Here is a 57,340-nt window from a genome sequence, read left to right on the forward strand (position 1 = left end):
CCTTCGGGGGCCCGGAGGGCGTGGGTCCGGCCGCCGGGTCGGCGTCGAAGCCGGGGTGCACGTAGCCGTCGTACACCTCGCAGGCGCTGTTGGCGAGGTCGACGCGGTGCTCGGCGAGGGTGAGCCGGCCGGCGGTGACCTGCCACTTGCGCGGGTCGGCGACCGTGAAGGCGATCTCGCGGCGGACGATGGTCCGCTCGACCTGGTCCGCGCCGGGCGAGGCCTTGACCAGCGGGTACACGAACGAGTAGTCGAGCCGGACGTCGGCCTGGCCCGCCTCCTTGCCGGCTTCCACCCACATGCGCCCGCGGACCTTGACCACCTCGCCGACGGGCTTGACCTCGGCGGGGTCGTACCGGGTGAACAGGCTCAGGGGGTCCTGGTCCCTGCCGGGCTTCGCCAGGGACTTCTCCAGGTGCTCGGACGTCTCGGTGGCCCGGGGCTCCAGCAGCGCCAGGGCCGCCTCGGGGCGCGCGCCCTTCAGTGCCGCCGGGTCCAGGTTGGCCGCGACCAGGAAGGCCTTGGCGTTGCGGAGGGCCTCCGCGATCCTCTCCGCGGGCACCCCGCCGACGCCGGTGGCCTCCGGTACCTCGATGCCGGCCTCACCGTCCGCCCACTGCAGGGCCGGGGAGCCGCGGAAGGGCTCCTGGAGCGTCGGCCGGTCCGGCGGCGGCGACGGCGGCGGGGCGCTGGGCCGGGCGGTCTCGGGGGCCAGTGGGCCCGCCTTCGCGGCCTCCTCGCGGGCCGCGGCCTTGCCCGTGATCCGGTCGATCACCAGCTCGGGCCGTACGGCGATCAGCGCCAGCCCCGCGATGCCGAGGACGGCCAGGGCGGCCTTGATCCGGCCCGGGCGGCGGCGCTCCCGCGGTGCGGGGCCGGTGCGCCAGCCGGCCGGCTCCTGCCCCCGGGTGGCGCGCAGCCGCTCGGTCACCATGCGGGCCCGAGCCGAGGGCTCCTTCGGTGCGTCCCCCGCCCCCTGGGCGGCCTGCTCCATGAACCGCGCCCACTCCTCGTCGGAGATGCCCGGTCTGTCGTGGTCGTTGTTCCCCATGTCCTGTCCTCCCCTTGTCTGCCGGACATGCGCGAGGGGCCCCGCACCCTCCGGTGCGGAGCCCCTCACCTGCGCGAAGGCGTGGTCGCGCCCTAGCGGAAGTACCCCGTGATGTCCGCGATGAGGTCCACGGATCCGGAGTTGTTGTAGAAGCTGACCTTGCCGTCCACCACGGGCACGACCACCAGGTTGGGGATGGTGAGGCCGGGGGTGAAGTTCAGGTTCGACGCGCTCGTGCGGGTGGTGCCGCTCGGGAACACCGACACGAAGCTGGCCTCGGTCGGGTTCGTCGCGGTCACGTTCAGCACCACGGCCTTGATCCCGTCGGCCGGGACGCCGCCGATGCCCGCGACGGGGAGGGTCACGACGCCGCCTCCGGTGACCGGGCCCTGGCGGACGCCGGTGCCCGTGCGGGTGTCCATCAGGCGCTTCGGACCGAAGTTCGCGTGCGTGGCGCCCGTGTCGCTGTCCGAGAAGTAGCCGGTGATGTCCGCGATCAGGTCGACGGTGCCCTGGTTGTTGTAGAAGCTGACCTTGCCGTCCACGACGGGCACGACCACCAGGTTGGGGATCGTCTGGCCGGGGGTGAAGTTCAGGTTCGACGCGCTGGAGCGGGTGGTGCCGCTCGGGTAGACCGACACGAAGCTGGGCTGCGTCGGGTTCGTCGCCGTCACGTTCAGCACGACGGCCTTGACGCCGGTGGCCGGGATGCCGTCGACGCCGGCGACGGGCAGGGTGACCACGCCGCCGGTGCCGACCGGGGCGGCCGGGACGCCGGTGCCCGTACGGGTGTCCATCAGGCGCTTCGGGCCGAAGTTGGTCTGCGTGGCGCCGTCACCGGTCGAGGTGAAGTAGCCGGTGATGTCCGCGATCAGGTCGACGGTGCCCTGGTTGTTGTAGAAGCTGACGCTCCCGTTGACGACCGGCACGACCACCAGGTTGGGGATCGTCCTGCCCGGGGTGAAGTTCAGGTTCGACGCGCTGGAGCGGGTCGTGCCGTTCGGGTAGACCGACACGAAGCTGGGCTGCGTGGGGTTGGTCGCCGTCACGTTCAGCACCACCGCGGTGGGCGTGCCGCCGGTGGCCGCGGCCACGGGCAGGGTGACCACTTCGCCGCTGCCGACCGGGCCCTTGCGGACGCCGAGGCCCTCGCGGGTGTCCATCAGCCGCTTCGGGGTCAGGGGGACGAACTTGGCGCCCTTGACGTCCGCCTCGACGGTGACCGCGAGGCTCGTGGAGACCTTGCCGTTCGCGGCGGTCGCCCGGACCCGGACCTCGTGCTTGCCGTCGGTCACGACGGCGGTCGCCTTGCGGCCCGCGCCGTCGGTGACCGCGGTGGCCTCGCCGTCCACGAGGAGCTCGAACTTGGCCAGCCGGCCCGTGGCCGTGCTGGTGGTCCAGTCGACGGTGAGGGCGGCGCCGCTCGGGAGCGTGGCGCCCGGCGCGGCCGTCGCGCCGTTCACCGAGGCGATCTTCAGCTGGGCCGCGGGGCCCGTCTGGCGGAGCGCTTCGAGCTGCGGGTAGAGCGAGTTGCCCGGGCACTGGGTGTTGAAGCCGTCGCGGTGCCCCGAGAGCGACTTGAACTGGTACTGCTGCCCCTTGGTGAAGGAGGTGCCGGAGTAGTTCTTCTGCGTGTCGCCCGCGGTCAGCGTCGCGGTGCCGTTCATGTCGCCGTCGTACTGGCCGAGCTTGTACGCCGCGACCTTGGAGATGCCTTCGAGCGCGGCGGCGGAGGCGCCGCCGTTGGTGTAGTCACCGAGGACGGAGACGCTCGTCGACTCGGCGTTCCAGCCGTAGGTGTGGGCGCCCTGGACGGGCTGGTCCACGCCGCCCTGGCGGCCCTCGAAGAGGTTGCCGCACTTGTCGACGAGGAAGTTGTAGCCGAGGTCGCGCCAGCCGTTGGTCTTCACGTGGTAGACGTGCAGACCGCGGACGATGGCCGCGGACTCGGAGCACTCGTACGGGGTGGTTGCCGCGGTGTGGTGGACGAAGACGGTCTTGATCTTCCCGCCGGGCAGGTAGATCGGGCCCTCGTTGTTCAGGGACTCGTCCGCGCCCCACTGCACGCGGGAGACCACGTCAGGCCGCGGGGCGGTCGATTCCGGTCCCGGCGTCGTCGGCGCGGGGTCCGCGGCGGGGAGGGAGAAGGCGGCCGGGCCGAGGCCCAGGTCGTTCTTCTTGGCCTTCGCGGCGCCGGCACCCGGGTCCACCAGGTTCAGCTCCATACCGGCGGGCAGCGTGCCGCCCCCGGTCACCCGGACCTCGGCGCCGTCGGACGGGCCGACCCAGACGGGCTCGGTGGCGCCGCGCAGGCCCGGGCGCTTGCCGTCGAGGCCGGACTCGGCCTGCTCCAGCACGACCCACTTCGACCACTTGCCGCTGTCGGCGTCACGGGTGCGGGCCTCGATCTTGCCCTTCACCTCGGCCTCGGGGTCGGTCCAGGAGACGCCGAGGAGCCCGAACGGCTCGGTCTCCCGCTGGGAGAGGACGGCCTCGCCCTGGCCCTTGGGCTTGAGGGCGAGCTTGTGCACCTCCCCCTCGACCGGTCCCTTCTCGCGGGCGCGGGCGCTGTAGGGCGACACCTCGCCCTCGTCGGAACCGCCCGTGCCGTTTGCGACGCCCTGTATGCCCAGGACCGCCACGACGCCGAGCGCGGCGGCCAGAGCCGTCCCGCGCGCACGACCTAGTTTCAAGTTGTCCCCAACCCCTATAGAGAACCCGCCAGGTGAGAGCACTGGCCGACGGGATCCTACTGGCCGGTGTGACGGCCGATCAGGGCGGGATGGGGGGTGCGGGCGTGATGCGCGTCGCAGCCGAGTCGCACGCGAGTGCTATTCGACCGACTTGTCCTTGAATGGCGCCTTGCGGCCGCAGATCGCGGGCCAGTCCTTGGCCACGATGTTGGCGCACCAGATCTCGCCGTCGTCCTTGAACTGCTTCCACAGCTTGACCTGGAGGTCCTCGCAGCTCTTGGTCGGTGCGAAGCGCGGGCACGTGCCGTTGGGCAGTTTGATGTTGTGCGCGCGCCAGGCGTCGAGGCCCATGAGGTCGGTGTCCTCGTGCGTCGGCATGTAGCGGTTGACCGACCAGGAGGCGCCCATGGTGGCGAACAGCGCGACCGCGCACACCATGCCGGCCGAGAGCTGACGGATCGTCCGGCGCGGGATCACCCGCGCCGACGGGGCGGCGGAGGCCGGGCGCAGGGTCCGCTCGGTCCAGCCCGAGCCCCGCTGGACCGCCGCCATCACGCCGAGCACGGCCAGGATCATCAGCGAGTACATGATGATCCAGGTGGTCCGCGGGAAGAGCTGGACCGCCTTGTCGTGCTCCATGTTCGAGGCGAACCAGAAGCGGGCGAGCCAGGCGCCCGCGAGGACCGCCGCGGCGGTGCGGACCATGATGTTCCGCAGGCCCAGGCCGACACCGAGGCCCACGCCGAGGATCAGCAGCAGCGCGAAACCGGTCTGGCCCGCCATCTCCCCGGAGACCGGCCACTGGTTGTACTTGATGTAGCCCGTCCGGTCGGAGATCCAGCCCAGGACGTAGCCGGGGTCCGCGTACACCCCGAGGTAGGCGTACCGGTCCGGGGTCTGCGATCCCAGCCGCGCCATCTGGTAGAGCAGCGGGGCGCCGATGATCCCGGCGGTGACCAGCACCGACCCGACGAACAGCGCCGCCCGCTTCACCGCGGGGGCGCCGGCCCGCCACGGGAAGAGGAAGAAGAAGAGCACGGCGGCGCCGGGCGCGGCCCAGACGAACCAGCCCGAGTACCAGAGGAAGAGCACGCCGAAGACCGCGCCGAGGGCCGCGCCCCGCAGCACCAGGGACTTCGGGGTGCGGCCGGCCGACCGGCGCAGCTCGCGGAAGCAGTACCCGAGGAGCGGCAGCAGCACGACCATCACGACGTGGCTGTACGGGCGGACCGGGTCGAGGAAGAGCACGGCCGCCGGGACCGCGATCAGCAGCGCCCAGAAGGGGCGGAGCAGCAGGCGCCACGCCAGGTACGCCATCGGGCCGACCAGGGCGCTGCAGATGATCTGGAGGTCGTGCAGGGCGAAGCCCGCGCTGCCGAGGCCGTCGTAGCGGACCTTGGCCCACAGGGCCATCAGCGCCGGGAACGCGGGCGGGTAGATGCCCGACATGCCCTCGCCCGACAGGAACGAGTTGGCCATCTCCACCAGGACGCTCGGGTCGCCCTCCTGGCCGCCCAGCGGGTGCGGGGTGCCGCGCAGCGCGACGACGATGCCGCCGGCCACGATGCCGGTGGCGAGCCCCGCCAGGGCGCCGCAGACCAGCCGCTTGACGACCTGATGGCGCCGGTCCGGGCCCCGGTAGGCCGTGTAGAGCAGCAGTCCGAGCAGCGGAAGCCCGATGACGGCCGCGTGCAGCTGGAGCCTGGCGAGTCCGCTGACCTGGCCGATGCGGTTCATCGGGTTGACGCCGATGTGCCGGCTCAGCAGCGTGTATCCGAGAGCCGCCCCGACGCTGACGACCACCTCGGCCAGGACCAGCACCCACCGGCGGGAGAGCCACCCCTCGCCCCGTGAGGGGGACGGGCGGCCCCCGGCCTTCGCCGGTTCGCCAGGACGCCGGTCCGGGGCGCCGGCTTCGCCGACCGCCTCGGGGGCCAGGTGTGTCATCTCGGTCCGTTTCGTGGTGGCGGAGTCTGATCAGTTCTGGCCGGAGGTGAAGGCGTGCTTGGCCAGCGTGCGGGCACCCGCCTTGTTGCCGCTGCGCAGGGCTCCGGGGAGCATCGTCAGCGCGTGCAGCCGGGAGGCGCTGTGGAAGCGGGCCGCGCGGGCCGCCTTCGGCCAGCCGCGGGCGTCCATGCGGTCGGCCACGGCGGAGAAGTAGCGCTCGGCCTCGGCGAAGCGGGTCCCGGAGAAGGCCTGGACCGACGACTCGCTGACGGCGTGCCGGCGGTACTGGAAGACGGTCGTCGAGTTGTCGATGACCATCTCCTCCCCGGCTTCGAGCAGGTCGACGACGAGCGCGAGGTCCTGGATCACCGAGTAGTCGTCGCGGAAGTTCACCTTGCGCAGCACCTCTCCGCGCCAGGCGATCGAGGGGAAGTAGAGCCAGTTGCCGCGCAGCACGCTGGCGGCCAGCTCCTCGCCGCCCATCAGGCGGCGTCCCTTCACCTGCGGTGCGTACAGCCGCTTCTTGGTGTTGTCGGCCAGGCCCTGGGTCACCTGGCCGGTGCCGTCGATGACCTCGACGCCGGGCTGGACCATGCCGATGCCCGGGCGTTCCCCGATGATCGAGCGGACGGTCTCCAGGTAGTGCGGGTGCAGCACGTCGTCGCAGCCCATGATGACCACGTAGTCGGCCTCGGAGAGCCGCACGCACTTCTGGAAGTTCTTGGTGATCCCGAGGTTCTGCTCGTTGCGCGTGTAGTGCACGCGGTCGTCGCCGAGCGCGGCGAACCAGCCCGGTACGTCGGGCTCCTTGCCGTCGTCGATGACGACGAGGCGGAAGTCCCGGTCCGTCTGGGCCAGGACGCTGCGCACGGCGTCCTGCATCAGCTGCACGTCCCCGTAGTAGGGGAGCATGAAGTCGAAGGTCACCATGGAGCGTCAGGCCTTCACGGAGTCGGAGTCGGCGTCCGCCTTGACGTGGGCGTCGCTGCCGGCGGCGAGGGGCTCGGCGCTCAGGCGCTCGTCGTTGTGCCGCATGCCCTCGTTGATGGCCACCGTCCGGGCGAGGTCGGTGATCTTCTTCTCCAGGGAGCGGAACCGCAGGAAGGTGTTGAGCGTGAGGAAGCCCATCGCGAGGACCATCACGTACAGCACCAGGTCGGTGCCGCGGCCGACGCCGAGCTGGTGGGCCAGCCACGTCACGTCCGTCGGGCGGAGCACCGCGTAGACGTTGACGACGACGAACAGGGAGAACGCGATGCGCTTCCAGGCCCGGTTCTTCGCCTGGCTCCACGTGCGGATGAAGACCAGGGCCATCGACACGGAGCCGACGATCAGGACGAGCTGGATCCAGAAGTACTTCATCGACGCCCACGCTCCCGCAGCGAAATGTCAAAGATGATGTTCACGCCGTTGATGAGGGACTGGCCCTTGGAGCGCGAGTATTCGGTGTAGAGGATGTCCACCGGGACCTCGGTGACCCGCAGGTCGGAGCCGGCGAGGAAACCGACGAGCTCGGACGCGTGCGCCATGCCGTTCATCGTGATGTTCAGCTGCTCGGCGGCCTTGCGGCTCAGGACGCGCAGCCCGTTGTGCGCGTCGGTGAGCTTGAGCTTGCGGGCGGTGGGGCTGACGGCGGCGGCCGTGCGCAGCACGACCTGCTTGATCCACGGCACCTGGCCGTTCTGCTCGATGAAGCGGGAGCCGAGCACCACGTCGGCCTCGTCGCGCCGCAGCACGCCGACCATCGTCTCGACGTCCTTGGTCTGGTGCTGGCCGTCGGCGTCGAAGGTCGCGAAGTAGCGGGAACCGGGCTGGGAGAGCGCGTACTTCAGACCGGTCTGGAGGGCGGCACCCTGGCCGAGGTTGACCGGGTGGCGGACCAGGTGGGCGCCCGTGGTGGCTATGTGCTCGGCCGAGTCGTCGGTGCTGCCGTCGTCGACGACGACGATGTTGGGGAACGTCTTGCGGGCCCCCTCGACCACGTCGGCGATCACCTGGCCCTCGTTATAGGCCGGTATGACCAGCCAGACATCGTCGTATTGGGACACGGTAGCTCCAGCGGAATGTGGCACGTACGAGTGCACGGTGATCGGTGTGACGTCTTGGGCCGGCATGGTCATCTTCCGACCGCTCCCACGCCCGGGGCGCCGGCTTCGGTCATCTGCCGGGGTGCTTCACCGGCTGCGGCCGCGGCTCCGGGGAAGCTCAGCCTGAGGGCTGCCAGCATAGCGAGCACGGTGGCGGTCGAGCCCAGGGCGTAGGCGACGATCACGCGCACGGCCACCTCGCCCGGGATCAGGGTGGTGCCCAGCAGGACCGCGGTACCGAGGGCCCAGCAGAGCAACTGCAGGTTGTGCCGCTTGAATACCATGAGCGCCTGTCCCAGGACCATCGCGAACATGTATGCCACGGTGCCCGCGGACAGCAGGAAGAAGTCGAAGTGCCCCAGTACCGGGTCCTCGATGCCGAAGAGGACCTCGATGAGCCAGGGGCCGAGGGCCGTGGCGGGCACGCCGCCGAGCAGGCCCAGCGCTCCGACGACCAGGGCGATGCGGCGCAGCATCGCCCAGAAGGCCGCGCGGTCGCCGGCGGTGAAGGCGGCGGTCAGGCCGCTGAGCAGCGAGGCCTGCAGCGAGCCGAAGACGAAGAGCGGCACGCGCGCCAGGACCAGGGCGCTGAGCAGCGAGGCGATCAGGGCGCTGTCGGACGGGGCCAGCAGCTTGGTGCTCATCACGGCCGCGTTCACGACCAGTTGGGACAGCAGCGTCGCGCAGACGAGCAGGCCGAGGCCGCCCGAGAGCTCCCGCCAGGCGATCGGCTCGCCGGGCCCGACCGCGCGCAGCAGCGCGGGCAGCGTCACCAGCGTCGCGACGACGGGTGCGACGCCCAGGATGAGGCTGAAGGCCAGTGCCGAGTGCAGCCCGAACAGGGCGCACCCGAAGGCGAGGAGGATGCGCAGCCCGCCGTCGACGGCGAGCTGGGTGCCGTACGCGCCGAAGCGGCCGAGGCCCGCCAGCACACCGCGGGTGAGGTAGCAGACGGCCATGCCGGTGAAGGCGCCGCCGAGCGCGGCCACCAGGGCGCGGTCCCCGTGGAAGAGCAGGTCGGCGATGGGGCCGGCGGCGAGGCCGAGGACCAGCAGGGTGGCGCCGAGGATCCCGCCGGTGAGGAGGGTGGCGCGGCGCAGCACCGGGGCGGCGCCGTGGCCCAGGACCGCCCGGGCGGAGACGATCCGGGTGAGCTCCTGCTCGATGGGGAAGAAGACGCCGATGCCGATGGACATGACGATGGTCCAGAGCACCGAGACGTTCGCCAGGGCTTCCGTCGACAGGCTGTGCCCGGCCACGCCCAGGTGCACGTAGGAGGCGGCACCGAGCACGACGGTGCCGCCGGCCACCGCGACGGTGCCCGGCGGCAGCGCCGCGGTCAGCTTGTTCAGCAGGGCTTTCATCCCGCGCGGCCGTCCCGGGCCGCCTTCGCGAGGGCGGCGAAGCCGGGGGTGGCCAGCGCCCGGGCCAGCTGTTCGCGCCAGTCGGGCAGCGGTTCCAGTCCGGCCTCTTCCTGCCACGCGTCGTGCGCGAGCACGCTGAAGGCGGGGCGGACGGCGGGGCGGACGAAGGCCTCCGAGGTGGTCGGCCGGATCCGCTCGGGGTCCAGACCGCTCAGCCGGTAGGTCTCGCGGGCCAGCCCCATCCAGGTGGTGCGGCCGCTCGCGGTGCCGTGGTAGATCCCGCCCTTGGCCCAGCCCTTGAGGGCGGCCAGGCCGAGGTCGACCAGGTGGCGGGCCAGCGCGTAGGACCAGGTGGGCTGTCCGTGCTGGTCGTCGACGACGTCGAGGGTGTCGCGCTGGGCGGCCAGCTTCAGCATGGTGGCGACGAAGTTCGGCCCGTGCTCGCCGTACAGCCAGGCGGTCCGTACGACGTAGCCGTCCTGCGGCAGCAGTTCGGTGACGGCCTGCTCGCCGACGAGCTTGGAACGCCCGTAGGCGTTGACCGGGCCGGTCTCGGCGTCCTCGCGGTAGGGCTCCGAGGCGTCGCCGGGCAGCACGTAGTCGGTGGAGACGTGGATCAGGCGCACGTGGGCGGCGGCGCACGCCTCGGCGAGGACGCGCACGGCGGTGCCGTTGACGGCGGTCGCGGCCTCCTCGGCGATCTCGGCGCCGTCGACGTCCGTCCAGGCGGCGCAGTTCACGACCACGGTGGCGCCCTCGACGGCGGCCCGGACGGCCGCCGCGTCGGCGATGTCGAGGTCGGCGCGGGTCAGGCCCACGGCCTCGATCTTCGCGCGCTTCAGCACGGTCAGGACGTCCTGGCCGAGCATCCCGCCGGCGCCGGTGACGAGCCAGCGCCCGGCCGACGAGTTGGTGCTCACTTCTGCAGGGCCGCCTTCGCCTTCAGCGGCTCCCACCAGGCGCGGTTCTCGCGGTACCAGTCGATGGTGGCCTTGATGCCGTCCTCGAAGGTGACCTGGGGCGCGTAGCCCAGCTCGGCGCCGATCTTGCTGATGTCGATGGAGTAGCGCAGGTCGTGGCCCTTGCGGTCCTCGACGTGCTCGACCATGTCCCAGCCGAGGCCCGCGGCCTCCAGCAGCACGCCGGTGAGCTCCTTGTTGGTGAGCTCGGTGCCGCCGCCGATGTTGTAGACCTCGCCGGCGCGGCCCTTGCGCATGGCCAGGTCGATGCCGCGGCAGTGGTCGGAGACGTGCAGCCAGTCGCGGACGTTGCCGCCGTTGCCGTACAGCGGGACCTTCTTGCCGTCCATCAGGTTCGAGACGAACAGCGGGATGACCTTCTCCGGGAACTGGTAGTGCCCGTAGTTGTTGGAGCAGCGGGTGACCACCACGTCCATGCCGTGGGTGCGCGCGTACGCCAGCGCCAGCAGGTCGGAGGACGCCTTGGAGGCGGAGTACGGGGAGTTGGGCACCAGCGGCCACTCCTCGGTCCAGGAGCCCTCGCTGATCGAGCCGTAGACCTCGTCCGTGGAGATGTGGACGAAGCGGCCGACGCCGTGCTTGCGGGCGGCGTCCAGCAGCACCTGGGTGCCGACGACGTTCGTCATGACGAAGGGGCCCGCACCGGCGATCGAACGGTCCACGTGGGACTCGGCGGCGAAGTGCACGACCACGTCGTGGCCGGCCATCACCTGGTCGACGGCCTCGGCGTCGCAGATGTCGCCCTTGACGAAGCGGTATCCGGAGTGGTCCGCCACCGGGGCGAGGTTGGCCTCGACGCCCGAGTAGGTCAGCTTGTCGAAGACGGTGATCTGCGCCGTGGCGTCAGCACCGAGCTGCTGGCGGACGAATTCTGAACCGATGAAGCCGGCGCCGCCGGTCACGAGGATGCGCATAATACGAAGAGTCTAGCCGCCTGCCGAACGTCACACGCCGGACGGTCGGACCGCCCCGGCCCTCTCGCATAGGGTTCACCCATGCGTGGAATCCTTTTGGCCGGTGGCACCGGATCGCGACTCTGGCCGCTGACTCGGGCCGTCTCGAAGCAGCTGCTGCCCGTCTTCGACAAGCCGATGATCTACTACCCGCTCTCCACCCTGGTGATGGCGGGCATCAGCGAGATCCTGATCATCACCACCCCTGAAGACCGTGACCAGTTCGAGCGCCTGCTCGGCGACGGTTCGCAGTTCGGACTGCGGCTGGAGTACGCCGTCCAGGAGCGTCCGGAGGGCATCGCCCAGGCGTTCGTGCTCGGCGCCGACTTCATCGGCGACGAGTCCGTCGCGCTGATCCTCGGCGACAACATCTTCCACGGCAGTGGCCTCGGCACCCGCCTCGCCCAGCACACCGACGCCAAGGGCGGCCGCGTGTTCGCGTACCCGGTGGCGGACCCGACCGCCTACGGCGTCGTGGAGTTCGACGAGAAGGGCCAGGCCATCTCCATCGAGGAGAAGCCGGTCAAGCCCAAGTCCCGCTACGCGGTGCCCGGTCTGTACTTCTACGACAACCAGGTCGTGGAGATAGCCAAGGGCCTCAAGCCCAGCGCCCGCGGCGAGCTGGAGATCACCGCCGTCAACGACGCCTACCTCCAGGCCGGCGAGCTCAACGTCACGATCCTGGACCGCGGTACCGCCTGGCTCGACACCGGCACCTTCGTCTCGATGGTCCAGGCCTCCGAGTTCGTCCGCGTGATCGAGGAGCGCCAGGGCTTCAAGATCGGCTGCATCGAGGAGGCGGCCTGGCGGGCCGGCCTGATCGACTCGGCCCAGCTCCGCGCGCTCGCCGAGCCGCTGACCAAGAGCGGTTACGGCACCTACCTGCTGGCCCTGCTCGACGAGGAGGAGGGCAAGTGAAGTTCCGCGAACTCTCCATCGCGGGCGCCTTCGAGGTGACCCCGCAGCTGCACGGCGACCCGCGCGGCCTGTTCACCGAGTGGTACCGCTTCGACCGCCTGGCGGAGGTCGTCGGCCACCCGCTGAACCTGGCGCAGGCGAACCTCTCCGTCTCGGCCGCCGGCGTGGTCCGCGGCATCCACTTCGCCGACGTTCCGCGCGGCCAGGCCAAGTACGTGACCTGCGTACGGGGCGCCGTGCTCGACGTCATCGTCGACCTGCGGGTGGGCTCCCCCACCTTCGGCAAGTGGGAGGGCGTCCGCCTCGACGACGTCGACCGCCGCGCCGTCTACATCCCCGAGGGCCTCGGCCACGGCTTCTGCGCCCTGACCGACGACGCGACCCTGTCGTACCTCTGCTCGGAGACGTACAACCCGACCGGCGAGCACTCCGTGCACCCGCTCGACCCGGACCTGGGCATCGAGTGGCCGGCCGACGTCCCGCAGCTGTCCGCGCGCGACGAGGCCGCCCCGTCCCTGGCCGAGGCCATCGCCACCGGGCTGCTCCCGGACCACGCCGCCTGCCTCGAGTTCACCGAGTCGCTCCGCGTGAGCTGACCGGCTGCCGCACTCACGACAGAGGGCCGCACCCCGGACGGGGGTGCGGCCCTCTTGCGTACCCGGGCCCGATGCCGGGGGTGGAATGCCGGGGGTGGAATGCCGAAGGGCCCCGCCCCACCGCCGAAGCGATGGGCCGGGGCCCTCCAGTGCAACTAGGTGCTCGTCGAACGAGCTACCAGGTCAGAACACGAATTACTTCGTGATCTTGGTGACCTGGCCGGCGCCCACGGTACGACCACCCTCACGGATGGCGAACTTCAGGCCCTCCTCCATGGCGACCGGCTGGATCAGCGCGACCGACATCTCGGTGTTGTCGCCCGGCATGACCATCTCCGTGCCGGCCGGCAGGGTGACGACACCCGTGACGTCCGTGGTACGGAAGTAGAACTGCGGACGGTAGTTGTTGAAGAACGGGGTGTGACGGCCACCCTCGTCCTTCGACAGGATGTAGGCCTGGGCCTCGAACTCGGTGTGCGGGGTGACCGAACCGGGCTTGATGATGACCTGGCCGCGCTCGACGTCCTCGCGCTTGATGCCACGGAGGAGCAGACCGACGTTCTCACCGGCCTGGCCCTCGTCGAGCAGCTTGCGGAACATCTCGATACCGGTGACCGTGGTGGTGGTCTTCTCTTCCTTGATACCGATGATGTCGACGGTCTCGTTGACCTTCAGGACACCACGCTCGATACGGCCGGTGACGACCGTACCGCGACCGGTGATCGTGAAGACGTCCTCGACGGGCATGAGGAACGGCTTCTCGGTGTCACGCGGCGGGGTCGGGATGGCCTCGTCGACGGCGGACATGAGGCCGAGGAGCTTCTCGCCCCACTCCTTGTCGCCCTCGAGCGCCTTCAGCGCGGAGACGCGGACGACCGGCAGGTCGTCGCCCGGGAACTCGTACTCGGAGAGGAGCTCACGGACCTCGAGCTCGACGAGCTCCAGGATCTCCTCGTCGTCCACCATGTCGGCCTTGTTCAGGGCGACGACGATGTAGGGGACGCCGACCTGGCGGGCCAGGAGCACGTGCTCCTTGGTCTGCGGCATCGGGCCGTCGGTGGCGGCGACCACGAGGATCGCGCCGTCCATCTGCGCGGCACCGGTGATCATGTTCTTGATGTAGTCCGCGTGACCCGGGCAGTCGACGTGGGCGTAGTGACGCGCCTCGGTCTGGTACTCGACGTGCGCGATGGAGATGGTGATACCGCGCTGGCGCTCCTCAGGAGCCTTGTCGATCTGGTCGAAGGCCGAGGCCTCGTTCAGGTCCGGGTACGCGTCGTGCAGCACCTTGGTAATGGCGGCCGTGAGGGTCGTCTTACCGTGGTCAATGTGACCGATGGTGCCGATGTTGACGTGCGGCTTAGTCCGCTCGAACTTCGCCTTCGCCACGGGGGTCCTCCTGGAGAGTGGTTCTGTACGCCTTACAGATCGGCGCCAGGTGATCTTTGCTGGAAAGCCGGCCGGTCCCCGGGGCAACGGGAGTGGCTCCTGTTGCCCCAGAGGCTGCCGGTGACAAGCCTAAAGCGTGTACTCGGAAGAGTTACTCGCCCTTGGCCTTCGCGATGATCTCCTCGGCGACGTTCCGGGGAACCTCGGCGTAGGAGTCGAACTGCATCGAGTAGCTGGCGCGACCCGAGGTCTTGCTGCGGAGGTCGCCGACGTAGCCGAACATCTCCGACAGGGGCACGAGGCCCTTGACGATCTTGGCTCCGTGACGGTCCTCCATGGCCTGAATCTGGCCACGGCGGGAGTTGATGTCACCGATGACATCGCCCATGGACTCCTCGGGCGTGGTGACCTCAACGGCCATCATCGGCTCGAGCAGAACGGGCGAAGCCTTGCGCGCGGCCTCCTTGAAGGCCTGCGAACCGGCGATCTTGAAGGCGAGCTCGGAGGAGTCGACCTCGTGGTAGCCACCGTCGAGAAGCGTGACGCGGACGCCCGTCATCTCGTAGCCGGCGAGGATGCCGAACTGCATGGCCTCCTGCGCACCCGCGTCCACCGAAGGGATGTACTCCTTCGGCACACGACCACCGGTGACCTTGTTCACGAACTCGTACGCCGGGCCGTCGGCCTCGGTGATGGGCTCGATCGCGATCTGCACCTTGGCGAACTGACCGGTACCACCGGTCTGCTTCTTGTGGGTGTAGTCGTGACGCTCGACGGCCTTGCGGATCGTCTCGCGGTACGCGACCTGCGGCTTGCCGACGTTGGCCTCGACCTTGAACTCGCGCTTCATACGGTCGACCAGCACCTCGAGGTGCAGCTCGCCCATACCGCCGAGGATGGTCTGGCCCGTCTCCTCGTCCGAGTGAACGTGGAAGGAGGGGTCCTCCTCCGCGAGACGCTGGATGGCGACACCCAGCTTCTCCTGGTCACCCTTGGACTTGGGCTCGATGGCGACCTGGATGACCGGAGCCGGGAAGTCCATGGACTCCAGGATCACGGGCTGCTTGTCGTCGCACAGCGTCTCACCGGTGGTGGTCTGCTTCAGGCCCATCACGGCGACGATGTCGCCGGCGCCCACCGAGTCGATCTCCTCACGCTTGTTCGCGTGCATGCGGTAGATCTTGCCGATGCGCTCCTTCTTGCCCTTGACGGAGTTCAGCACCGCAGTGCCGGCCTCCAGGCGGCCCGAGTAAACCCGGACGAAGGTGAGCTTACCGAGGTGCGGGTCGCTCATGATCTTGAAGGCGAGCGCGGCGAGGGGCTCCTCGTCGGACGGCTTGCGCTTCACGACCGTCTCGGCGTCGCGGACGTCGTGGCCCTCGATGGCCTCGATGTCCAGCGGCGACGGCAGGTAGCGGACGACGGCGTCGAGCAGGGGCTGAACACCCTTGTTCTTGAACGCCGTGCCACAGAACACCGCGGTGATCGTGGGCTCGCCCTTGCCCTTGCCGGAGCCGAGGATGATGCGACGGACAGCGGCGTGCAGCTGCTCCTCGGTCGGCTCGTCGCCGTTGAGGAAGAGCTCCATGATCTCGTCGTCGTTCTCGGCGACGGTCTCGACCAGCTTGCCGCGCCACTCTTCAGCGGTCTCGGTGTGGCTGGCCGGGATGTCGACGATGTCGTACATCTCGCCCTTGGTCGCCTCGGCGGACCAGACGAGCGCCTTCATGCGAACGAGGTCGACGACGCCCTGGAAGTCGGCCTCGGCACCGATCGGGAGCTGCATGACGATCGGAACCGCACCGAGGCGGTCCTTGATCATGTCGACGCAGCGGTGGAACTCGGCGCCGGTGCGGTCGAGCTTGTTGACGAAGCAGATGCGCGGGACGCCGTAGCGGTCCGCCTGACGCCAAACGGTCTCGGACTGCGGCTCGACGCCGGCCACACCGTCGAAGACGGTGACGGCGCCGTCGAGGACGCGGAGCGAACGCTCCACCTCGACGGTGAAGTCGACGTGACCCGGGGTGTCGATGATGTTGATGGTGTGGTCAACATCTTCGAGCGGCCAGTGGCAGGTGGTGGCGGCAGACGTGATGGTGATACCACGCTCCTGCTCCTGCTCCATCCAGTCCATCGTGGCGGCGCCGTCGTGGACCTCACCGATCTTGTACGACACACCGGTGTAGAACAGGATGCGCTCGGTGGTGGTCGTCTTGCCCGCGTCGATGTGGGCCATGATCCCGATGTTGCGGACCTTGGCCAGGTCAAGCGAAGTGGTAGCCATAAGGCTTCGGTCTTCTCTCGGTCTCGATGTGGGGTGGGACTACCAGCGGTAGTGCGCGAAGGCCTTGTTGGACTCGGCCATCTTGTGCGTGTCCTCGCGCTTCTTGACGGCAGCGCCAAGACCGTTGGAGGCGTCGAGCAGCTCGTTCATGAGGCGCTCGGTCATGGTCTTCTCACGACGGGCGCGGGAGTAGCCCACGAGCCAGCGGAGGGCCAGGGTCGACTGGCGACCCGGCTTGACCTCGACGGGGACCTGGTAGGTCGCGCCACCGACACGGCGGGACTTGACCTCGAGGGACGGCTTGACGTTCTCCAGCGCGCGCTTCAGCGTGATGACCGGGTCGTTGCCGGTCTTCTCGCGGAGGCCTTCCATGGCGCCGTAGACGATGCGCTCGGCGGTGGAGCGCTTGCCGTTCAGGAGGATCTTGTTGATGAGCGAGGTCACCAGAGGAGATGCGTAGACCGGGTCGATGATGACCGGGCGCTTCGGGGCGGGGCCCTTACGAGGCATTCTTACTTCTCCTTCTTGGCGCCGTAGCGGCTGCGGGCCTGCTTGCGGTTCTTGACAGCCTGGGTGTCAAGCGCACCGCGGATGATCTTGTAACGAACACCCGGCAGGTCCTTCACACGGCCACCACGCACGAGCACGATCGAGTGCTCCTGCAGGTTGTGTCCCTCACCCGGAATGTAAGCGGTGACCTCGATGCCGGAGGTCAGACGCACACGCGCGACCTTACGGAGCGCCGAGTTCGGCTTCTTCGGGGTGGTCGTGAACACACGCGTGCAGACACCACGACGCTGGGGCGAAGCCTCGAGCGCGGGAGTCTTTGTCTTCTCGACCTTGTCCTGCCGGCCCTTACGGACCAGCTGCTGGATCGTAGGCACTACTTCTCCGGTTTCTGTGTGCCGTGTAGTGAAGCTAACCTGGAACTTTGCCGACCCACGCGGTCGGGTGTGTCGGATCCTGCACACTTCCACCGAGGTGAGAGAGGCGCGGATCGCGGTGTGGACTTCTCGGCTCACCGCGGGTCTGAAGCGCGCGCGGGAGCCCAGGGCACACCCCAGGCACAAGGTCAGAGCGTACCTACCTCATGGAGGTAGGTCAAAACAAATGCCCAGCACGAAAACCCGCCGCGCGCAAGCGGGGCGGGGGCCGTTCGGCCCGGCGGCCCGCCCCGGCGCCCTAAACTGACACCTTGCCCGGGCGCTGGGCGCCCGCGAGTCGATCAGCCGATCAGCAGGGAGCAGCACATTGGGGACCGTGGCACCCGAGCCGACCACAGTCGATGCCCGGCCCCCCGCACCGGCGCGCCCGTCGGCCGTCCTGCGGTCCGTCCGCCGCTCCACCCGCCTGCGCGGCCCCCTGCTGGCCTTCCTCGTGACCGCGGCCGCCTTCTGCGCGGCCTGGGCGGCGCGCGGCACGTTCCCCTTCGGCAACACCGGGCGGGCCATCAACGACCAGGCGAACCAGTACGTGCCCTTCCACCGCGGACTGTGGGACCTGGTGCACGGACAGGCCGCCGGCGACCTGCTCTTCAGCTGGCGCGGCGGCTTCGGACAGCAGTTCCTGTCCGACTACTACACCTACCTCGGCAACCCGTTCTCCTGGCTGGCCGTCCTCGTCCCGCGCGCCCACGTCGACCTCGCCGTCTTCGCGATCACCCCGGTCACGATGGGCACCGCCGCCGCGGTGATGACGGTGTACCTCGGCAAGCTGCACGCCGGCCCCTGGTGGCAGCGGGGAGTGCTCGGGGCGACGTACGGGCTGTGCGGCTGGGCGCTCAGCGACGCCTCGTACATCCCGATGTGGCTCTGGGGCCTGGTCGCCCTCCCGATGCTCGGCATCGCCGTCGAGTGGTGCCTGGAGGGCCGCCGCTGGCCGGGGGCGGCCCTGCTGGTCGCGCTCGCCTGGTTCGGGAACTTCTACACGGCGATGATGGCCACGATGGCCGCCTGCGTCCTGCTGGCGATCCGCCTGGCCACCCGCGACACCTCGGCCCGCGAGCGGCTGCTGGCCCTGTGGCGGGCCGCGACGGCCGCCGGGACCGGGATCCTGCTCACGCTGCCGCTGCTGCTGCCGTCGTTCCTCTCCAGCGGGGCCGCGCAGCCCACCAGGGCCGCGGCCTTCGACCCCGTGAGGATCGAGGTCTTCTTCGCGGGGATGCTGCCGGCCACCCACCTGTGGGGCGGCCGCCCCCGGCTCTACGTGGCCTCGCTGGGCCTGATCCTGGCCGGGTCCTTCCTGCTCAACTCCGCCGTCGCGCGCCGCACCCGCCTGGTGTGGGCGGCCGCCACCGCGCTCGTCCTCGCCTCCTTCCAGTTCCCGCCCACGCAGTACGTGTGGCACGGGCTGGCGGTGCCGAACGGCAACCCGTACCGCGAGACCTTCGTCTTCAGCGGGATGGTGGTGGTCCTGGCCTGGCTGGCACTGGCCAACCGGCCCCGCCCGCGGCACCTGGCCCTGATGGCCGCCCTGCTGGTCGCGGCCGCCTTCGTCCTGCGCCGCACCGACGACTTCGGCGGCTGGACCTGGCCGGCGGTGCTCGGCGGCGGGGGCCTCTCGCTGCTGGCGCTGGTCCTGCTGCGGCTCGGCGAGAAGCGCCGCTTCCTGGTGCCGGTCGCCGCCGTGCTGATGATCGGCGTCGTCCTCGCGGAGTCCACGGTGGCCGCGGCCGGCGCCGACGCCCGCCGGGCCCGCGAGCGCTGGGCCAAGCCGGTCCCCACCTCGAACCAGTCGATCGCCCGGCACTTCGACGCCGTGCGCGGGGTCGAGGGCTGGCCCGCGTACCGGACCGACTCGGGCGCGCCGCAGACCGCGTACAACGACGCCCTGGCCCTGCGCGCGGAGGGGCCGCAGTACTACAGCAGCTACCTCCCGGAGGCCACCTACCGGGCGCTGGAGCCCCTCGGCTACGGCTTCAAGAACGACGGCCGGACCTTCTTCGGCGCCGACAACCCGGTGCTCGACGCGATCTTCTCGATCGGCGCGCGGGTCCGCCCGGGGGCCGACCCGGGCAGCTGGACGGCCGAGCGGTTCCCGGCGCCCCCGCTGGTCACCGTCCGCACCGCCCCGTACGCCTCCCCGAACCCGGCGGACAGCGTCTACGCCCGCCAGGAGACCGTGCTGGGCGCCACCGTCTACGAGGTCCCGCAGGTCACCCGCAGCGACGGCCCCGACGCCCGGACGTACGCGGCCCAGTGCCGGCCCGGCTCCGAGGCCTACTGGTACTCCCCCGCCCTGTACGGCTCCCTGCGCTCCGGCGCCACCGAGAAGCCGCTGGAGGAGGAGACGACCGGGGTGACCCCGATCGGCCCCGTCCCGGCCTCCGGCAGGGTCGAGGTCACCGTGCGGACCCGTACGCAGGGCGCCGACGCGGGCGCCCACCCGCTGGGCTGCCTGGACCGTACGGCCCTCGCCGCCTCCGTCGACCGGCTCAAGGCCACCGGCGCCACCGCGGTCGAGGTCGGCGGCCACTCCCTGCGCGCCACCTTCTCCCCGGGCACGCGGGGCACGGCGGTCATCGCCACCACCGCGGTCCCCGGCTGGAGCTGCTCGGCCCCGGTCCAGCCCTTCCACGGCCTGCTGGCCGTGGACCTCGCCCCGGGCACGACCGAGGTCTCCTGCACCTTCACCCCGAAGGGCTTCACCGCCGGCCTCGGCGGCGCCGCCCTGGCGCTCCTGGCCCTCGCCGCGGTCCCCGTGACGACCCGGCTGCGCCGCCGCCGCTGACCGCGGCGCCGACCGCGGCCGGCTCCCCTCCCCCGCGGGAACGAAGAAGCCCCCCGCCGCTCCTCTCGGAGCGGCGGGGGGCTTCTTCTTACGAGCTCTTAGCCGTTGTACGGGCCGTAGTCGTAGTCCTCCAGCGGGACAGCCTGGCCGGAGCCGGTGCCGAAGGGCGAGTAGTCGATGTCGTCGTAGCCGACGGCCGAGTACATCGCGGCCTTCGCCTCCTCGGTGGGCTCCACCCGGATGTTGCGGTAGCGGGCGAGGCCCGTACCGGCCGGGATGAGCTTACCGATGATGACGTTCTCCTTGAGGCCGATCAGGGAGTCGGACTTGGCGTTGATCGCCGCGTCCGTCAGGACCCTGGTCGTCTCCTGGAAGGACGCCGCCGACAGCCACGACTCGGTCGCGAGCGAGGCCTTGGTGATACCCATCAGCTGCGGACGGCCGGAGGCGGGGTGACCGCCCTCGGTGACCACGCGACGGTTCTCGGTCTCGAACTTCGACCGCTCGACCAGCTCGCCCGGCAGGAGCTCCGCGTCGCCGGACTCGATGATCGTCACGCGGCGCAGCATCTGCCGGATGATGATCTCGATGTGCTTGTCGTGGATCGACACGCCCTGCGAGTTGTAGACCTTCTGGACTTCGCCGACCAGGTGGACCTGGACGGCACGCTGGCCGAGGATGCGCAGCACGTCGTGCGGGTTGGTGGCACCCATGGTGAGCTTCTGGCCCACCTCGACGTGGTCGCCCTCGTGCACGATGACCTTGGCGCGCTTGGAGATCGGGAACGCCGTCTCGTCGCTGCCGTCGTCGGGCGTGATGACGATCTTCTTCGTCTTCTCGGTCTCCTCGATCCGCACGCGGCCGGCGGCCTCGGAGATCGGGGCGACACCCTTCGGGGTACGGGCCTCGAAGAGCTCGACGACACGCGGCAGACCCTGCGTGATGTCGTCACCGGCCACACCACCGGTGTGGAAGGTACGCATCGTCAGCTGGGTACCGGGCTCACCGATGGACTGGGCGGCGATGATGCCGACCGCCTCACCGATGTCGACCAGCTTGCCGGTGGCCAGCGAGCGGCCGTAGCAGAAGGCACAGGTGCCGACCGCGGACTCGCAGGTCAGGACCGAGCGGGTCTTGACCTCCTCGACGCCGTTGGCGACCAGGGCGTCGATGAGGACGTCACCGAGGTCGACGTTGGCCGGCGCGATGACCTTGCCGTCGATGACGACGTCCTCGGCCAGCATGCGGGCGTAGATCGAGGTCTCGACGTCGTCGGCCTTGCGCAGCACGCCGTCCTCGCCGCGAACGGCGATCTTCAGCTTCAGGCCGCGCTCGGTGCCGCAGTCCTCCTCGCGGATGATGACGTCCTGCGAGACGTCCACCAGACGACGGGTCAGGTAACCCGAGTCGGCGGTACGCAGGGCGGTGTCCGCCAGACCCTTACGGGCACCGTGCGTGGAGATGAAGTACTCCAGAACGGTGAGGCCCTCACGGAAGGACGCCTTGATCGGACGCGGGATGGTCTCGTTCTTCGCGTTCGACACCAGACCACGCATACCGGCGATCTGTCGCATCTGCATCATGTTTCCTCGGGCACCCGAGTCAACCATCATGAAGATGGGGTTCGTCTTGGGGAAGTTCGCGTTCATCGCCTCGGCAACCTCGTTGGTCGCCTTGGTCCAGATCGCGATGAGCTCCTGCGTGCGCTCGTCCTTGGTGATCAGACCGCGCTCGTACTGCTTCTGGACCTTCTCGTCCTGCGCCTCGTAGCCCGCGACGATGGCCTTCTTGGCCTCGGGCACGACGACGTCGGAGATGGCCACGGTGACGCCCGAACGGGTCGCCCAGTGGAAGCCGGCCGCCTTCAGGTTGTCGAGCGTCGCCGCCACGATGACCTTGGGGTAGCGCTCCGCCAGGTCGTTGACGATCTCGGAGAGCTGCTTCTTGCCCACCGAGTAGTCGACGAACGGGTAGTCCTCGGGCAGCAGCTCGTTGAAGAGCGCGCGGCCCAGGGTGGTGCGCAGGCGGAAGCTGTCGCCCGGCTGGAACTCCTGCTCGCCCTCTTCGGCGACCGGCGCCACCCAGCCGCGCGGCGGGATGGTGCCCACCGGGAAGCGGATGTCGACGGACGACTGCAGCGCGAGCTCGCCGGCGTCGAACGCCATGGTCGCCTCGGCCGTGGAGCCGAACGCGCGGCCCTCGCCCTTGGTGTCACGGAGCTCACCGTCGGTGGTCAGGAAGAACAGACCCAGGACCATGTCCTGCGTCGGCATCGTGACCGGACGGCCGTCGGCCGGCTTGAGGATGTTGTTCGAGGACAGCATCAGGATGCGGGCCTCGGCCTGCGCCTCCGCGGAGAGCGGCAGGTGCACGGCCATCTGGTCACCGTCGAAGTCCGCGTTGAACGCGGTGCAGACGAGCGGGTGGATCTGGATGGCCTTGCCTTCGACCAGCTGGGGCTCGAAGGCCTGGATGCCGAGGCGGTGCAGCGTGGGCGCACGGTTCAGCAGGACCGGGTGCTCGGCGATGACCTCTTCGAGCACGTCGTACACGACCGTGCGGCCGCGCTCGACCATGCGCTTCGCCGACTTGATGTTCTGCGCGTGGTTCAGGTCGACCAGGCGCTTCATCACGAACGGCTTGAAGAGCTCCAGCGCCATCGCCTTCGGCAGACCGCACTGGTGCAGCTTGAGCTGCGGGCCGACGACGATCACGGAACGCGCGGAGTAGTCCACGCGCTTGCCGAGGAGGTTCTGGCGGAAGCGACCCTGCTTGCCCTTCAGCATGTCGCTGAGGGACTTCAGGGGGCGGTTGCCGGGACCGGTGACCGGGCGACCACGACGACCGTTGTCGAAGAGGGCGTCGACGGCCTCCTGGAGCATGCGCTTCTCGTTGTTCACGATGATCTCGGGGGCACCGAGGTCGAGAAGGCGCTTCAGGCGGTTGTTGCGGTTGATCACGCGGCGGTACAGGTCGTTCAGGTCGGAGGTCGCGAAGCGGCCACCGTCCAGCTGCACCATCGGACGCAGGTCCGGCGGGATGACCGGGACGCAGTCCAGGACCATGCCCTTGGGCTTGTTGCTGGTCTGCAGGAACGCGGAGACGACCTTGAGGCGCTTGAGCGCACGGGTCTTCTTCTGGCCCTTGCCGGTACGGATGATCTCGCGGAGGCGCTCGGCCTCCTCCTCCAGGTCGAAGGACTCGAGACGCTTCTGCAGCGCGGCGGCGCCCATGCAGCCGTCGAAGTACGTGCCGAAGCGGTCACGCAGCTCGCGGTAGAGCAGCTCGTCGCCCTCCAGGTCCTGGACCTTGAGGTTCTTGAAGCGGGCCCACACCTCGTCGAGGCGGTCGATCTCGCGCTGGGCGCGGTCGCGGAGCTGCTTCATCTCGCGCTCGGCACCCTCGCGCACCTTGCGGCGCACGTCGGCCTTGGCACCCTCGGCCTCGAGCTCGGCCAGGTCGCTCTCGAGCTTCTTGGCTCGGCCTTCGAGGTCGGCGTCGCGGCGGTTCTCGATCTGCTGGCGCTCGACGGAGACGTGGGCCTCCAGCGACGGCAGGTCGCGCTGACGGCGCTCGTCGTCGACGAACGTGATCATGTACGCGGCGAAGTAGATGACCTTCTCGAGGTCCTTCGGCGCGAGGTCCAGCAGGTAGCCCAGGCGCGACGGGACGCCCTTGAAGTACCAGATGTGGGTAACGGGAGCGGCAAGCTCGATGTGGCCCATCCGCTCACGGCGCACCTTGGCGCGCGTGACCTCGACGCCACAGCGCTCACAGATGATGCCCTTGAAGCGGACACGCTTGTACTTGCCGCAGTAGCACTCCCAGTCCCGGGTCGGACCGAAGATCTTCTCGCAGAAGAGTCCGTCCTTCTCGGGCTTCAGGGTGCGGTAGTTGATGGTCTCCGGCTTCTTGACCTCGCCGTGCGACCAGGTTCGGATGTCGTCCGCGGTGGCAAGGCCGATCCGCAGCTCGTCGAAGAAGTTGACGTCGAGCACTGTGCGTCAATCCCTCTTTCGGGGTCGTGTCTCTTGATCAGTGGTCTGAACGGTCCCGGGGATGACGGGGGGCTCTGTTCGTGAGCCCCCCGTCAGGCCCGTCAGACCTCTTCGACGCTGCTCGGCTCGCGCCGGGACAGGTCGATACCGAGCTCCTCCGCCGCGCGGAAGACGTCCTCGTCGGTGTCGCGCATCTCGATGGACATGCCGTCCGAGGACAGCACCTCCACGTTGAGGCAGAGCGACTGCATTTCCTTGATGAGCACCTTGAAGGACTCGGGAATGCCCGGCTCGGGGATGTTCTCGCCCTTGACGATGGCCTCGTAGACCTTCACGCGGCCGGTGACGTCGTCGGACTTGATGGTCAGCAGCTCCTGGAGGGCGTAGGCGGCGCCGTAAGCCTCGAGCGCCCACACCTCCATCTCACCGAATCGCTGGCCACCGAACTGTGCCTTACCACCCAGCGGCTGCTGCGTGATCATCGAGTACGGACCGGTCGAACGGGCGTGGAGCTTGTCGTCGACCAGGTGGTGGAGCTTGAGGATGTACATGTACCCGACCGAGATCGGGTCCGGGAACGGCTCGCCGGAGCGGCCGTCGAACAGGCGCGCCTTGCCGGACGGGAGGACCAGGCGGTCACCGTCGCGGTTCGGGATGGTGTGCTCGAAGAGGCCGGCGAGCTCGTCCTCGCGGGCGCCGTCGAACACCGGGGTGGCGACGTTGGTGCCGGGCTCGACGCGGTCGGCGCCGATGGCCTTCAGTCGCTCGGCCCACTCCTCACCCAGACCGGAGACGTCCCAGCCGCGGCTGGCGAGCCAGCCGAGGTGGATCTCCAGGACCTGTCCCGGGTTCATTCGGGACGGGACACCCAGCGGGTTCAGGATGATGTCGACCGGGGTGCCGTCCTCCAGGAACGGCATGTCCTCGATCGGGAGGATCTTGGAGATGACACCCTTGTTGCCGTGACGGCCGGCGAGCTTGTCACCGTCGGTGATCTTGCGCTTCTGGGCGACGTAGACGCGGACCAGCTGGTTCACGCCCGGGGGAAGCTCGTCGCCCTCCTCGCGGTCGAAGACGCGGACGCCGATGACCTTGCCGATCTCACCGTGGGGGACCTTGAGCGAGGTGTCACGCACCTCGCGGGCCTTCTCACCGAAGATCGCGCGGAGCAGACGCTCCTCCGGGGTCAGCTCGGTCTCACCCTTGGGCGTGACCTTGCCGACCAGGATGTCGCCGGCGACGACGTCCGCACCGATGCGGATGATGCCGCGCTCGTCGAGGTCCGCGAGGACCTCCTCGGAGACGTTCGGGATGTCCCGGGTGATCTCCTCGGGGCCGAGCTTGGTGTCACGGGCGTCGACCTCGTGCTCCTCGATGTGGATCGAGGAGAGGACGTCGTCCTGCACGAGGCGCTGCGACAGGATGATCGCGTCCTCGTAGTTGTGGCCTTCCCACGGCATGAACGCGACGAGCAGGTTCTTGCCGAGGGCCATCTCGCCCTCTTCGGTCGCCGGTCCGTCGGCGAGGACCTGGGACTCGACGATCCGGTCACCCTCGTTGACGATGACCTTCTGGTTGACCGAGGTGCCCTGGTTCGACCGGGAGAACTTGGCGACGCGGTACGTGGTGTACGTGCCGTCGTCGTTGGCGACGGTGATGTAGTCGGCCGAGACCTCCTGGACGACACCGTCCTTCTCCGCACGGATCGAGTCACCGGCGTCGACCGCACAGCGGTACTCCATGCCGGTGCCGACGAGCGGGGCCTCCGCCTTGATGAGCGGAACGGCCTGGCGCATCATGTTCGCGCCCATGAGGGCACGGTTGGCGTCGTCGTGCTCCAGGAAGGGGATCATCGCGGTCGCGACGGACACCATCTGGCGCGGGGAGACGTCCATGTAGTCGACGTCGCCGCCGGCGATGTAGTCGATCTCGCCGCCACGACGGCGGACCAGGACGCGGTTCTCGGTGAAGCGCATGTCGTCGGACAGGGCCGCGTTGGCCTGCGCGATGACGAAGCGGTCTTCCTCGTCGGCCGTCAGGTAGTCGACGTCGTCGGTGACGACACCGTCGATGACCTTGCGGTACGGGGTCTCGACGAAACCGAACGCGTTGACGCGGCCGTAGGACGCGAGCGAGCCGATCAGACCGATGTTCGGGCCTTCGGGGGTCTCGATCGGGCACATGCGGCCGTAGTGCGACGGGTGGACGTCTCGGACCTCGAAGCCGGCCCGCTCACGGGACAGACCGCCGGGGCCCAGCGCCGACAGGCGGCGCTTGTGGGTCAGGCCCGAGAGCGGGTTGTTCTGGTCCATGAACTGCGACAGCTGGCTGGTGCCGAAGAACTCCTTGATGGAGGCGACGACCGGCCGGATGTTGATCAGGGTCTGCGGCGTGATCGCCTCGACGTCCTGGGTGGTCATGCGCTCGCGCACGACGCGCTCCATACGAGCCAGACCCGTGCGGACCTGGTTCTGGATGAGCTCGCCGACGTTGCGCAGACGACGGTTGCCGAAGTGGTCGATGTCGTCGGTCTCGACCACGATCGAACGGCCGGACTCGCCGATCGTCTCGGTCTCGCCGGCGTGCAGCTTGACCAGGTACTTGATCGTGGCGATGACGTCGTCGGTGGTGAGCACACCGGCGTCGAGCGGCTCGTCGGCGCCGAGCTTCTTGTTCACCTTGTAGCGGCCGACCTTCGCGAGGTCGTAGCGCTTGGGGTTGAAGTAGAGGTTCTCGAGCAGCGTCTGAGCGGCCTCGCGGGTCGGCGGCTCGCCCGGGCGCAGCTTGCGGTAGATGTCGAGCAGCGCGTCGTCCTGGCCCTGGGTGTGGTCCTTCTCCAGGGTGGCGCGCATGGACTCGTACTCGCCGAACTCCTCGAGGATCTGCTCGGTGGTCCAGCCGAGAGCCTTCAGGAGGACGGTGACGGACTGCTTGCGCTTGCGGTCGATGCGGACGCCGACCATGTCGCGCTTGTCGATCTCCATCTCCAGCCAGGCACCCCGGGACGGGATGATCTTGGCGGAGAAGATGTCCTTGTCGGACGTCTTGTCGATGGAGGAGTCGAAGTAGACACCGGGGGAACGGACGAGCTGCGACACGACGACACGCTCGGTGCCGTTGATGACGAAGGTGCCCTTGTTGGTCATGAGCGGGAAGTCGCCCATGAAGACCGTCTGAGACTTGATCTCTCCGGTCTCGTTGTTCGTGAACTCGGCCGTGACGAACAGCGGAGCCGCGTACGTGAAGTCGCGCTCCTTGCACTCGTCGACGGAGTTCTTCGCCGGCTCGAAACGGTGGTCGCGGAAGGTCAGCGACATCGACCCGGAGAAGTCCTCGATCGGCGAGATCTCCTCGAAGATCTCTTCCAGACCGGACTTGGTGGGGACGTCCTGTCCACTCTCAAGCGCCGACTCGACGCGAGACTTCCAGGCGGCATTGCCGAGAAGCCAGTCAAAGCTCTCGGTCTGCAGCGCCAGGAGGTTCGGAACCTCGAGGGGCTCCTTGATCTTTGCAAAGGAGATGCGCAGCGGGGCGGTGCTGGCACCGTTGTTCGTATTGGTCGAGGCGTTGCGCGAGGCGGCCAAGAGGGGGTCCTTCCGAGGGCTCGGACTCACTACGCGCGTACCGGTCCCAGCAGACACAGAAGACAGGCCCCCCGATTCCGGCCCAAAAGGCCAGGTCAGGGCAGATCAATCAAGTGTGCTCAAGCGTGGGCATGTCCCTGGCGACGGGCAGGGGACAGCTAACAGGCAGCGCAAAGGGTCAGTGTAGCCACTTGGCTCACTGATGTCCAGACCAGGTTTCCGGAAACCGGCAACAGGCCTTCCCCATGTCGTTCAACCCTGCGTCCAACGCTGCCGCTCTCGTGCACAGAGCGCGTATCAGTACTGCCCTCTTCGTAGTCGATCCATGCCTCGGATCTCGGATCGGGGCGGCCGACCTCTCGACGGGTCTGAGAATTGCGCGCCGCGACCCGTTCGTCAAGGCCCCCTGCTCCGAGCGGATCATCTCCGGACCCTGCGTCGGGGCAACGATGATCACCCTACTCCCCAACGAGACCAGGGCAAGTCAGGCACTGCGAATACGCCAAAGGGCGACCACCCTTACGGGTGATCGCCCTCGGCTGAGGCCTCAGGAGGGCCTCAGAGGTGTTACTTGACCTCGACGGCCGCACCGGCGCCCTTGAGGGCCTCGGCGGCCTTCTCGGCGGCGTCCTTGGCGACCTTCTCGAGGACCGGCTTCGGGGCGCCGTCCACGAGGTCCTTGGCCTCCTTCAGACCCAGGGAGGTCAGCTCGCGCACGACCTTGATGACCTGGATCTTCTTGTCGCCGGCACCGGTGAGGATGACGTCGAACTCGTCCTTCTCCTCCTCGGCGGCGGCGGCGTCGCCACCACCCTGACCCGGGGCGGCAACGGCGACGGCCGCGGCGGCGGTGACGTCGAACTTCTCCTCGAAGGCCTTCACGAACTCGGAGAGCTCGATGAGGGTCATCTCCTCGAACTGGGCGAGGAGGTCGTCCTGAGAGAGCTTCGCCATGATGGGCGATCCTTCCACTAATTCGGCAGGTGCCGATGTGTCTATAGAGGCGGGCGTAACGGCCCGCTACGACCCGCGCACTAGGCGGCGCGGATCAATGCGCGAGCCGAATTACTCGGCACCGCCCTGCTCGGCGAGCTTGACGCGAAGCGCTTCCGCGGTGCGGACGAACTTCGACGGCAGCGCCTGGAAGAGCGAGGCAGCCTGGGACTGCTTGCCCTTGAACGCGCCGGCCAGCTTGCTGAGCAGAACCTCGCGGGACTCGAGGTCCGCAAGCTTCTTGATGTCGTCGGCGGAGAGAGCCTTACCGTCAAGGACACCGGCCTTGATGATGAGGTTCGGGTTCTCCTTGGCGAAGTCACGCAGAGCCTTCGCCGACTCCACCGGGTCACCGGTGATGAAGGCGACCGCGGTCGGACCAGCGAAGTGCTCGTCCAGCGCGGTGATCCCGGCCTGGTTGGCCGCAATCTTGGTCAGCGTGTTCTTCACCACGGCGTACTGGGCGTTCTCACCGAGGGAGCGACGCAGCGTCTTGAGCTGCGCGACGGTGAGACCCCGGTACTCGGTCAGCACGGCGGCGTTGGAGCTCTGGAACGCGTCCGTGAGCTCGGCCACCGATGCAGCCTTGTTGGGCGTCGGCATGGTGCGTTCGCCTCCTTCCGGGTGATGAGGACCGCTCAGAAGGGGCTGACATACAAAACGCCCCGGCGCAGGCGCCAGGGCGTAGCTCGACCGGAACGAGTCCGGGAACTTTCCACAGTCACCTGCGCGGGTCGTCCGCAGTAAGCGGATCCTTCGGCCACCGCACCCTGTCGGGCACAGCAACGACCAGCGGTCTTTGGCTTCCGGGGAAGACTACGTGAAGGGTTCCGGTCGAGGCAAATCGGTCAGCGGCGAAGGCCCGGCAGCCCGGCGTCCCGCAGGGTCTTGTCGGCCTCCTCCAGGTCCTTGTCGGCCTGCGCGAGGTCCTTGTCGACCTGTTCGAGGTCGGCGTCGACGCCCTTCATCACGGCGTCGAAGGTGACGACCTGGTCGGCCGGCGGCGGCTGCACCGCGGGTGCCTTGCCGAAGTCGGAGAACTTCGCCGTGGTCTTCGACGTGCCCTTGGCGTCCGTGCTGGAGCTGTCGACGCGGACCGGGTAACCGTCCGCGCCGATCCACAGGTCCACCGCGAAGGCGGTGATGTGCTTCACGGACTCGTGGAGGTACTGGCGGTTCTTCTCCTCCATGACCTTGGTGGACTCGTCCGCCCTGAGCAGGTCCGCGTTGGTGAGGCTCGCCTTGTAGTGCTGGGCCTCGACACCGCCCTGCTGCTCGGCCCCGACGTGTGTGAGCTTCTCCTGGCCGAGCAGCAGGGCGAGGTACTCGGCCGGGTCCTCGTTCAGCCGGACCCCCGGCTTGCCGTCCTTGGACAGGTCCATCTGCATCCAGGTCTTGCCCTTGATGGGCTTGTCCATCTGGGTGTAGACGGTGTCGCCCATCATGATCGAGCGGCTGTCGGGCTCGCCGCCGCCCTTGAGGACCACGTCGTGGCCGGACGGGTACCAGCCCTTCGTGCCGGACTGGGTGCTGGTCTTGCCGTCCTTGTCGACGGTGGACAGCTCCGCCTTGGCGAACTTGGCGGCCACCGTCTTCAGGTAGGACGCCTTCACGGCCTCCGCGGGGTCGTGCGCCTTGGCGTCGGCCCCCTTGCCCCCGTCGGCCCCGCCGCAGGCCGCGAGAGCGCCCACGAGAAGTGCGGTGCCTGCCATCGCCACGCCGGCCCGGATCCGGACAGCGCTGTTCATCTGGTTCTCCCCCATGAATGGTTGCTGCGCGTCGCGCCGCCGCCGTGGAGCGGCGGCGGCGCGACGGTACTGCGGTCGTACGGTGCTGTTGCTGTTGCTGTTGCTGTTGCTGTTGCTGTTGCTGCGGCGGCGGTCAGGCGGAGCCCTCGCCGCCCTTCATCATCTCGGCGAGGTCCATGACCTGCTCGGCCGGCGGCGCGGTGACCTCGACGGGCTTGTTGACGTCCAGGAACTTGATGGTGATGTCCATCGGGCCGGAGGTGCCGGCGCCCCGGGTGCGGACCTGCTTCGCCTGGTCGTTCTCGTCGATCCAGAGGTCCATGGTCAGGGTCTTGATGCCCTGGGCCTCCAGGGCCGCGATGTTCTTCTCCTGGCGCTCCTTGGCCTCCGGGGTGGAGGCGGCGCTGCGGGCCCGCAGCTCGTCGACCGAGACGGTGCCGCTCAGGTGCGTCGTCTTCTGGCCGTCGACGGTCTCCTCGCCGACCGTCTTGAGGTCCTTGGCGGTGCTCAGGCTGTCGGCCGTGTCGGCCGGGTTCTGGCCCTGCTGGGAGGAGCCGAGCGAGTCCAGCTGCTTGGCCTGCTCCGGGGCGAGGGCCTTGAGGTCGAACTTCAGCCACTTGCCCTCGGCGCCCATGTACATGGCGCCGTCGATGAGGCGGATGTCCACCTTCTCGCCCGGCTTCTCGGGCGAGTCCATCGACATCGACATGGCCACCGTCGGCTTGATCCGCATGGCGGCCTCGCCGGTGATCTTCTGGCCCGCCGCCTCGCCCGCGATGGAGTAGCGCAGGGAGGTGATCTCCTCGGACTTCTTCTTCGTCTTCTCCAGGTACGCGGCCGGCGTGACCTCCGCCGGCTTCTCCGCGGCCTTGGCCGGCGCGGACGCCCCCGTGTCCTTCTTCGCGTCGTCGCCCTTCTCGCAGGCCGTGGCACCTCCTGCGAGCAGGAGGGCGGCCAGGACGGCCACGGCCGTCTTCTTGCGGTATGCGTTCATGCGTTTCCCACCCCGTGTCCTGGTGCAGCGCGTGGTCCCCGGCGCTCGTCGCCTGCGGCGCTGCCCGTACGACTGTACGACCCGACGTCGACAGGGAACGCACAGGACTCGCACAGGCGTCTCACAGGGGAACGGAAAACGGGCCCCTCGCCGCCCGTGAAGGGGGCGAGGGGCCCGTTCAGCCACTCGGTGAGCCGTGAGGCTCCGTCAGGCTCGGCCTGATCAGACCGCGGCCGGGTCTTCCTCGACGAGGAGGTTCCGGGTGCGGTTCGGGTCCAGCTGGATGCCGGGGCCCATGGTGGTGCTCAGGGCGGCCTTCTTCAGGTAGCGGCCCTTGGCGGCGGACGGCTTCAGACGAAGGATCTCGTCCAGGGCCGCGCCGTAGTTCTCGACGAGCTGCTCGTCGGAGAAGGAGACCTTGCCGATGATGAAGTGCAGGTTCGAGTGCTTGTCGACGCGGAACTCGATCTTGCCACCCTTGATCTCGGTGACAGCCTTCGCGACGTCCATCGTGACGGTGCCGGTCTTCGGGTTCGGCATGAGGCCACGGGGACCGAGCACGCGGCCGAGGCGGCCGACCTTGCCCATGAGGTCCGGCGTGGCGACAACGGCGTCGAACTCGTTCAGGCGGTTGCCCTTGGCGATCTCGTTGATCAGCTCGTCGTCGCCGACGATGTCGGCGCCGGCGGCTTCCGCGGCCGCTGCACGGTCACCGGTCGCGAAGACCAGGACCCGGGCGGTCTTACCGGTGCCGTGCGGGAGGTTCACGGTGCCGCGGACCATCTGGTCGGCCTTGCGCGGGTCGACACCCAGGCGGAAGGCGATCTCGACGGTGCTGTCGAACTTGGTGGAGGAGGTCTCCTTGGCGAGACGGACGGCCTCGAGCGGGGCGTAGAGCTTGTCCCGGTCGACCTTGGCGTCCGCAGCGCGGAGAGTCTTGCTGCGCTTCACTTCTGCTCCTGTGTTGTGGCTTCAGGCATGGAGTCGTGGTGCGGACCAGCGCTTGGTCCTACCACTGATGGTGCAAGGGGTGGCTGGATCAGCCTTCGACGGTGACGCCCATCGAACGCGCGGTGCCGGCGATGATCTTGACGGCCGCGTCGATGTCGTTGGCGTTCAGGTCGGGCATCTTCAGCTCGGCGATCTCCTTGACCTGGGCAGCCGTGAGCTTGGCGACCTTGGTCTTGTGGGGCTCGCCGGAGCCCTTCTCGATGCCCGCGTGCTTCAGGATGAGGCGCGCCGCCGGCGGAGTCTTGGTGATGAAGGTGAAGGTGCGGTCCTCGTAGACCGTGATCTCCACCGGCACGACCATGCCACGCTGCGACTCGGTCGCGGCGTTGTAGGCCTTGCAGAACTCCATGATGTTGACGCCGTGCTGACCGAGCGCGGGGCCGACCGGCGGAGCCGGGTTGGCCGCACCGGCCTTGATCTGGAGCTTGATAAGCCCCGTGACCTTCTTCTTCTTGGGAGGCATTGCTCTCTCCGGGTCCTAGTGAGAGTTTTCAGCCGCCGATCCGGTCATCCGGATGGAGGCATACCGCACCACGATAACGGGTATCAGTGCGGGGCTAAAAATCGAGCAGGTCAGACCGCCCTTGAGGGGTGGTCTGACCTGTCCGGAAGCTGTGGCTCAGAAGCCGTGATCCAGGGAGTGGATCAGTTCTTCTGGATCTGGTCGAAGCTGAGCTCGACCGGGGTCTCGCGGCCGAAGATCTCGACGAGGCCCTTGACCTTCTTCGAGTCGGGGTTGATCTCGTTGATGGTCGCCTGGAGCGTGGCGAACGGGCCGTCGGTGACGGTGACCGAGTCGCCGACCTCGAAGTCCAGGACCTCGATGGTGCGCTTGACGGCGGGCGCGGGCAGGCCGGCCTCTTCCGCGGCGGCCTTGGCGGCCTTCTCCTGCGCCTCCGGGGCGAGCATCTTGACGATCTCGTCCAGGGTCAGCGGGTACGGGTCGTACGCGTTGCCCACGAAGCCGGTGACGCCGGGGGTGTTGCGGACGACGCCCCAGGACTCGTTCGTCAGATCCATGCGGACGAGAACGTAGCCGGGCAGCTTGTTCTGCCGGACGTTCTTGCGCTCGCCGTTCTTGATCTGGACGATCTCTTCCTCGGGGACCTCGGCCTGGTAGATGAACTCCTCGACGTTCAGCGAGACGGCGCGCTGCTCCAGGTTGGCCTTCACGCGCTTCTCGTAGCCGGCGTAGGTGTGGATCACGTACCACTCGCCGGGGAGGAGGCGCAGCTCCTCGCGCAGGGCCTGGATCGGGTCAACCGGCTCGGCGGGCTCGGCCTCTTCGGCCTCCTCCGCGATCTCGGCGTCCTCGTCGGCGGCCTCTTCGAGCTCGGTGTCGGCCTCGTCGGCCTCGACCTCGTCCGTCTCGACCTCGTCCGCCTCGTCGTCGGAGACGTGCAGCGCGGCCTCCTCGGCGGCGTCACCCGCCTCGACGTCGGCGAGCTCGGCCTCGTCGGGGTCCACAGCGTCTGCCGCCTCGACGATGTCGAGCTCGTCCTCGACGGACTCGACGGAGTCGTGGCTCGCGTTCAGGTTCGGGTCAGACACGGTGGCTGCTTCTTCCTGGAAAAAAGGTGGTGGAACATGCGAAAACGGGCGGCACCCATCAAGGCGCCGCCCTCCGCGGGGATCAGCCGAAGACGAACTTGATGGCTTCCTGGAACCCATAGTCAATCACGGTCACCAGACCGATCATGATGACCACGAAGACAATCACCACGGTGGTGTACGTCGTGAGCTGGTTGCGAGTGGGCCAGACAACCTTGCGGAGTTCCGCGACAATCTGGCGGTAGAAAAGCGCGAGACGGCCCAGAGGACCCTTCTTGCCGCGCTTGCCGCCCTTGCGGGCCTTCTTCTCGCGCGTCTCGTCCTCGGCGTCAGGCATGTCGATGGAGCCCAGGGCGTCCGTCACGTCTCTCACCTGAATCCGGGTCGTGGCCGTACCGCGCCCGGTTGCGCCGCACGGCGTTGCATCTAAGAACGTACCTGCGCACACACGTCCGAGTGGAGTGTGGAGCAGGGCCGGAGGGACTCGAACCCCCAACCGCTGGTTTTGGAGACCAGTGCTCTACCAATTGAGCTACGACCCTTTGCGTCCCCCAACCTACCGCATCCGGGCGAGTGCACGGAGTGCTCACGCTTTCCAGCGGCTGGCGAGGTCCAACGACAGGTGAGTGTACGTGAACTGGGCCGTGACGTCGAACAGCACCCGGCCTGACATGCTCCGGCCCGTCTCCCGTCCGTTCATTGAAACGGTGTGCGGCGCTTCTGCGCGGTCTGGGACGATTGCCGGTATGACCTCTGCAACGCCTTCCTCCGAGCGCCGGGTGTCCGCCCGTATCGGCGCCATTTCCGAGTCCGCCACCCTCGCCGTGGACGCCAAGGCCAAGGCCCTCAAGGCCGCCGGGCGTCCGGTGATCGGCTTCGGCGCGGGCGAGCCCGACTTCCCCACCCCGGACTACATCGTCGAGGCCGCGGTCGAGGCCTGCCGCAACCCCAAGTACCACCGCTACACGCCGGCCGGCGGTCTGCCGGAGCTGAAGGCCGCCATCGCCGCCAAGACGCTGCGCGACTCCGGCTACGAGGTCGAGGCGTCGCAGGTCCTGGTGACCAACGGCGGCAAGCAGGCGATCTACGAGGCCTTCGCGGCGATCCTGGACCCGGGTGACGAGGTCATCGTCCCGGCCCCCTACTGGACCACCTACCCGGAGTCGATCCGTCTCGCCGGCGGTGTCCCGGTCGAGGTCGTCGCCGACGAGACCACCGGTTACCGGGTCTCCGTCGAGCAGCTGGAGGCCGCGCGCACCGAGCGCACCAAGGTCGTCCTGTTCGTCTCCCCGTCCAACCCGACCGGTTCGGTCTACAGCGAGGCCGACGCGAAGGCGATCGGCGAGTGGGCCGCCGAGCACGGCCTGTGGGTGCTGACGGACGAGATCTACGAGCACCTGGTCTACGGCGACGCGAAGTTCACCTCGCTGCCGGTCCTGGTCCCGGCCCTGCGCGACAAGTGCATCATCGTCAACGGTGTCGCCAAGACGTACGCGATGACGGGCTGGCGCGTGGGCTGGGTCATCGCCCCGCAGGACGTCATCAAGGCGGCGACCAACCTGCAGTCGCACGCCACCTCCAACGTCTCCAACGTGGCCCAGGTCGCCGCGCTGGCCGCCGTCTCGGGCAACCTGGACGCGGTCGCCGAGATGCGCAAGGCCTTCGACCGCCGCCGCCAGACGATGGTCAGGATGCTGAACGAGATCGACGGCGTCTTCTGCCCGACCCCCGAGGGCGCGTTCTACGCGTACCCGTCGGTCAAGGACCTCATCGGCAAGGAGATCCGCGGCAAGCGCCCGCAGAGCTCCGTCGAGCTGGCCGCCCTGATCCTCGACGAGGTCGAGGTCGCGGTCGTCCCGGGCGAGGCCTTCGGCACCCCCGGCTACCTGCGCCTGTCCTACGCCCTGGGCGACGAGGACCTGGTCGAGGGCGTGTCCCGCATCCAGAAGCTCCTGGCCGAGGCCAAGGCCTAGGCCTGACGCGGCCCGCAGCACGACCTGGGCGGCGGCACCCCTGAGGGTGCCGCCGCCCAGGCGTTTCCGGCGCCCGCTCACGCGTTCGCGCAAGCCCCCGATCGGTAAAACCCCCTCCCGCCGAGCGCGGCGGTTTGGCAGGATCACCAGATGGAGCACGCACGCGATCTCACGCTTCTGCCGAAGGCCCACCTCCACCTGCACTTCACCGGGTCGATGCGACCATCGACCCTGCTGGAACTCGCCGACAAGTACGGCGTCCGGCTCCCCGACGCCCTGACGGCCGGGGAACCGCCCAAGCTGCGCGCCACCGACGAGCGCGGCTGGTTCCGCTTCCAGCGGCTCTACGACGCCGCCCGCTCCTGTCTGCGCGAGCCCGAGGACATCCAGCGGCTGGTGCGCGAGGCGGCGGAGGAGGACGTACGGGACGGCAGCGGCTGGCTGGAGATCCAGGTGGATCCCACCTCCTACGCACCCCTGCTCGGCGGGATGATCCCGGCGGTCGAGATCATCCTCGACGCGGTCGACGCGGCCTCCCGCGAGACCGGTCTGGGCATGCGGGTGCTCATCGCCGCCAACCGCATGAAGCACCCCCTCGACGCCCGCACCCTGGCCCGGCTCGCCGTGCGCTACGCCGACCGCGGCGTCGTCGGTTTCGGCCTCTCCAACGACGAGCGCCGGGGCATGGCCCGGGACTTCGACCGGGCCTTCGCCATCGCCCGCGAGGGCGGCCTCCTCGCCGCCCCGCACGGCGGCGAGCTCACCGGCCCGTCCTCGGTACGCGACTGCCTCGACGACCTGCACGCCGCCCGCATCGGGCACGGGGTGCGGGCCGCGGAGGACCCCCGGCTGCTGAAGCGGCTCGCCGACCGGCAGATCACCTGCGAGGTCTGCCCGGCGTCCAATGTCGCCCTGGGCGTGTACGAGCGGCCCGAGGACGTTCCGCTGCGCACGCTGTTCGAGGCCGGGGTGCCGATGGCGCTGGGCGCGGACGACCCGCTGCTGTTCGGGTCCCGGCTCGCGGCGCAGTACGAGATCGCCCGCCGCCACCACGCCTTCACGGACGCGGAGCTGGCCGAGCTGGCCCGCCAGTCGGTGCGCGGGAGCTCCGCGCCGGACGACGTGCAGGCCAAGCTGCTGGCGGGGATCGACCACTGGCTCACCGGGTGAGCCGCAGGTCTCCCTCGTAGCAGTCGGCGCGCACCCGGCGGCCGTCCGGGAAGCCGATCTCCAGGTGCGTGCGGCCCTGCTCGGGCAGCGCGAACTCGGCGACGGAGGAGACGGTCTCGCCCAGGTGCCGCAGGAAAGGGTGGTCGCCGAGGTCCTCGCCGACCTCGATGCGGCCCCACTCCCCCATGTCGTACGGCGCGTGGGGCGGGGCGGACTCGACGATGAGGCACTGGTCGGAGCCGGTGGTGATCCGGATGGAGTCGCCGACGCTGTCGATCAGCCAGACGTCGAGGGGGGACTCGGAGCGTTCGCCGTCGCTGACGTGCCAGGACGCGACGACCCTGCTGAGCGTGCGACCCACGAGCCGAGTGGGGTCCGTACCGGCCCCGTGACGGGGACAGAGCATGGGCGGCCGGGGCTCCTCAGATGCTGACGCCGACCGTCACCGGCTCGTTGACGAGGGTGACGCCGAAGGCCGCGTGGACGCCCGCGACGACCTCGCGGGCCAGGGCGAGGAGGTCCTCGGTGGTGGCCTCGCCGCGGTTGGTGAGGGCGAGGGTGTGCTTGGTGGAGATGCGGGCCGGGCCGGTGCCGTAGCCCTTGGTGAAGCCGGCCCTGTCGATCAGCCAGGCCGCGCTGGTCTTCGTACGGCCCTCGCCGGCGGGGTAGGCGGGCGGGGCGGTGTCGGGGCCGAGGCGGTCCTGGACGCGGGCGAGGAAGGCGGCGTAGGCCTCGTCGGTCAGGATCGGGTTGTGGAAGAAGGAGCCGGCCGACCAGGTGTCGTGGTCGGCGGGGTCGAGGACCATGCCCTTGCCGGCGCGCAGGCGCAGCACGGTCTCGCGGGCGGTGGCGGCGGGGACCCGGTCGCCCGCCCCGACGCCGAGGGCGCGGGCGGTCTCGGGGTACTTGATCGGCGCCGAGAGGCCGCCGGCGTCCTCCAGGGCGAAGCGCACGCGCAGGACGACGTAGCGGTCGGGCTGGTCCTTGAAGGTGCTGTGGCGGTACCGGAAGGCGCACTCGGCGGCGGTCAGGGTGACCGTTTCGCCGGTGGTGCGGTCGTAGGCGACGACCTCGGTGATGGTGTCGCAGACCTCCTGGCCGTACGCCCCGACGTTCTGGATCGGGGTGGCGCCGGCCGAGCCGGGGATGCCCGCGAGGCATTCGATGCCGGCGAGGCCGGCTTCGACGGTGCGGGCGACGGCGTCGCTCCAGTTCTCGCCGGCGGCGAGCTCCAGCCGCGTCCCGTCCAGGTGGAAGCCGGTGGTCGCGATGCGCAGGGCGGTGCCGTCGAAGCCCCGGTCGCCGATGACCAGGTTGCTGCCGCCGCCGATGACCAGGAGCGGGGTGCCGCTCTCGTCCGCGGCGCGGACGGCGGCGACCACCTCGGCGTCGGTGGTCGCGGTGACCAGGCGGGCGGCGGGACCACCGAGACGGAAGGTGGTCAGCGGGGCGAGGGGGGCGTCGTGGAGTTCCTGCACGTGGACAAGAGTACGGTCCGTGCCCCTCGCATCCTTGCGGGGCCACGGACCGTCCTCGCTCGTCCCCGGTGCCGGCGCCGGTCAGCGGCCCGTCTTCTGCTCGGCGAGGCGGCGTTCGGCCTCGGCCCAGCCGATGGGCAGCTCGCCGGCGGGCACGGTCCAGTGGGTGAAGACGGATTCCCGCATGTGCGCGGCGGCGGCGCGGGAGCTGGAGCGGTGGGGCTCGCTGCGGGCGAAGCGGTACAGCGCGTCCCGGTCCTCCCACGCGGAGAGGGTGAGGAAGGTGCGGCGCAGGACGCGGGCCCGCAGGGCGACGCCGTGGGCGCCGGGGGCCCTGCGCATCTGGCGGATGATGCCGGGCGCCTTGAGGAAGAACCGGACGGCGCCGGTGAGCGTGGCGGTCTCGAAGCGGGAGGCCATGACGTGGACCTCGGCGCCGGGGGCGGCCGGTGTGGGCGTGGACCAGGGGATGTCGGGCATGACGTGCTCTCCTTCCGTGGTGCGGCTGCGGGGCTTGTCCCCGGCGGGGCCGGGTCGCCGGATCAGGGGGCGGCGGTCATCCGGTGGCCGGGACCTTGTCGGCGGCTCCGGCGGCTCCGGCGGACGCGGCGGGCGCGGCGGCGGGTACGGGGGTGGGCGCGTCCTTGGCCTTGCGGGGCACCAGGAGGGCCAGCGCGGCGGCGACGGCGACGGCGGCGGCGCCGATCCACAGGGCGGGGACGGTGCCGTCGGTGAAGGCCTGCGGGGACTCGTAGCCGCCCTGGGCGGAGAAGACCGAGGCCAGGACGGCGACGCCGAGGGCTCCGCCGACCTCGCGCAGGGCGTTGTTGGTGCCGGACGCCTTGCCCTGGTCGGCGGGGCGCACGTTGGACATCAGGACGTTGGCCGCCGGGGCGAAGTAGAGGGCCATGCCGATTCCGCTGAGGATCAGCGGCGGCAGCTGCGCGGCGTACGAGACGTCGGCGCTGAGGATCGCGGCGAACCAGCCGAGGCCCAGTGCCTGGAAGGCCAGGCCGGCGGCGACGACGGGGCGGCCGCCGATGCGGTCGGAGAGGATCCCGGCCAGCGGGGCCACGAGCATCGGCATGCCGGTCCAGGGGAGCATGCGCAGGCCGGCCTCGGTGGGCGAGTAGCCGGCGACGCCCTGGAGGAACTGGCTGAGCAGGAAGATCGAGCCGAACATGCCGAGGAACATCAGCAGGCTGGCCAGGTTGATCCCCAGGAAGCCTCGGTCGCGGAAGAGCCGCATGGGGAGCATGGGGTCGGCGTGCGTGAAGCCGTGGCGGACGAAGGCGGCGACGAGGGCGGTGCCGACGATCAGGCCGGTGAGGACGGAGGCGCTGGTCCAGCCGTCGGAGTTGGCGTTGACCAGGGCGTAGACGATGCCGAAGAGGCCGCCGCTGATGAGCAGGGTGCCGGGGATGTCGAGGCGGGCGCCCGGGGCGGTGGACTCGGCGAGGCGCAGGCGGGCGAGCGGGATCAGGGCCAGGCCTATGGGCACGTTGAGCCAGAAGATCCACTGCCAGGAGATGTGCTCGGTGAGGCTGCCGCCGATGAGGGGGCCGCTGGCGACGGCGAGGCCGGTGACGGCGCCGTAGATGCCGAGGGCCATGCCGCGGCGGGCGGCCGGGACGGCGGCGGTGAGCAGGGTCAGGGTGAGCGGCATCATGACGGCGGCTCCCACGCCCTGCACGGCGCGGGCGGCGATGAGCTCCTCGATCCCGGGCGAGAGGGCGGCCGCGGCGGAGGCGCCGGTGAAGACGGCGAGGCCGGCGATGAACAGCCGGCGGCGGCCGAAGCGGTCGCCGAGGGCGGCGCCGAACATGAGGAGGACGGCGAAGGTGAGCGTGTAGGCGTTCACCGTCCATTCCAGGTCCTCCAGCCCGCCGCCGAGGTCCTCGCGGATGGCGGGGAGGGCGGTGGTCACGACCAGGTTGTCGAGTGCGGCCATGAAGCTGGCCACGCCGGTCAGGACGAGGGCCCAGACGGCGGGCCCGCGGAGCTTGGTGTCGGTGCCTTGTTCTTGCACGGTGTCCCCCTGCGGTTGGTTTGTTAGTTATTGCTGACTAACTTTGGCGTCCATGAAAAAGCGCGCATGAGCCGATCGCACGCGCCCCGCCCCTACTTCTCCAGGCGTCCGGTGGTGCGGGCCTGCGGGTAGAACCCCGCCCAGACCCGGTGGTCGAACGGGAAGCCCATGGCGGCCAGGACGTTGATGAGCATCCCGTAGGCCATGAACGTCGTGGTCTCCCCCGGGTCGCCGCCCAGCGGCAGGTGGACGGTGTCCCAGAGCTCCATCCAGCCGGCCCGGACGACCTTGCCGAACTCGTGGTCGCCGGCCGCCTCGGCCGCGGCCACCGCCACGTACATCTGGAGCTGCATCTGGAGCTTGTCCGGGTCTTCGGTGATCAGCCGGGTGTACGCGTTGGCGATGGCCTGCTGGGCCTCCTCGCCGCGCAGCCCCTCCACGGCGGTGGCGAAGAGCTCGCGCGTGTCCCTCAGGCAGCGTTCGGAGGCGGCCAGGAAGATCGCCTGCTTGTTGGGGAAGAGCCGGAAGAGGTAGGGCTGCGAGACCCCCACGCGCTTGGCGATGGACTCCGTGGAGGTCCCGTGGTAGCCGCCGCGGGCGAATTCGTGCATCGCCGCGCGAATGACGCTCTCGCGCCTCTCTTCTGCGCTCATCCTTGCCATACGAGAAAGTTAGTGGCCAATCACTAACTTCGTCAAGTGGTCGCTGCGACGGATCCCGAGGGGGGAGGGAGGGAGGGGGCGGATGGTCCGCCCCCTCTTCGCCGGGCACCCGGGCGGGCACTCAGGCGAGTGCGACCACCGCGCGGGACATGCCGAGGACCTTCTGACCGGCGCTCATGGCCGTCAGGTCGACCCGTACGCGGTTGTCGTCCAGCTTCGCCGCGACCTTGGCGGTGACCTCGATCAGGCCGCCCTGGTCGTCGTTGGGGATCACGACGGGCTTGGTGAAGCGCACGCCGTACTCGACCACCGCGCCCGGGTCGCCCACCCAGTCGGTGACCACGCGGATCGCCTCGGCCATGGTGAACATGCCGTGCGCGATCACGTCCGGCAGCCCGACCTCCTTGGCGAACTTCTCGTTCCAGTGGATCGGGTTGAAGTCGCCCGAGGCACCGGCGTACTGCACGAGCGTGGCGCGCGTCACGGGGAAGGACGCGGCGGGCAGCTCGGTGCCGACCTCGACGTCGGCGTACTTGATCTGCGCTGCCATGTCAGGCCTCCTCGGGGGCGCGGGAGACGAGCTTCGTCCACGCCGTCACCACGTGCTCGCCGGTCTCGTCGTGGACCTCGCCGCGGATGTCGATGATGTCGTTGCCCGCGAGCGACTTCACGGCCTCGATGGTGGAGGTGACGGACAGGCGGTCACCGGCACGCACCGGGCGGGAGTACGCGAACTTCTGGTCGCCGTGCACGACGCGGCTGTAGTCCAGCCCCAGCTGCGGGTCCGCGACGACCTGGCCGGCCGCCTTGAAAGTGATGGCGAACACGAACGTCGGCGGTGCGATCACATCGGAGTGGCCGTAGGCCTTGGCCGCTTCGGGATCGGTGTAGACGGGATTGGCGTCACCCACCGCGACCGCGAATTCGCGGATCTTCTCCCGGCCGACCTCGTACGGATCGGTGGGCGGGTAGCTCCGCCCCACGAAGGACTGGTCGAGAGCCATGACTCACTACCTCCTGTTGAAGGGACACGAAACACACAGGGACAAAGAAAAAGATCAGGAACGGGCACGGAAACGACACAAGGCCGCCCCCAATGAAGGGGACGACCTCATGACGGTGCCTGTATTCGAGACTTCGCTGGGGTCAGCGGGTCTCGCGGTGCGCGGTGTGCGAGTTGCAGCGCGGGCAGTGCTTCTTCATCTCCATGCGGTCCGGGTTGTTACGCCGGTTCTTCTTGGTGATGTAGTTCCGCTCCTTGCACTCCACGCAGGCCAGCGTGATCTTCGGGCGGACGTCGGTGGCAGCCACGTGAGTGCTCCTTGACGGACTATGGGACGGATGAACGCATAAAAGAGTAGCCGATCGGGAGACCGACCCCGCAATCGGCTACTGTGGGTAGCGGCGACCGGACTTGAACCGGTGACACAGCGATTATGAGCCGCTTGCTCTACCGACTGAGCTACGCCGCTTTGATGTGATCGGCTCCCCACCCGAGGGTGGGGGGCCTCTCTCACCAGAGCCCCAATGCGGAATCGAACCGCAGACCTTCTCCTTACCATGGAGACGCTCTACCGACTGAGCTATTGGGGCGAGCGATGAAGACATTACACGGTTGCCCGCCGATCGCCCAAATCCTTTGCGGCAGCAGGGCTCCGAGGGGGTTCGCAAGCTCCTCCCGATCAACTCGCCGGGCCCTCCCGCCCCACTTCTCCCGCAGTTTGTGTGCGGGCTCACACGCGCCGCGCGCCCCGCGGCCGCTCGCGGCCCTCGCAGCGGCCCTCTCAGCGGCCGACGCACGGGGGACCACACCGGAACGCACGGGCTCACCGCACCGGGACGCACGGGGGCACCACACCGGTACGACTATTGCGCTCTTCCGCGAAGCGGAGTGTGCCGCGCCCTAGGCTCTGAGCACGCTGCGTGATCTTGGGACGAGGGCCGCGGCCACGGCCCCAGGAACCGCCCGAGCCACCGCAGGAGCGCGATGTCCGACAGCCAGCCGCAGCAGCCGTCCCACTCCCCGCGCAGCGGCAACGGCAACGGCAGCGCGGCCGCCGCCGAGGCCGCGACGCTGCTGCTCGCCGGAGCCCGCCTCACGGACGGCCGTACCGTCGACGTCCGCCTCGGAGGCGGCCGGATCCAGGCCGTCGGGACCACGGGCAGCCTCTCCTCCCCCGTGCTGTCCCGGGTGGACCTCAGCGGCTACCTGCTGCTCCCCGCTCCCGCCGAGCCCCACGCCCACGGGGACACCGCGCTGACCGCCGACAGCGACGGGCCCGTCTCCTACGCCCCGGACGAGGTGCAGCGCCGCGCCACCGAGGCGGCCCTGCTCCAGCTCGGCCACGGCGCGACCGCCCTGCGCTCGCACGTGCGCATCGGCGACGCGCACGGCCTCGGCCCCCTGGAGGCCGTGCTCCAGGCCCGGCGCTCCCTGCGCGGCCTCGCCGACCTGACCGCGGTGGCCGTACCCCGGCTGCTGACCGGCGCGGCCGGCGCCGACGGGCTCGCCATGCTGCGGGACGCGGTCAAGATGGGCGCCTCGGTCATCGGCGGCTGCCCCGACCTGGACCCGGACCCGACGGGCTTCCTCGAAGCCGTCCTGGAGCTCGCCGACGAGCACGGCTGCCCCGTGGACCTGCACACCGACGGTGACGACCCGGCCCGCCTCTCCCGGCTCGCGGCGATGGCGGGCGGGCTGCGCCCCGGCGTGACCATCGGACCCTGCGGGGGCCTGTCCCGGCTCCCGCTGGACGCGGCGGCCCGCGCCGCCGACCGGCTCGCGGCGGCCGGCGTACGCGTGACCTGCCTGCCCCAGGGCGACTGCGCGGCCCTGGAGCGCCGCGGCCTGCGCACCGCCCCCGTCCGGCTCCTGCGGGCCGCCGGCGTACGGGTCGCGGCCGGCAGCGGGGCCCTGCGGGACGCCGGGAACCCGGTCGGCCGCGGCGACCCGCTGGAGGCCGCCTACCTGCTGGCCTCCCAGGGCGGACTGCGGCCCGGCGAGGCCTACGACTCCGTCAGCGCCTGCGCCCGCGAGGCCATGGGCCTGCCGGAGGTACGGGTGGAGCCGGGCTTCCCGGCCGAGCTGGTCGCCGTGCGCGGCGACCGGATCGCGGGCGTGCTCTCCCTCGCGTACAGCCGGATCGTCATCCACCGCGGGCGGGTGGTGGCCCGTACGAGCGCGGTGCGCGAGTACTGCGACTCCGCCGTCGCGGTGGCCCTGGACCTCCCCCGGCAGGGCCGCACCGAGGCGGGCCCCTGAGGGGGTGTCTTCCCGGGCGGGGGCGCCCGGCTCGTCGTACCGTCGGGGCATGCGCATCGTCATCGCGGGTGGACACGGTCGGATCGCGCTGCGGCTGGAGCGCCTGCTCGCCGCGCGCGGGTACGAGGTCGCGGGCATCATCCGCGACCTCGAACAGGGCGACGACCTCAGGGAGGCCGGCGCCGAACCGGTGCTCTGCGATCTGGAGTCGGCCACGGTGGAGCACGTGGCGGGGATCCTGCAGGGCGCGGACGTGGCCGTGTTCGCGGCGGGCGCCGGCCCCGGCAGCGGTGCCGGACGCAAGGACACCGTGGACCGGGGCGCCGCGGTGCTGTTCGCCGACGCGGCCGAACGGGCCCGCGTACGCCGCTTCCTGATGGTCTCTTCGATGGGCGCGGACGCCCATCACGAGGGCGACGAGGTCTTCGACGTCTACCTGCGGGCCAAGGGCGAGGCCGACGACCACGTACGGACCCGGCTGGGCCTGGAGTGGACGGTGCTGCGCCCGGGCTCGCTGCTCGACGACGCCGGGAAGGGCCAGGTCCGCCTGGAGGCGCGGACGGGGCGGGGAGCGGTGCCGCGCGACGACGTCGCGGCGGTGCTGGCCGAGCTGGTGGAGATGCCCGCGACGGCGGGCCTGACCCTGGAGCTGATCTCCGGCTCGACCCCGGTCGAGGTGGCCGTCAAGGACGTGGCGGGCAACTGACGGCCCGGCGGGGAAGGCCGGCTCCGCAGGGCCCGCCTCCCCGCCCGCCGGCGGCTCAGAACTGCGCTTCCAGCTTGTCGTCGGAGCGTCCGACCGAGTCCTGCTGGTAGCGGCTCTCGTACGCGTCGCGGATCCGCTCGATGCGCACGCTGCGGTCGTCGGCCTCCTTCTCCGGGTACAGCAGGACCACTTCGTAGGAGGCCTCGCGGACGATCTTGCCGTCTGCGCCGCGCCACTGGCCGTATCCGTCGTGGAGGGTCAGCCCCTCGGGGAAGGCGGGGGTGATCTCCCGGTCCAGGAAGCGCATGAACTCCGCCTCCGCGACCGGGCCGCCGCCGTCGGCCCGGTCGGTGCCGAAGTACAGCCGCGTCTCCCGGTAGGGCTCCCCCACGTCCGTGTGCAGGGCGGCTCCCATCAGAGCCGGAATCCCCGCGCCGAGCAGGGCCATGAGCACCCCGCCGCCGACCTTCCCCCGCGTGTCAGATGTCCATTTCACCCCCGGAGAACGACCGGGAGCCCCCGACGATGCGGCCCGCGCCCCACGGCGCCACCGGGAATGCGAAAGAACCCCCGTCCACTGCGTTTCCGCAGATGAACGGGGGTTCCACTCGCGTGGCGGCGCCAGGGTTCGAACCTGGGTAGGCTGAGCCGGCAGATTTACAGTCTGCTCCCTTTGGCCACTCGGGCACACCGCCAAGAGACGCTGCCATTTTTTCCGCCTTGCGGCGGCGCTCCCTGGCAACGACGTAAACGATACCTGATGACCGGGGGTGCTTCGCCACCGGATTGATCAGCGCCACGGGTGGGCGCGGTGGCTAGGCTTTGCCGAGCGGTCCGGGCATGTCCGGCCGCGCCCTCCGGGGCGATCGCAATCGACTTCAAGGAGCCACAGCACATGGCCGACTCCAGTTTCGACATCGTCTCGAAGGTCGAGCGGCAGGAGGTCGACAACGCCCTCAACCAGGCCGCCAAGGAGCTCTCGCAGCGCTACGACTTCAAGGGCACCGGCGCCACCATCGCCTGGTCCGGCGAGAAGATCCTGATGGAGGCGAACTCCGAGGAGCGCGTCAAGGCCGTCCTCGACGTCTTCGAGACCAAGCTGGTCAAGCGCGGCATCTCGCTCAAGGCGCTGGACGCCGGCGAGCCGCAGCTGTCCGGCAAGGAGTACAAGATCTTCGCCACGATCGAGGAGGGCATCTCCCAGGAGAACGCCAAGAAGGTCGCGAAGATCATCCGTGACGAGGGTCCGAAGGGCGTCAAGGCCCAGGTCCAGGGCGACGAGCTGCGGGTCAGCTCCAAGAGCCGTGACGACCTCCAGGCCGTCCAGGCCCTCCTCAAGGGCAAGGACCTGGACTTCGCGATCCAGTTCGTGAACTACCGCTGATAAACGCCGCTGACCTGCACGAAGGTCACTGGGCCTTGGCTGGAGGGCACAACGCGGGCACATCGCCGAGGGCCGCCTCGACGGCGGCTCGCGTTGTGTCCTCCTCGTCGGGCCACAGGTGCGTGTAGATGTCGAGGGTGATCGACGGCTTCGAGTGGCCGAGCCGACGCTGAACCGTCTTCACGCTCTCGCGGTGCTTGATCAGCAGCGAGGCGTAGAAGTGCCGCAGGTCGTACATGCTCGTCCCGGCCGGCAGACGGAGCAGACCAGGCTGCTTCCCGTCCGGGCTGTCCTTCCTGACCCATGCGGCGTGCGCTCTCTCGTGGTGTCGCGGAGAGCTGCCCCAGAATGTCGGCGCGCACCGATTCCCCCTCCCGCGCACACAGGCGGCGCGCTTGGTGGAAGCCCGCGACCGGTCGCTGCGCTTCACGCGTGCGGGAGCAGCTCAGCGGAGGTCGAGCAGCATCACGTCGTGCAGGTCCGCGCCCGCCCATGGGCGGGCGTCGCCGATCTTGCGGTATCCCCATGCCCGGTATGCGGAGACAGCCGCCTTGCTGTTCGGGTGGACGTTGAGCAGGACCCGCTCGGCATCAGTGCCGTCAAGGACGGCATCGTGCAGGCGGCGGGCGATGCCCTGCCTGCGCCATGGGGCACGCACGGCGAGCTCCATCAGGCCGAACGTCCGGCGGCCGTCCTCGCGCCGCATCTCCTCGGGCACCGGCGCGATCAGCTGGTCCCACCAGCCCGTATGCGGCCCGAGGGGGTAGCCGTACGCCATGCCGACGGCCTCGCCGTCCGGGACGCACGCCAGGGCGCCGCGAAAGGTGGCCTTGCGGGTCTGGGACCGGAAGCGACGGAACGCGGCTGCGACGTCGGTCTCGGTCTCGTCGTAGGGCGGTTCGGCGAACGCCTCGGCGTAGACCAGACGGAACGCTTCCTCGGCCCTGGCGGCGGCCGGCCCGTCGAGTTGCTCGACGCTGGCCCGTGCTGGCTGACTCATCCGGCGGCCCTCTCACACGGTTTCGCGGATACGTGCCACGCATTCGCGGGCGGTTGGGCTGTCGACTACCCCGGCCGCCCGCCGGAAATCGTGCACCTTGCCCAGCAGCCGGGGCGAGGCGATGCCTCCCCAGGTATCCAGCACGCCGCCCACCTCGGCGCACGCCTCGTCGACCTCCCCCGCGGCGAGGAGGACACCGGCGAGCTTGACGCGGTACGAGGCACTGTTCCGGGCGAGCCCAGCGCCAATCCCGCGCACGGCCGCCCGGAGGAACGGCACGGCTCGCTTGGGCTGGTCTGCTCGTGCGTACATGTCCGCCGTGGCGTAGTCGACCTCGAACGGGCCGACGAACTTGGCCCAGTTGGGCACGTCAGTGTCGGCGTCCGTGCGCCCCTGGTAGCTGACTGCGCGGGACAGGGCGCGGCGTGCGCCCGACAGGTCCCCGGCGTGCGTGGCGACGTTCGCGTCGCGGAGCGCGATCACGAGGTGCACCGTCGCACCCGCCTCTGCCTGCGTTGCGAGACGGTAGGCGTTCTCGACGGCACTCGCAGCCTCCCAGGACCGGCCGGCCTTGACCGCGAGGAGTACGAGCGTCTCCAGCACGGAGACCTGTAGCAGCGGGTTGTCGACGAGCTGCGCCGCGGCGAGGGCTTCCATGCAGGCGGCGCGGCCCTCCGCGATGCGCCCGCCGTCGTAGCCGTACCAGGCCCGGTGTCCGTGCAGCTCGGCGAGCATCGTCTGTAGCTCACGGCCCACACCGGAGGTGTACGAGGCGCTGCTCAGGGCTCGCGTGATCTCCGCCTCGATGCGCTCGGCCTGCGTGCTCGCCGGCACGCTGCCTGCGCTGTGGTCTGTCTGGTAGAGCCCGTCGAGGCGCTCTCTCAGCCGCCCGAGATCGGCCGTGCCGATGCGTGGGCCCGGCGCGGCGGGCAGCAGGGCAGCGGCAGCGAGGGCGCCCGCGTCTGCGACGAACGTTCTCCTCTTCACCTCTCCAGCGTCGCTGATCGGTGCCGCAACCGTCACGCGATGACCGGGGACGTCGAACCCCATCTCGGCGAGGGGCATGCCGAACATGGCTTCAAGTACAGCTTGCTGGCCCGGATGCGGCAGGGGCGGGGGCGTTTCGCTCTCCCACCGTCGCAGTTGGCGGACGCTCACCGCGGCGGCGACGCCGAGGCGGGCGGACTCCTGCCGGAACGCCTTGACGAACGTCTCCTGCGTGTGGCTGGCAGCCCGCCGTAACCCTGCCAGCCCGCCCGGCTCCTGTTCCGTCACGCGCTTCCCCCTCGCAGCTACGGGTCGTGCACCCACCGTAGTGATCTGGCCCCGGACTCGGGCGCGGAAACGTCCGCCCAAACGTCCGGTGCCCACTCGCCCATGACGCCCTCTCAAGCGGTGCACTGGTGACACACCGAACCACAACGCCCCTGAGCAGCGGGAGTGCGCATGCCCATGACCATTCGCGTGTACGACGTCAACGGCCAGACGGGAGAGGTCGTCCACGAGCGTGCCGAGGTGGTCGTCGGGCCCGGGGTCCGAGACAGCCCGCCCATGAACTCCCTCGCCTTCCCGCCCTGCCAGTGCACCCGCTGCCAGTCGAAGGGCGAAGCCTGATGAGCGCGCCCCTCACCATCAGCTACACGGGACCGAGCCCGCTCGGCGAGGACGGATACCGGACCGGGCTGGAGTGGAACACCAACAGCCGAGCCCGCGCCCGAGCGGTCGAGGTCATCGCCGAGCACCGGGCCGAGCGGACCGAGGTCGTGCTCGACGCGCACCTGCGCTCCGAGTGGGCCGCACACGCGGTACGCGCCCCCGGACTGCTCGCCGCCGTGCAGCAGACGATCGGCGAGGCGGTCGCCGTCGAGAACACCTTTCTGATGATCAAGTGGCCCGGCCGTGAGTTCCGCGTGCCCTGGCACCAGGACGGCACCAACCGACGGATGCAGCTCGACCCCGCCCGCTCGGTCGCGGCCTGGCTCGCCATTACCGACGCGACTACCGCCAACGGCTGCTTGCAGGTCATCCCCGGCTCACACGCCAGCGGCTACCTCGGCAACGACCGCGAGGCGACCAGCGCCCGCCGAGGTAGAGCCCTCGGAGTGCAGGGCATGCCCAACGGGCCGCACGACCACGGCCTATGGCTGCCGCTCGACGCCGGGCAGGCATGCCTGATGGACGTCCGGCTCCTGCACCGCTCGGACAGCAACACGACCGCCGGCGCCCGGATCGGCCTGAACATCCGCTACGTCGCTCCCGGTGCCATCCGGTCGAGCGGCCCCCACAGCCCCAGCCTGTACCCGTTGACCGGGTCGAGCTGGTGATCACGCACCACCTGCAACGCACCATCGGCAACGAGAGGAGAACCACCGTGACCATCCTCGAAACCAGCGCTCCGCCGATCACCCGTGTCCGGGTGCTCACCGGCGAGGACGTCGACCCCGCCCGGCGCGGCAGCAAGAGCGTCTTGGCGTTCAGCGACTGCCGGTACTACTGCCCCGACGCCGCGACCGTCGAGCGGTGCATCGAGCACCTGCGTGCCAGCGACGAGCGGCTGCGCTCCCGCCCCGACGAGCAGATGCTCTGGGACTGGGAGTGCACGTACTTCGAGGCCGACCCGGACAACGAGAACGGCGGCGGGACGGTCCTGCTGGGCGTCGCCTGGTACGACCGCGCGTTCTTCGACGACCGTCGGGGCGCCTGGTTCGGCGCCATGCACACCCGCATCTACCAGGAGATCGGCGTCTCGTTCGAGAACGTGACCGTCGAGCACTGGCTCGCACTCGACGCGGCCGAGTGGAAGCCGGAAGCGCCCGCGGCGTAACCGTCGGCCCTCCGACCGCCTGGCCCCTCGCCGGACCTGCACCACCGGCGGGGGGTGAGGCGCGTAGCCCTGGGAAAATCGCTGGCTCCGTGATGGGGCGGGCTGCCTACGATCACCGCAAGCGGGGTCGTAGCACAGAGGTAGTGCGCCTACACAGCATGGAGGAGGACGCCGGTTCGAATCCGGCCGCCCCGCCCTTCAATCCTGAGCACCACGGTTCATCGGCCAGCCGTCGAAAGGGCTGGCAGAGCCGCATCCCGCCGCCGCAGTCGTGAGGCTGCCAGCAACGCCCCGAGCGCCGTTCCTGTGACCATGACCCCGCCGGCGACGAAGGCCCCTCGCGGTGAAGCGTCCACCAGCAACGGCAGCACGAGCATTCCGGCCGTGCCGCCGGCCCGGATGATCGTCTGATCGACGGACATCAGGCGCAGCCGTTCCGCCGGGGCGAACGCGCCGAGGTGCGCGCGCAGGGTCACGCTCGTAGCCGGGGTGACGATGCCCGTCAGCAGGGCGAGCAGGAGCAGCGCGGGCAGATCGAGTACCAGACCCATGCAGGCGGTCGCCACGCCTTGTAGCGCCCACGCACCGCAGTAGACGGTCAGCCAGCCGCCCGAGCGCCGTTTGCTCGCGAGGGGGTTACCGAGCAGCGCCCCGACGCCCACGGCCGCCGTGACGAGTCCGTACACCGCGGCGCCCGCCCCGTACCGGGTGGCGAGCAGGGCCGGCATGCCGATAGCAGTCACGGCCGAGCAGAACAGGGCTACCCCGTGCAGGCCAATCGCCAGTCCGACCCGCGGGTGCTCACGCAGTACCGGCCCGGCCGGGACTGACGACCGCGCCCTACCCCCAGGGCGCTCGGCAGCTTCGCCTGCCGAGGTCGCATAGCGGCGAGCCAGCCAGCGCAGCGCCACGGCGGACACCGCGAACGTCGCGCCGTTCAAGGCGAAGAGCTGCACCTCGGAGACGAAGAGCAGCAGCAGGCCGATGCTGGCCGGGCCCGCGATACGGGCGATGCGGCCCGTGAGGTCGAGGAGACCCGTAATCTGCTGCACCCGCTCGGGCTCGACGAGATCGGGCACCAGGGCGCCGAGGTTGGGATCGAACAGCGCCCCGAGCACGCCGAGGAGCAGCACACCGGCGAGCAGCAGAGCGATGCCCCGCGCGTCGGGCGACCACAGGAACGGCAGCGCGACCGCAACCGCTGCCCGCGCCCCGTCGACCCATGCGAGAGCCCGGTACGAGGAGAAGCGGGAGACGATCCGCCGGCCCACGGTGCCGAGGGCGATGTACGGCAGCGACTCGGCCACCGCGACGAGGCCCATGAGCGAGGCCGATCCTGTCGCGGCGTAGACGACCCACATGACCGCGAGGGCATAAAGGCGGTCCCCGAGGACCGAGAGGCTCTGTGCGAGCCACAGCACCAGTACGGCCCGCTGCCGGAGCAGCCGCAGATAACCCAATATGCCCTCCCGGGCCTGCCGCATCTGACCGGGAGCGCTGTCCCTGCCGAACCGCCGCCCACCCTAGAACCACCTGTCGGCCGTGTGCTCGGCATTCTCAGGTACCTCACACGGACGTGGCTCGGCACGTACGGAATCTGCCGTGCTTGTGGCGGGCACGGAGGTCGTCCGCCGTGCCCGCCCTACCTGGATCAGATCATCGAGAAGCGCGAGTCGTACTCGTGCGCCATGCGCTGGATCATCGAGTCGTAGTGCAGCACGTCGTCAGGTGCAGGCGCCGGGGACGTGCTGACCAGCGTGCAGGGGCTTGTGCCGTCGTTGTTCATATCGACGGCGACGATGCCCAGACCATCGAAGCCCTGAGAGGTGTGGTGGCTACGTCGGGGAAGTCCGGCGACCTGTGCCACTGCTCGTTCCATGGCGTGAGGTTGCTTGTGCTTGTTCGGCCCAGGCTTGTTCTGGTTGGTCGGGCTGTAGAACTCTTCAGCAGCGTTGACCATGAAGAAGCCGATCGAGAGAGCTTGGCTTGAGTGCCCATGGACGATCTGGTGGCTTGAATTCAGCTCGTCGTACAGACGGGGGAGAGCCTTGATGTGCTCTGTCATGCATGCCTTGGCTTCCAGAGCAACCAGGACACTGCCGACGGGCCCTTCCTTTATGACAGGGAGGTCGTCCAGCATCGTCTGCTGCTCTGAAGAGAGCTCGATCCCGTACTTCTCCATGGTCGCCATCGACTGAAGCGTGCGCGGCTTCTTAGGGCCGGGCGCACCCGCCTTGGGGCGGCACAGGACGAGGTCGAGTCGCTTCTTCTTCTCGGGCGAGAAGCTGGTCAAGGTGTGGTTGATGCCGAAGACCACCTTCCCGTCCTCGACATGAGAGCGCAGCACCTGGCTGTTCAGCATCAGGTCGAACAAGATCCCCCAGCAGATGAGCTGGCCATGTCGGTCACTGCGACCGTGGTACTGGAGCATGGCGCCCTGGATGGGCACCTTCTTGCTCAGGCTCCTCGTGAGAATGTCTACGGCTTCCAAGGCACACCCCTTTCGGGGGAACCCTATCCCCCGTCACCAACGTTGATCGGCGCCCTGTTTGCCGGGTCCATCAGCTCCACGTGCTGCTTCATATCGAGAAGGAACGCTTCGTCGAACTTCAGCTTGGCCTTCTGTGTGCGCGAGTAGAACCCAGCAGCGGCTCGGTAGCTCAGCGGGGTCAGCTGACTGCGATCAACAAGATCGAGAATGTGTGTGTACGGGAGGTTCTGCGGCCACATTGACGCCGTGGAGCGCCACCGCTTACCACCCTGACCCCACGCAGCAGCCGGCCAACGGTCGTGATCGGCGATCTCAACGGCTTCGGTCTCGTCGTAGCTTCCCGGATTCAGGAGCTGCTCCCCGAGCCACTGGGAGACGCCGACGGTGACAGCATTCCCCACCAGCTTCCAGCGGTCGCCCTTCTTCTCCGTGGTCCCCTCAGCCAGAGTCCAGTCCTTCGGGAAGCCCTGGAGCTGCTCAGCATCGGTGATCGACGGAGTCACGATCCGATGGCCCTCAGGGTTGCCGGGAATCCACATCGCGGGCGGGGAGGGGATACTCAGACCAGACCCCCCCTTGACCGTCGGCACTGCATCTTGTGCCCACCCAAGGCCACGGAGTCCCTCAGTCCAGTAGAAGCCGAAGGCGTCGGTGGGAAGGGTTCGTGACTCGGGCTCTCCAGCGTCCTCAGAGAGCAGAACATTGCGCGGGTCTTCCGTGAGGCTTGCGACGAAGAGCACACGCTGACGGCGCTGCGGCACACCGGTGAAGCGGGAGTCCACCAGCCGATACGCCCATGAGTAACCGAGCGCTTCCAGCTCCTGCACAAGGTGCAGCATCGCTTTGCCCTTATCGAGCACGAGCATGTTCCGCACGTTCTCCAGCACGAGCCAGCGCGGGTGATGCTTCTTGAGCAGGCGGAAGACATGCGACACAAGACCAGACTGTTCGCCCCCGATACCCGCCGTCCGGCCGGCCTGTGAGAGGTCCTGGCAGGGAAAACCAGCGGTCACGACATCTACATCGCCGGGCAGAGCCCTGAGGTGCTGCACGTCAGGTTCGAGCGGTACCTCGGGGAACTGCTTGGCCAGCACTGCCTGAGCCGGCGCCCAGACCTCACAGAGCATGGCTGTGTCGAGCCCCGCCCGCTTCAGGCCAAGCTCAAGCCCGCCGACTCCCGCGAAGAGACCCGCGACTCGTAGGGGCTGCTGGCTCACGACTACCTCACTGCTCACGACGAGATCCTGTCATATCGGTCTGGCATGTCTGGCTTGATCTCCGATGGACGCCAAGTAGAGCTGCGTCGTCCCATCGGATAGGAATGATCACGAGTTCGCGCTCCTTATTGCGGAGGGGTCGGGTCCAGCGGCTTCCCGTCACTGATCTGTGCCGTGCCTGCGGGCACAGCGAGGGCACACGCCCATAGAAGAGCGCGAAAAGCCGCAACAACTGTTGAAAGTAGTTTTCGCAGGTCAGGATGCATGACCCAGCGTTTACGCAGGCCAGATGATCAACATGGCAGTTCGTGAACTACCGCTGACGCAGGTCCGCGACCTGTCACCACGCCGGCCCGGCGGTCTTCACCGACCGCCGGGCCGCGGTGGTTGCGGGGTGCGTGGGGTGTGTGTGCCGGGCGTGTGCGGCGCGCGCGCCGCCGCGGGCTTCCGTGGGCACTTGGGCGGCGGGGAGTGCGCCCGCCACGGTGGGTGGCATCACATCACCGCGTGGCAGGGGGTTCTCGCATGCCTGGGGCCGGCACGTTTCGCGAAGACTTCGGGGCGTCCGTCGTCGTCGCACTGGTCGCCATCCCCCTGTGCGTGGGGGTGGCCGTCGCCTCCGGGGTGCAGGCCGAGCTGGGGATCGTCACCGGCGTGGTCGGCGGGCTGGTCACCGGCTGGTTCCGCGGGAGCTCCCTGCAGGTGAGCGGGCCCGCGGCCGGACTGACCGTGCTCGTCTACGAGGCGCTGCAGACGCACGGCACGGCCGCGCTCGGGGTGCTGGTGCTGGCCGCCGGCGCGCTCCAGCTGGGCATGGGGGCGCTGCGCCTCGGACGGTGGTTCCGGGCGATCTCCGTGGCCGTCGTGCACGGCATGCTGGCCGGCATCGGGCTCGTGCTGATCTCCGGGCAGCTGTACGCCCTGGGCGACGCGGAGGCTCCCGGGCAGACCCTGGCGAAGCTGGGCGGGGTGCACGGCCTCGCGGCGCGGGCCGACTGGGCCGCCGTGCTGCTCGGCGTCGGGACCATCGCCGTCATGGTGGCGTGGCGCCGGGCGCCCGCCCGTCTGCGGCTGCTGCCGGGCGCGCTGGTCGGAGTGGCCGCCGCCGCGACCGCGGCCGCCCTGCTGGGGCTGCCCGTGGAGAAGGTGCGGGTGACGGGGGTCCTGGAGGCCGTCTCCCCGCCCGCCTGGGGGGAGTTCGGGGTCCTGGCGTCCTTCGGAGCGGCCGGGACGGTGGTCGCGCTGGCACTGATCGCTTCCGCCGAGACCCTCTTCAGCGCGGCCGCCGTGGACCGGATGCACGACGGGCCGCGGACGGAGTACGACCGGGAACTGATCGCCCAGGGCGTGGGCAACAGCGTCTGCGGGCTGCTCGGGGCGCTGCCGATGACCGCCGTGATCGTCCGCAGCGCCGCCAACGTGGAGGCCGGGGCGCGCACCCGCGCCTCCCGGGTGATGCACGGCGGCTGGCTGCTGCTCTTCGCCGTGGCCTTCCCCGAGGTGCTGGAGCTCGTGCCGCTGGCCGCTCTGGCCGGGGTGCTCCTGTACGCGGGGTGGAAGCTGCTGCCGGTCCGGGCGGTGGCCGCGCTGTGGCGCACGCACCGGGGCGAGGCGGTGGTGCTGGTCGCCACGGCCGGCGCGATCGTCGTGACCAACCTCTTCGAGGGGGTGCTGGTCGGGCTGGGGCTGGCCATCGCCAAGGCCGCCTGGGAGACCTCCCACGTGCACATCGAGGAGGTCTGGGAGGACGGGGAGCTCTGCGTGCGGGTCATGGGGAACGCCAGCTTCCTGCGCCTGCCCAAACTGCTCGACGCCCTGGACGCGCTGCCCCACGGTCAGCCGGTGCGGCTGGACCTGAGCGGTCTGCGCCATCTCGACCACGCCTGCCTGACCGCCCTGGAGGGCTGGGAGCGCACCCGGGCGCCGCTCCCCGGCCGCGAGGGCGTCACCTAGGCCGGTTACCCTCCGCCGGTGGACAACGAGCTGAAGCGCACCCTGGGGGTCTTCGACGCGGTCGTCGTCGGCCTCGGAGCCATGGTCGGCGCCGGGGTGTTCGCGGCCTTCGCCCCGGCCGCCCGGGCCGCGGGCGGGGCACTCCTCGCCGCCCTCGCGGTGGCGGCGCTCGTGGCCTACTGCAACGCGCACTCCTCGGCCCGGCTGGCCGCCCGTTATCCGGCCTCCGGCGGCACCTACGTGTACGGGCGGGAGCGGCTCGGTCCCTTCTGGGGCCATCTGGCCGGCTGGGGCTTCGTGGTCGGCAAGACCGCGTCCTGCGCGGCGATGGCACTGACGGTGGGTGCCTACCTGTGGCCCGGGCGCGAGCACGCCGTGGCGGTGGCGGCGGTGGTGGCGGTCACCGCCGCGAGCTACGGCGGCGTGCAGAAGTCCGCCCGGATCGCCCGGCTGATCGTGGCGGTGGTCCTGGCCGTGCTGGCCGGGGTGGTCGTGGTGTGCCTGTCCTCGGGTGCGGCCGTACCCGGGCGGCTCGTCGGGGCGCACTGGTCCCTCTTCGGGCTGTTGCAGGGCGCCGGCCTGCTGTTCTTCGCCTTCGCGGGCTATGCGCGGATCACCACTCTGGGCGAGGAGGTGCGTGACCCGGAACGCACGATCCCGCGGGCGGTGCCACTGGCGCTGGGGATCGCCCTGCTGGTGTACGCGGCGGTGGGGGTGGCGGTGCTCTCGGTGCTCGGTGTCGAGGGGCTGGCCGGGTCGGCGGCGCCGCTGGCCGACGCGGTCCGGGCGGCGGGCGCGCCGCAGCTGGCGCCGGTGGTCCGGGTGGGTGCGGCCCTGGCCGCGCTGGGCTCGCTGCTGGCCCTCGTGCTCGGGGTGTCGCGGACGGTCCTGGCGATGGCCCGGGACGGGCATCTGCCGCGCACGCTGGCCGCCGTACATCCCCGCCACCAGGTGCCTGCCCATGCCGAGCTGGTGGTGGGCGCGGTCGTGGCGGTGCTCGCGGCCACCGCCGATCTGCGGGGCGCGATCGGCTTCTCCTCCTTCGGAGTGCTCGCCTATTACGCGATCGCGAACGCTTCCGCGTGGACTCTCGATTCAGGTGTCAAGGGGCGGGCCGTGGCGGCGGTCGGGCTGTCCGGCTGTGTGGTGCTGGCGTGTGCGCTGCCCCTCGCGTCGGCGGTCGCGGGGGCCGCGGTGCTGGCGCTGGGCGCCGCGGCGTACGGGGGGCGGGGCCGGCTCAGATCCGGGATCTGAACTCCGCCCAGGGCGCGAGGTCGAGGTCGTAGGCGTCCCCCGCCTCCGATTCCTCGCAGAACCAGGC

General features: G+C 69.7%; 51 protein-coding genes, 5 tRNA genes and 1 pseudogene (2 of these 57 only partly in view). 14 read left to right on the top strand and 43 right to left on the bottom strand.

Annotated features, from left to right (window positions below):
• From AB0O53_RS16270 to rfbB, 9 genes are all read right to left on the bottom strand, one after another.
• On the bottom strand, positions 1–1,051 hold the 5' portion of the coding sequence (locus tag AB0O53_RS16270; RefSeq protein ID WP_350992849.1) for a hypothetical protein. Its footprint begins 71 nt before the window's first position; 1,051 of the gene's 1,122 nt are visible here — the first part of the coding sequence; its start codon is at positions 1,049–1,051; its stop codon lies beyond the left edge, outside the window.
• A 92-nt stretch (positions 1,052–1,143) separates the two neighbouring features.
• Entirely contained in the window at positions 1,144–3,744 is a 2,601-nt protein-coding gene (locus tag AB0O53_RS16275; RefSeq protein WP_350992851.1) for a peptidoglycan recognition protein family protein, read from the bottom strand.
• A 138-nt stretch (positions 3,745–3,882) separates the two neighbouring features.
• Positions 3,883–5,691, bottom strand: coding sequence for a hypothetical protein (locus AB0O53_RS16280; protein ID WP_350992853.1), 1,809 nt, complete (start codon positions 5,689–5,691; stop codon positions 3,883–3,885).
• A 30-nt stretch (positions 5,692–5,721) separates the two neighbouring features.
• Positions 5,722–6,621, bottom strand: a complete 900-nt coding sequence (locus AB0O53_RS16285) for a glycosyltransferase family 2 protein (RefSeq protein WP_350992854.1) — start codon at positions 6,619–6,621, stop codon at positions 5,722–5,724.
• 6 nt (positions 6,622–6,627) lie between these two features.
• The gene (locus AB0O53_RS16290) at positions 6,628–7,053 is read right to left on the bottom strand and encodes a DUF2304 domain-containing protein (RefSeq protein ID WP_350992855.1); all 426 of its coding nucleotides are present in this window, start codon (positions 7,051–7,053) and stop codon (positions 6,628–6,630) included.
• Entirely contained in the window at positions 7,050–7,739 is a 690-nt protein-coding gene (locus AB0O53_RS16295; RefSeq protein ID WP_030842670.1) for a glycosyltransferase family 2 protein, read from the bottom strand. Before AB0O53_RS16295 ends, AB0O53_RS16290 begins: the two co-directional genes overlap by 4 nt.
• Positions 7,740–7,807: 68 nt before the next feature.
• A complete protein-coding gene (locus AB0O53_RS16300) occupies positions 7,808–9,142 on the bottom strand; it encodes a lipopolysaccharide biosynthesis protein (RefSeq protein WP_350992857.1) in 1,335 nt (444 codons plus the stop codon).
• The gene (gene rfbD, locus AB0O53_RS16305; protein ID WP_434094384.1) at positions 9,139–10,062 is read right to left on the bottom strand and encodes a dTDP-4-dehydrorhamnose reductase; all 924 of its coding nucleotides are present in this window, start codon (positions 10,060–10,062) and stop codon (positions 9,139–9,141) included. The genes AB0O53_RS16300 and rfbD overlap by 4 nt, the downstream gene beginning before the upstream one ends.
• Positions 10,059–11,036, bottom strand: coding sequence for a dTDP-glucose 4,6-dehydratase (rfbB, locus tag AB0O53_RS16310; RefSeq protein WP_350992859.1), 978 nt, complete (start codon positions 11,034–11,036; stop codon positions 10,059–10,061). Before rfbB ends, rfbD begins: the two co-directional genes overlap by 4 nt.
• An 81-nt stretch (positions 11,037–11,117) precedes the next feature.
• Between rfbB and rfbA the strand changes: the two genes are divergently transcribed.
• Positions 11,118–11,993, top strand: coding sequence for a glucose-1-phosphate thymidylyltransferase RfbA (gene rfbA, locus AB0O53_RS16315; RefSeq protein ID WP_030026474.1), 876 nt, complete (start codon positions 11,118–11,120; stop codon positions 11,991–11,993).
• The gene (rfbC, locus tag AB0O53_RS16320; RefSeq protein ID WP_030653604.1) at positions 11,990–12,589 is read left to right on the top strand and encodes a dTDP-4-dehydrorhamnose 3,5-epimerase; all 600 of its coding nucleotides are present in this window, start codon (positions 11,990–11,992) and stop codon (positions 12,587–12,589) included. The genes rfbA and rfbC overlap by 4 nt, the downstream gene beginning before the upstream one ends.
• Before the next feature lie 195 nt (positions 12,590–12,784).
• Here rfbC and tuf read toward each other — a convergent pair whose 3' ends face one another.
• The 4 genes from tuf to rpsL all read right to left on the bottom strand — a co-directional run bounded on the left by tuf (position 12,785) and on the right by rpsL (position 17,146).
• Complete coding sequence (gene tuf, locus AB0O53_RS16325; protein WP_030653602.1) at positions 12,785–13,978, bottom strand: elongation factor Tu; 1,194 nt, start codon at positions 13,976–13,978, stop codon at positions 12,785–12,787.
• Positions 13,979–14,129: 151 nt separating this feature from the next.
• Positions 14,130–16,262: an elongation factor G gene (gene fusA, locus AB0O53_RS16330; RefSeq protein WP_030026471.1), complete on the bottom strand. Its 2,133-nt coding sequence runs from the start codon at positions 16,260–16,262 to the stop codon at positions 14,130–14,132.
• Between the two features lie 39 nt (positions 16,263–16,301).
• Complete coding sequence (gene rpsG, locus AB0O53_RS16335; protein WP_007265894.1) at positions 16,302–16,772, bottom strand: 30S ribosomal protein S7; 471 nt, start codon at positions 16,770–16,772, stop codon at positions 16,302–16,304.
• Between the two features lie 2 nt (positions 16,773–16,774).
• Positions 16,775–17,146, bottom strand: coding sequence for a 30S ribosomal protein S12 (gene rpsL, locus AB0O53_RS16340; RefSeq protein WP_007265893.1), 372 nt, complete (start codon positions 17,144–17,146; stop codon positions 16,775–16,777).
• Between the two features lie 376 nt (positions 17,147–17,522).
• Here rpsL and AB0O53_RS16345 point away from each other — a divergent pair, with 376 nt between their 5' ends.
• A complete protein-coding gene (locus tag AB0O53_RS16345) occupies positions 17,523–19,991 on the top strand; it encodes a YfhO family protein (RefSeq protein WP_350992862.1) in 2,469 nt (822 codons plus the stop codon).
• A gap of 98 nt (positions 19,992–20,089) precedes the next feature.
• Here the strand turns inward: AB0O53_RS16345 and AB0O53_RS16350 are convergent, their stop codons facing one another.
• The 11 genes from AB0O53_RS16350 to AB0O53_RS16400 form a co-directional block, all read right to left on the bottom strand.
• A complete protein-coding gene (locus tag AB0O53_RS16350; protein WP_350992864.1) occupies positions 20,090–23,989 on the bottom strand; it encodes a DNA-directed RNA polymerase subunit beta' in 3,900 nt (1,299 codons plus the stop codon).
• A 101-nt stretch (positions 23,990–24,090) separates the two neighbouring features.
• Positions 24,091–27,573, bottom strand: a complete 3,483-nt coding sequence (gene rpoB / locus AB0O53_RS16355) for a DNA-directed RNA polymerase subunit beta (protein WP_350992866.1) — start codon at positions 27,571–27,573, stop codon at positions 24,091–24,093.
• Between the two features lie 567 nt (positions 27,574–28,140).
• Positions 28,141–28,527, bottom strand: coding sequence for a 50S ribosomal protein L7/L12 (gene rplL, locus AB0O53_RS16360; RefSeq protein ID WP_048474779.1), 387 nt, complete (start codon positions 28,525–28,527; stop codon positions 28,141–28,143).
• A gap of 111 nt (positions 28,528–28,638) precedes the next feature.
• Positions 28,639–29,169 carry a 50S ribosomal protein L10 gene (rplJ, locus tag AB0O53_RS16365; RefSeq protein ID WP_030026650.1) on the bottom strand — a complete coding sequence of 177 codons (531 nt, stop codon included), beginning with the start codon at positions 29,167–29,169 and terminating at the stop codon, positions 28,639–28,641.
• Positions 29,170–29,414: 245 nt separating this feature from the next.
• Positions 29,415–30,314, bottom strand: coding sequence for an SCO4651 family lipoprotein (locus tag AB0O53_RS16370; RefSeq protein WP_365196142.1), 900 nt, complete (start codon positions 30,312–30,314; stop codon positions 29,415–29,417).
• Positions 30,315–30,447: 133 nt separating this feature from the next.
• Positions 30,448–31,308 carry an SCO4651 family lipoprotein gene (locus AB0O53_RS16375; protein ID WP_365196148.1) on the bottom strand — a complete coding sequence of 287 codons (861 nt, stop codon included), beginning with the start codon at positions 31,306–31,308 and terminating at the stop codon, positions 30,448–30,450.
• Positions 31,309–31,530: 222 nt separating this feature from the next.
• A complete protein-coding gene (rplA, locus tag AB0O53_RS16380; protein ID WP_350992873.1) occupies positions 31,531–32,259 on the bottom strand; it encodes a 50S ribosomal protein L1 in 729 nt (242 codons plus the stop codon).
• Between the two features lie 88 nt (positions 32,260–32,347).
• The gene (gene rplK, locus AB0O53_RS16385; protein ID WP_030026644.1) at positions 32,348–32,782 is read right to left on the bottom strand and encodes a 50S ribosomal protein L11; all 435 of its coding nucleotides are present in this window, start codon (positions 32,780–32,782) and stop codon (positions 32,348–32,350) included.
• A 182-nt stretch (positions 32,783–32,964) separates the two neighbouring features.
• On the bottom strand, positions 32,965–33,870 hold the full coding sequence (nusG, locus tag AB0O53_RS16390) for a transcription termination/antitermination protein NusG (protein ID WP_350992875.1): 906 nt from the start codon (positions 33,868–33,870) through the stop codon (positions 32,965–32,967).
• An 82-nt stretch (positions 33,871–33,952) separates the two neighbouring features.
• Entirely contained in the window at positions 33,953–34,234 is a 282-nt protein-coding gene (secE, locus tag AB0O53_RS16395; RefSeq protein WP_030825982.1) for a preprotein translocase subunit SecE, read from the bottom strand.
• Positions 34,235–34,339: 105 nt separating this feature from the next.
• Positions 34,340–34,412 (bottom strand) — tRNA-Trp (locus AB0O53_RS16400).
• A gap of 204 nt (positions 34,413–34,616) precedes the next feature.
• Here AB0O53_RS16400 and AB0O53_RS16405 point away from each other — a divergent pair.
• Both AB0O53_RS16405 and AB0O53_RS16410 read left to right on the top strand, forming a co-directional pair.
• Entirely contained in the window at positions 34,617–35,843 is a 1,227-nt protein-coding gene (locus tag AB0O53_RS16405) for a pyridoxal phosphate-dependent aminotransferase (protein ID WP_350992877.1), read from the top strand.
• A gap of 150 nt (positions 35,844–35,993) precedes the next feature.
• Entirely contained in the window at positions 35,994–37,013 is a 1,020-nt protein-coding gene (locus AB0O53_RS16410; RefSeq protein WP_350992879.1) for an adenosine deaminase, read from the top strand.
• On the opposite strand, the gene AB0O53_RS16415 is transcribed toward AB0O53_RS16410, so the two are convergent.
• The 10 genes and pseudogenes from AB0O53_RS16415 to AB0O53_RS16460 form a co-directional block, all read right to left on the bottom strand.
• On the bottom strand, positions 37,003–37,374 hold the full coding sequence (locus AB0O53_RS16415; RefSeq protein ID WP_234308926.1) for a hypothetical protein: 372 nt from the start codon (positions 37,372–37,374) through the stop codon (positions 37,003–37,005). The two genes, AB0O53_RS16410 and AB0O53_RS16415, sit on opposite strands and share 11 nt — an antisense overlap.
• Positions 37,375–37,435: 61 nt before the next feature.
• Positions 37,436–38,506, bottom strand: a pseudogene (locus tag AB0O53_RS16420) (UDP-N-acetylmuramate dehydrogenase); the annotation flags it as partial.
• Positions 38,507–38,572: 66 nt separating this feature from the next.
• Positions 38,573–38,971 carry a DUF3291 domain-containing protein gene (locus tag AB0O53_RS16425; RefSeq protein ID WP_350993200.1) on the bottom strand — a complete coding sequence of 133 codons (399 nt, stop codon included), beginning with the start codon at positions 38,969–38,971 and terminating at the stop codon, positions 38,573–38,575.
• A gap of 76 nt (positions 38,972–39,047) precedes the next feature.
• Positions 39,048–40,520, bottom strand: a complete 1,473-nt coding sequence (locus AB0O53_RS16430) for an MFS transporter (protein WP_365196155.1) — start codon at positions 40,518–40,520, stop codon at positions 39,048–39,050.
• A 92-nt stretch (positions 40,521–40,612) separates the two neighbouring features.
• The gene (locus tag AB0O53_RS16435; protein ID WP_350992883.1) at positions 40,613–41,182 is read right to left on the bottom strand and encodes a TetR/AcrR family transcriptional regulator; all 570 of its coding nucleotides are present in this window, start codon (positions 41,180–41,182) and stop codon (positions 40,613–40,615) included.
• Between the two features lie 121 nt (positions 41,183–41,303).
• On the bottom strand, positions 41,304–41,732 hold the full coding sequence (locus AB0O53_RS16440; RefSeq protein ID WP_365196158.1) for a MaoC family dehydratase: 429 nt from the start codon (positions 41,730–41,732) through the stop codon (positions 41,304–41,306).
• 1 nt (position 41,733) lies between these two features.
• Entirely contained in the window at positions 41,734–42,186 is a 453-nt protein-coding gene (locus AB0O53_RS16445; protein ID WP_030958986.1) for a MaoC family dehydratase N-terminal domain-containing protein, read from the bottom strand.
• A gap of 142 nt (positions 42,187–42,328) precedes the next feature.
• A complete protein-coding gene (rpmG, locus tag AB0O53_RS16450) occupies positions 42,329–42,493 on the bottom strand; it encodes a 50S ribosomal protein L33 (protein ID WP_007265873.1) in 165 nt (54 codons plus the stop codon).
• Between the two features lie 88 nt (positions 42,494–42,581).
• Positions 42,582–42,654, bottom strand: a tRNA-Met gene (locus AB0O53_RS16455).
• Positions 42,655–42,702: 48 nt separating this feature from the next.
• A tRNA-Thr gene (locus AB0O53_RS16460) sits at positions 42,703–42,775 on the bottom strand.
• 394 nt (positions 42,776–43,169) lie between these two features.
• On the opposite strand from AB0O53_RS16460, the gene AB0O53_RS16465 reads away from it, so the two are divergent.
• Together AB0O53_RS16465 and AB0O53_RS16470 are read left to right on the top strand one after the other, a co-directional pair.
• The gene (locus tag AB0O53_RS16465; RefSeq protein ID WP_350992887.1) at positions 43,170–44,444 is read left to right on the top strand and encodes an amidohydrolase family protein; all 1,275 of its coding nucleotides are present in this window, start codon (positions 43,170–43,172) and stop codon (positions 44,442–44,444) included.
• 49 nt (positions 44,445–44,493) lie between these two features.
• Positions 44,494–45,150 (top strand): SDR family oxidoreductase, encoded by a 657-nt coding sequence (locus AB0O53_RS16470; RefSeq protein WP_350992888.1) that lies wholly within the window; start codon positions 44,494–44,496, stop codon positions 45,148–45,150.
• Positions 45,151–45,205: 55 nt separating this feature from the next.
• Here the strand turns inward: AB0O53_RS16470 and AB0O53_RS16475 are convergent, their stop codons facing one another.
• On the bottom strand, positions 45,206–45,646 hold the full coding sequence (locus tag AB0O53_RS16475; protein WP_350992889.1) for a DUF3574 domain-containing protein: 441 nt from the start codon (positions 45,644–45,646) through the stop codon (positions 45,206–45,208).
• Positions 45,647–45,763: 117 nt separating this feature from the next.
• Positions 45,764–45,845 (bottom strand) — tRNA-Tyr (locus tag AB0O53_RS16480).
• 200 nt (positions 45,846–46,045) lie between these two features.
• On the opposite strand from AB0O53_RS16480, the gene AB0O53_RS16485 reads away from it, so the two are divergent.
• Positions 46,046–46,534, top strand: a complete 489-nt coding sequence (locus AB0O53_RS16485) for a YajQ family cyclic di-GMP-binding protein (RefSeq protein ID WP_030030284.1) — start codon at positions 46,046–46,048, stop codon at positions 46,532–46,534.
• Between the two features lie 25 nt (positions 46,535–46,559).
• Here the strand turns inward: AB0O53_RS16485 and AB0O53_RS16490 are convergent, their stop codons facing one another.
• From AB0O53_RS16490 to AB0O53_RS16500, 3 genes are all read right to left on the bottom strand, one after another.
• Entirely contained in the window at positions 46,560–46,772 is a 213-nt protein-coding gene (locus AB0O53_RS16490; RefSeq protein ID WP_365196163.1) for a tyrosine-type recombinase/integrase, read from the bottom strand.
• A 207-nt stretch (positions 46,773–46,979) separates the two neighbouring features.
• Positions 46,980–47,534: a GNAT family N-acetyltransferase gene (locus tag AB0O53_RS16495; protein WP_365196166.1), complete on the bottom strand. Its 555-nt coding sequence runs from the start codon at positions 47,532–47,534 to the stop codon at positions 46,980–46,982.
• A 12-nt stretch (positions 47,535–47,546) separates the two neighbouring features.
• A complete protein-coding gene (locus AB0O53_RS16500) occupies positions 47,547–48,809 on the bottom strand; it encodes an NsdA family TPR-like regulatory protein (RefSeq protein WP_365196169.1) in 1,263 nt (420 codons plus the stop codon).
• Positions 48,810–48,986: 177 nt separating this feature from the next.
• Here AB0O53_RS16500 and AB0O53_RS16505 point away from each other — a divergent pair, with 177 nt between their 5' ends.
• The 4 genes from AB0O53_RS16505 (at position 48,987) to AB0O53_RS16520 (ending at position 50,554) form a co-directional block, all read left to right on the top strand.
• Positions 48,987–49,148, top strand: a complete 162-nt coding sequence (locus AB0O53_RS16505; protein ID WP_365196171.1) for a hypothetical protein — start codon at positions 48,987–48,989, stop codon at positions 49,146–49,148.
• Entirely contained in the window at positions 49,148–49,858 is a 711-nt protein-coding gene (locus AB0O53_RS16510; protein WP_365196174.1) for a phytanoyl-CoA dioxygenase family protein, read from the top strand. Before AB0O53_RS16505 ends, AB0O53_RS16510 begins: the two co-directional genes overlap by 1 nt.
• Before the next feature lie 47 nt (positions 49,859–49,905).
• On the top strand, positions 49,906–50,358 hold the full coding sequence (locus AB0O53_RS16515) for a hypothetical protein (protein WP_365196177.1): 453 nt from the start codon (positions 49,906–49,908) through the stop codon (positions 50,356–50,358).
• A 121-nt stretch (positions 50,359–50,479) separates the two neighbouring features.
• Positions 50,480–50,554, top strand: a tRNA-Ala gene (locus tag AB0O53_RS16520).
• Between the two features lie 22 nt (positions 50,555–50,576).
• On the opposite strand, the gene AB0O53_RS16525 is transcribed toward AB0O53_RS16520, so the two are convergent.
• The 3 genes from AB0O53_RS16525 to AB0O53_RS16535 all read right to left on the bottom strand — a co-directional run bounded on the left by AB0O53_RS16525 (position 50,577) and on the right by AB0O53_RS16535 (position 54,084).
• Entirely contained in the window at positions 50,577–51,818 is a 1,242-nt protein-coding gene (locus AB0O53_RS16525; protein WP_365196180.1) for an MFS transporter, read from the bottom strand.
• A 191-nt stretch (positions 51,819–52,009) separates the two neighbouring features.
• Positions 52,010–52,849: a hypothetical protein gene (locus AB0O53_RS16530; protein ID WP_365196183.1), complete on the bottom strand. Its 840-nt coding sequence runs from the start codon at positions 52,847–52,849 to the stop codon at positions 52,010–52,012.
• Positions 52,850–52,872: 23 nt separating this feature from the next.
• Positions 52,873–54,084, bottom strand: coding sequence for a DNA cytosine methyltransferase (locus AB0O53_RS16535; RefSeq protein WP_365196186.1), 1,212 nt, complete (start codon positions 54,082–54,084; stop codon positions 52,873–52,875).
• Positions 54,085–54,591: 507 nt separating this feature from the next.
• Between AB0O53_RS16535 and AB0O53_RS16540 the strand changes: the two genes are divergently transcribed.
• Positions 54,592–56,019, top strand: a complete 1,428-nt coding sequence (locus tag AB0O53_RS16540; protein ID WP_350992891.1) for a SulP family inorganic anion transporter — start codon at positions 54,592–54,594, stop codon at positions 56,017–56,019.
• 18 nt (positions 56,020–56,037) lie between these two features.
• Positions 56,038–57,273 (top strand): APC family permease, encoded by a 1,236-nt coding sequence (locus AB0O53_RS16545; RefSeq protein ID WP_350992893.1) that lies wholly within the window; start codon positions 56,038–56,040, stop codon positions 57,271–57,273.
• Here AB0O53_RS16545 and AB0O53_RS16550 read toward each other — a convergent pair.
• A protein-coding gene (locus tag AB0O53_RS16550; RefSeq protein ID WP_350992895.1) for an SMI1/KNR4 family protein crosses the window boundary here: on the bottom strand, positions 57,257–57,340 show its 3' end. Its footprint extends 441 nt past the window's final position; 84 of the gene's 525 nt are visible here — the last part of the coding sequence; its start codon lies off the right edge, out of view; its stop codon occupies positions 57,257–57,259. The two genes, AB0O53_RS16545 and AB0O53_RS16550, sit on opposite strands and share 17 nt — an antisense overlap.

Origin of the sequence: Streptomyces erythrochromogenes, assembly GCF_040684695.1 — a bacterium.
In the GTDB taxonomy this organism is placed as follows: Bacteria; Actinomycetota; Actinomycetes; order Streptomycetales; family Streptomycetaceae; genus Streptomyces; species Streptomyces erythrochromogenes_C.

Bases quoted from the DNA above. Each gene is read 5' to 3' on its own strand.
- AB0O53_RS16280 (WP_350992853.1), bottom strand. From the start codon at position 5,691: ATGACACACCTGGCCCCCGAGGCGGTCGGCGAAGCCGGCGCCCCGGAC.
- AB0O53_RS16285 (WP_350992854.1), bottom strand. From the start codon at position 6,621: ATGGTGACCTTCGACTTCATGCTCCCCTACTACGGGGACGTGCAGCTG.
- AB0O53_RS16290 (WP_350992855.1), bottom strand. From the start codon at position 7,053: ATGAAGTACTTCTGGATCCAGCTCGTCCTGATCGTCGGCTCCGTGTCG.
- AB0O53_RS16300 (WP_350992857.1), bottom strand. From the start codon at position 9,142: ATGAAAGCCCTGCTGAACAAGCTGACCGCGGCGCTGCCGCCGGGCACC.
- rfbB (WP_350992859.1), bottom strand. From the start codon at position 11,036: ATGCGCATCCTCGTGACCGGCGGCGCCGGCTTCATCGGTTCAGAATTC.
- rfbA (WP_030026474.1), top strand. From the start codon at position 11,118: ATGCGTGGAATCCTTTTGGCCGGTGGCACCGGATCGCGACTCTGGCCG.
- fusA (WP_030026471.1), bottom strand. From the start codon at position 16,262: ATGGCTACCACTTCGCTTGACCTGGCCAAGGTCCGCAACATCGGGATC.
- rpsG (WP_007265894.1), bottom strand. From the start codon at position 16,772: ATGCCTCGTAAGGGCCCCGCCCCGAAGCGCCCGGTCATCATCGACCCG.
- rplL (WP_048474779.1), bottom strand. From the start codon at position 28,527: ATGGCGAAGCTCTCTCAGGACGACCTCCTCGCCCAGTTCGAGGAGATG.
- rplJ (WP_030026650.1), bottom strand. From the start codon at position 29,169: ATGCCGACGCCCAACAAGGCTGCATCGGTGGCCGAGCTCACGGACGCG.
- AB0O53_RS16370 (WP_365196142.1), bottom strand. From the start codon at position 30,314: ATGAACAGCGCTGTCCGGATCCGGGCCGGCGTGGCGATGGCAGGCACC.
- AB0O53_RS16375 (WP_365196148.1), bottom strand. From the start codon at position 31,308: ATGAACGCATACCGCAAGAAGACGGCCGTGGCCGTCCTGGCCGCCCTC.
- rplK (WP_030026644.1), bottom strand. From the start codon at position 32,782: ATGCCTCCCAAGAAGAAGAAGGTCACGGGGCTTATCAAGCTCCAGATC.
- AB0O53_RS16405 (WP_350992877.1), top strand. From the start codon at position 34,617: ATGACCTCTGCAACGCCTTCCTCCGAGCGCCGGGTGTCCGCCCGTATC.
- AB0O53_RS16410 (WP_350992879.1), top strand. From the start codon at position 35,994: ATGGAGCACGCACGCGATCTCACGCTTCTGCCGAAGGCCCACCTCCAC.
- AB0O53_RS16425 (WP_350993200.1), bottom strand. From the start codon at position 38,971: ATGCCCGACATCCCCTGGTCCACGCCCACACCGGCCGCCCCCGGCGCC.
- AB0O53_RS16435 (WP_350992883.1), bottom strand. From the start codon at position 41,182: ATGGCAAGGATGAGCGCAGAAGAGAGGCGCGAGAGCGTCATTCGCGCG.
- AB0O53_RS16440 (WP_365196158.1), bottom strand. From the start codon at position 41,732: ATGGCAGCGCAGATCAAGTACGCCGACGTCGAGGTCGGCACCGAGCTG.
- AB0O53_RS16445 (WP_030958986.1), bottom strand. From the start codon at position 42,186: ATGGCTCTCGACCAGTCCTTCGTGGGGCGGAGCTACCCGCCCACCGAT.
- AB0O53_RS16465 (WP_350992887.1), top strand. From the start codon at position 43,170: ATGTCCGACAGCCAGCCGCAGCAGCCGTCCCACTCCCCGCGCAGCGGC.
- AB0O53_RS16470 (WP_350992888.1), top strand. From the start codon at position 44,494: ATGCGCATCGTCATCGCGGGTGGACACGGTCGGATCGCGCTGCGGCTG.
- AB0O53_RS16485 (WP_030030284.1), top strand. From the start codon at position 46,046: ATGGCCGACTCCAGTTTCGACATCGTCTCGAAGGTCGAGCGGCAGGAG.
- AB0O53_RS16490 (WP_365196163.1), bottom strand. From the start codon at position 46,772: ATGTACGACCTGCGGCACTTCTACGCCTCGCTGCTGATCAAGCACCGC.
- AB0O53_RS16495 (WP_365196166.1), bottom strand. From the start codon at position 47,534: ATGAGTCAGCCAGCACGGGCCAGCGTCGAGCAACTCGACGGGCCGGCC.
- AB0O53_RS16505 (WP_365196171.1), top strand. From the start codon at position 48,987: ATGACCATTCGCGTGTACGACGTCAACGGCCAGACGGGAGAGGTCGTC.
- AB0O53_RS16510 (WP_365196174.1), top strand. From the start codon at position 49,148: ATGAGCGCGCCCCTCACCATCAGCTACACGGGACCGAGCCCGCTCGGC.
- AB0O53_RS16540 (WP_350992891.1), top strand. From the start codon at position 54,592: ATGCCTGGGGCCGGCACGTTTCGCGAAGACTTCGGGGCGTCCGTCGTC.